The organism is Neorhizobium sp. LMR1-1-1.1, from assembly GCF_040675795.1.
GTDB classification, from domain to species: Bacteria; Pseudomonadota; Alphaproteobacteria; order Rhizobiales; family Rhizobiaceae; genus Neorhizobium; species Neorhizobium cellulosilyticum.
Window position 1 is genome coordinate 1 of the sequence record NZ_JBEGHE010000023.1, and the last position, 56,706, is coordinate 56,706.

The window sequence follows — 56,706 nt, forward strand, 5'->3', positions numbered from 1 at the left end:
CCGCCACGCGAACGTCCCATGCAAGGATCGGCAGATCCCCCTTTTTAGCGTTGGCACCATGTTGGTGAACGCGGACACAGGATGAATCGATCATCACGATGTCGCCGTCGTAACGCTTTGAAACGGCGTCCAGAAGGCGATCCCAGACACCTGCTTTGCGCCAACGGGAGAAACGATTGTAGAGCGTCGTGCGCGGACCATAACGCTCTGGCACGTCGCGCCAGGACGAACCAGTCCTGAAACGCCACAGGATGCCATTGATCACTCGGCGGTCGTCAACACGTTCAATTCCACGGGTATTGGTCGGCAGAAGTGGTGCGATGACAGCCCATTCTTCGTCGCTCAATTCGTGACGGCGCATGGCAATCTCCTTTCAAGGAGATTGAATCACACACCGCCGACAAGATGAACCCCGTTTATGGGGACGCGGCCTAGTCGTCGCCGGTGTCTGGAGCGTTACAATGATGGTGCACTTCAGGTCGTGCCGGCCTCGGAACAGGTGTCCGAACCAGACCCTGTTTATCACCAGATTACCGTCCCAAATAGTTCGTGGGCGAAATTGTCGAGCTACCAATCGGCAAGGCTGAGAACGAGAAAGGCTGGCATTGCAACCGGCAAGAGGGGCGCCTACAGACGATTGATGCAGCCGCATGCGCCGGCCGATCCCGTCCTGGGCTACGGGAATGGCCGGCCGGCGCATTATGAGATGACGTCAGGCGGTGAGGTGCTGGTCGAAGAAGCTGTTGAGCTTGTCGAACGGGATCAGATCGACGCGGTCGTAGAGATCGACATGGCCCGCTCCCTTGACCCATACCAGTTCCTTCGGCTCGGACGCGCGCTTGTAAGCGTCTTCGCTAAATTCCTTCGAATGGGCCTGGTCGCCGGAGATGAACAGCATCGGGCGAGGGGAGATCGTCTCGATGTCGTTGAACGGATAGAAGTTCGCGAATTTGACGATACTGCTCATCGTCGGCTTCGTTGTCGTCTGGGGCGTGGCGCCGGTGGGGGTAAACTCGCCCCGCGGCGTGCGATAGTAATCGTAGAATTCGCGCTGCACCGGATCTGTGTCTGCCGTAAGGGCGAGCGTCGTTCCGCCGACATACTCGATTGCTCCACCGTCGGCTTCAGCCCAGCGCTGCTCGGCCGCTGCTGCGATGAACTGCTTGCGCTGCTCGACCGTCTGCGACTTGTTCAGGGCGTCACGGAAGGCAGCTCCCATATCGTACATGCTGACGGTGGCAATTGCCTTGATGCGCGGATCGATCTTGGCGGCGCTGATGACAAAACTACCACTGCCGCATACCCCGATCGCGCCGATCCTTTGGCGATCCACGAAGACATGCGAACCGAGGAAATCTATGCCGGCACTGAATGCCTCAGCATAGACTTCAGGGGACACAAGATTGCGAGATTGTCCTTCGCTCTCGCCCCAGAAAGGCAGATCGATCGACATGGCGACAAAACCCTGCTCGGCCATCTTGGTCGCATAGAGGTTGGCGCTCTGCTCTTTGACAGCACCCATGGGGTGGCCGACGATGATGGCCGGGTTCTTTGCCGCCTGGTTGAGATCCTTGGGGAGATAGAGGTTGCCCGCGACATGCGTCTGGTACTGGGTTTTGAAGGTGACCTTCTGAAGGGTCACCCTGTCGCTGGTGTAGAAATTGGCGGCGCCGTTGGACATGTCTTGTGCCTCTGCAAAACTGGTGTTGAAAATGGACATCATGCCGAGAGCGGCCGCGGCGGCGCTCGACATCTTCAGGAGATTGCGTCTGTCGATACTGGAGTTCAGGGGCTGCGCGTCATTGAGTGCTTGCTTGTTAGTCATTTGCTGTCTCCTTCATTTGTTGAGTTTGAAACTGGGCCACGGTGGCATCGGCGGGAGCGTTCAGATCGGAATGATCCGAAGTGGAAACTCCCCTCGGGTAAGAAGCGGCTCGAAACCGAGATCGAAGCGGCCGAGACGGATCAGCCCTCTCGAATGCCGGTAGTCGGCGTGGTAGAAGACGAGATTGCCCCAAGGCGCGAAATAGGCGATGTCGCCTGGACGCCCGTCGCCAAAAGGGACATCCTGATGTTTGGTCAGCTTGCGCGGCAGATAGGCGATCTTTTCGTTGGTCGAGTAGTCCTCGATCTTGAGATCGAGTGGCAGCAATCCGAAAAGCTCCAGCGACGCCGGGCTTTCGTCGAGGGTTGCTGCCATCTGGTGATCGCTGAATGTCATCTTGAACTTCATGGCGCGTCCCATTTTATTCGACTGTGCGTGTGACCACGCCGGAGCTGAAGCCATGGCGACCATCGCTACGATCGCGGAACGGCGGTCGATCATGGCCAGACCCTTCGTGCCATCGGCCCGGCTGCGAATGCGAGGGTCGATGAAGCGGCAAGGAGCAAAGCGGCGAGCAGAAATGTCGTCCCCCAGCCGGCGCTGTCGAACAGTATCCCTCCGAATGAAGCGCCCAGTGTAATGGCCAACTAGATTGTCGCGACCTGCAGGCCGCCGCCCGCCTCAGCATCGTCGGGCATCGTCCGGGTCAGCCAGGTGCCCCAGCCGACAGGCGCGGCTGTGGCGAACAATCCCCAAGCTAACAGCAGGAGAGCTGTGGCCGTGACCGATGAGCCGAAAGCGATCAATCCGAGTGCAATCACGGCCATGATGAGAGGGATCGCACCGAGGATACTGAACAGCCGCTTCTGGAGAAGGTGGCTCACCCCATATGTCCCAGCGACACCCGCGAGCCCCATCAACAGGAGCAAAAGCGAGAGTGTGGAGATGGACACGTTCGTCACGGTTTCCAAAAAGGGGCGCAGGTAGGTGAACAGTGCGAACTGGCCCATGAAGAGCAGCATGATGGACGCCATGCCAATAGCGACCTGAGAATGGGTGAGCAGCCTGAAGACGTTGCTCGGGCCTTCGCTGCGTTTCGGCGGTAACGAGGGAAGGGTGACCCACTGCCAGACGAGAGACAACAGCGCCAGCGGCACGACCGCGAAGAATGCTCCACGCCAACCGACATAGTTCCCGAGAAAACTGCCGAGCGGCGCAGATATCGTCGCCGCAATGGCATTGCCTGCATTGAGCATCGCCAGTCCCTTGGGAACAGATTGTTCGGGTACCAGCCGCATGACGACCGCCGCCGACATCGACCAGAAGCCGCCGATCGCCACGCCGAGCAGAGCGCGGCCTATCATCAGCACCAGATAGTTCGGGGCGAAGGTTACGATAGTTCCGGAGACGATCAGGAACAGCGAAAACGACGTCACCACCACACGCCGGTCGATCCGCTGCGTCAGCCCTGCAACGAAGAGACTTGTCACCACCGCGAAGACGCCGGAAATCGAGATCGCCTGGCCCGCATGTCCTTCGGTCACATCGAGATCTGTGGCGATCGGCGACAGAAGGGCGACAGGCATGAATTCCGATGCGATCAGGACGGCGACGCAAAGCGCCAGCGAGAAGACAGCGCCCCAGGCAGCAACCGTTACTTTGGTGTCTGGCGCATTTTTGAGTATCGCGTCTGGCCCGAATGGGCCGATGTCGTCTGTTCTTTGCTGAGCTTGATAGGTCATGGCCAAAATATAGTCTGACGCGACTGTCATGATTAGCCATTGCAATCCTCTTGCACTTATCGATTCATGACATGAATGACTAAGCTTGAGGGCTGCTGATGAAGCGCGAAGACCTGAATGACATGCTTTGGTTTCTGGCGGTTGCCGAGGAGCGCAGCTTCACGAAAGCCGCGGCCAAGCTCGGAACGTCTCAATCGACGATCAGCCACACGATCAAGCGGCTTGAGGCTCGCATGGGGTTGCGACTTTTAACCCGCACGACACGTAACGTTTCCCCGACAGAAGCCGGCGAAAGGTTGATACGTTCGCTGGCACCGAGGATCGAGGAGCTCGAAACCGAGATCGACGAACTGATGGAGATCCGGGACAAGCCGTCCGGGACCGTTCGGATCACCCTGTCGGACTATGCGCAGGAAAGCGTGGTATGGCCGAAACTTCGGTCCGTTCTGCGCCATTATCCCGACGTCAGGGTTGAGCTCAATATGGACAACGGGTTTCGAAACATTGTCGAAGAGAAGTTCGACGCAGGTGTTCGTCTTGGCGAGAGCGTCGACAAGGACATGATCGCCGTCCGAATTGGTCCCGACTGGCGCCTGGTCGCAGTCGCCTCTCCAGAATATCTGTCGGCGCATGCTACTCCCAGGACACCCCAGGATCTGGTTGGCCACGACTGTATCAACCACCGGCAAGCGAGCGCTGGTGGGCTCTATGCCTGGGAGTTCGGAAAGGATGGCCGGGAAGTCCGTGTTCGAGTCGACGGGCAGCTGATTTTCAACACGTCCTATGCGATGATAGGCGCCGCGGTCAGCGGCTATGGCATCGCTTACGTGCCGGAAAGCCTCGTCGTGGACGAGATCGCTTCCGGGCGGCTTGTCCAAATCCTGGATGATTGGTCCCCGATGTTTCCGGGCTACTATCTCTATTATCCGAGCCGCCGGCAGAACTCGCCGGCATTCAAGGTGATTGTCGATGCCTTGAAGGTTTGAGTTTACGCTTTGTCACGCCCGCACCTTCCCAGTACCATCGGCTTGGCGAGCCAAAGGGACATGTCACCATCAGCATCGGAGTGACAACAGTGTGAGGTGAACTTTCTCAGTCGGCCCTTTTCACAGTCCGCCGACCAAGCGCTATACATTGCAAGAGCTGGCGGGCTTGATCGCGTCGCTGCGTCCACCGTCGATATGAGACAGCGGGTTGTTGATAGTGAATGCTCATCGGCTTGATCTGCAGATCCCCTTACTTGAGCGCAACGTCACAGTTGGCCAGCCAATGAAACAAACACGGATTATCGCTCGTTTATGTGTCGCGAGCGCACGTAAATTCGAGCGCCCCGACAGGTAAAGGTTTATGGGGCACTGCCTTGTTTGGTTGGAGTAGCACACTAATTCACATGGTCTCAAGGAGAGCACATGACAGACCTTAAGACGGAAAAAGCACGGACAGGCGTTGAAGGTCTGGATGATATTCTTGCCGGAGGCCTGACCCGTCGTCATGTATTCCTGCTTGAAGGATCTCCTGGTGCCGGAAAGACGACTATTGCGTTGCAGTTTCTCCTTGAGGGCGCCTCACTCAAGGAGCGGTGTCTTTATATCAGTCTGTCCGAGACGGAAGACGAGCTTAGGGATAGTGCACTCTCACATGGCATCGACTTTGGCGACACGATCGAAATTTTTGAGCTGGTTCCACCCGAAAGCCTCCTCGACGAGGATCAGCAGCAGAGCTTGCTCTATTCGTCTGATCTGGAGCTTGGTGAAACAACTAAGCTGATTTTCGAGGCATTTGAGCGGGTGAAGCCGCATCGTGTCGTTATCGACAGCCTGTCCGAAATCCGCCTCCTTGCACAAAGCTCGCTTCGCTATCGCCGACAGATTTTGGCGCTCAAGCATTACTTCTCGCGCTCAGAAGCAACGGTTCTGTTGCTCGATGATATGACATCCGATCAGTTCGACAAGACGGTCCACAGCGTCGTTCATGGTGTTGTTCATCTGGAGCAGCTTGCTCCGGACTATGGGGCGGAACGCCGGCGGCTGAGGGTCATCAAATATCGTGGCCAAGCCTTTCGCGGTGGCTATCACGACTTTATTATCAGGACAGGCGGCGTAGCCGTCTTCCCTCGCTTGAGGGCAGTTGAGCACAGGGTCAACTTCGAGCGCACAACATTGAAGAGTGGTATTGCCGAATTCGACGACCTGCTTGGCGGTGGCATCGAGCGAGGTTCCAGCACGCTGCTGATAGGCCCGGCCGGCACGGGCAAGAGCTTCTTTTCTATGCAGTTTGTCGAGGCCGCGGTCAAGCGCGGAGAAAAAGCGGGGGTGTTTCTCTTCGACGAGGAGCTTGGCCTGCTGTTCGCGCGGACCAAGGCTATGGGCCTCGATCTCGAACAGATGCGAGACGAAGGTCTCCTCCACATCGAACAGCTCGATGCCGCAGAGCTTTCGCCCGGTGAATTCGCACAGCGCGTCCGTGATCGGGTCGCGGGTTTCGATGCCAAGACCGTCGTCATCGACAGTATCAACGGATATCAGGCATCCATGCCCGGCGAAAATGCTCTGATCCTGCACATGCACGAGCTGTTGCAGTATCTTAATCGACAGGGCGCCAACACATTCCTGACCGTGGCACAGCATGGTCTTGTCGGGGACATGAAGTCGCCGGTTGATGTGACCTACCTTGCCGACACGGTCATCTTGCTCCGCTATTTCGAAGCCATGGGTAAGGTCAGGCGTGCTATTTCGGTGATCAAGAAACGTACTGGCAGACATGAGGACACGATACGCGAATTCAAGATCAGCAATGCTGGCCTTACCGTCGGCGAGGCGCTTTCGGGCTTTCAGGGCGTGCTACGCGGCGTGCCGACCTTTGTCGGTGAACGCGGCCCCCTGATGGCGCTTTCTGACGAGGACCGCAACAATTCCTAATCGCAACGCCATTGGCCTGATTCATGCCCCGCGCGGCCGCGATGCTCAGATCGCTGCCTCCCTCCTTGCAGCGGCAGGCATCGAAAGTCGCGTCATCCCAGACCTTGTCGGGTTTGTCGAGGCGCTTGGTGACGACGTGTCTTTTGCCGTCGTCACGGAAGAGGCGGTGCGATCAAGCGACTTGCGCGGGCTTTCGGCTTGGATCGAGAGGCAGCCAAGCTGGTCCGATCTTCCTTTCATTATCCTGACAAATCGCGGCGGAGGGCCGGAGCGCAATCCGGCTGCATCTCGCCTGTCGGAAGTGCTCGGCAATGTCAGCTTCATCGAGCGGCCGTTTCACGCCACAACATTCGTCAGTGTCGCCCGTTCAGCATTGCGGGGACGACGTCGCCAATTCGAGGCGCGCCTCAGGATCGAGGCGCTCGACGAAGGTGAACGGCGCCTGCAGACTGCACTGGAAGCTGGCCACCTTGGTGCCTGGGAGCTTGACCTCGCCACAATGGTACTGACGACGTCGCCGACATGTCGGAGCGTTTTTGGTCGTGGCTCAGAGGAGCATTTCACTTACGAGGACCTGATTGCCAGTATCCATCCCCACGACATCGAGCGAATGAGAGCGTCGGTTGATCTGACGATCACAACAGGCCGAGACTATTCGATCGATTACCGCACGATCTGGCCGGATGGCTCACAACACTGGGCAGAGATTCGTGCGCAGCTCTATCGGGACCGTGCCGGCCAAGCCATCAAACTGGTCGGCGTATCGGCAGACATTACAGACCGCATTCGCCAAGAGGAGCAGCAGCGTCGTCTGAACGAAGTGCTGGAGGAAAGGGTTCTTGAACGAACGAAGGAGCTCGAAGACGCCCACGCCATCGTCATGGCAGAGATCTCGCAGCGCCAGCACGCAGAGGAGCAATTGCGCCAGGCCCAGAAGATGGAGGCGATTGGCCAGCTGACCGGCGGTGTTGCGCACGATTTCAACAATCTGCTGATGGCGGTGCTTGGTAATCTCGAGCTCTTGCGAAAGCATGATGCCGGAGATGCCAAGGCAGAACGGCTGATCGACGGAGCCATGCAGGGCGCTAGGCGCGGCGCATCGCTTACCCAAAGACTGCTGGCCTTTGCCCGCCGGCAAGATCTCCAGATCGGTCCGGTAGATCTGCGTGGACTTGTGTTTGGCCTGGAGGATTTGCTGAAGCGCTCGGTCGGCACCACCATTCTAATCCAAATTATCGTTCCGGACCATCTGCCATCGGTATCCGCGGATTCGAACCAGGTCGAACTCGCCCTGCTCAATCTTGCCGTCAATGCCCGAGACGCCATGCCGGGAGGCGGCTCCCTGCGCATCGAGCTCAGGCAAGCGGAACAGGTCACTCCCCAAGGGACACTTTCGGCTGGCCGCTATGTTGTTGTGTCCGTCACCGACCAGGGGGTGGGCATGGACGCAGCAACTTTGAAAAAATCCGTCGAACCGTTCTTTTCGACCAAGGAACTTGGCAAGGGCACAGGTCTTGGCCTTTCGATGATCCATGGGCTGGCACTGCAGCTCAAAGGCGATCTGAAGCTGACCAGCAAAGTGGGTGTAGGCACCACCGCCGAATTGTGGATCCCCGTGTCGAATGACGACGAAATCCGGCCGGATGTCGCTAAGATGGCTGTTGAGAAGGCCGCTGCCGCAGCAAGGCCCCTGCGGATCCTGCTTGTCGATGATGACGCGCTTATCGCCATGAGCTCGGCGGACATGCTAACCGATTTGGGACATGATGTCGTCGAGGCGCATTCCGGCCGCGAGGCGCTCGAGTGTCTCGGTGATGGCAACGGCTTCGACCTGATGATCACCGATTTCTCTATGCCAGGAATGAACGGCGGTGAGCTTGCAATGGCGGCGAGAGCCGTGCTGCCGAGCCTGCCAATCCTGATCGCTTCCGGCTATGCGGAGTTGCCGCCGGGCGTGGGGCTCGATTTTGCGCGCCTTGGAAAGCCGTACACCCAAGACCAGCTTTCAGCCGAAATCGGGAAGTTGACCACCCATTGAACAATAAGCCCTGTTGCTTCATTACAAAACAGAGCGGGATAAATGCTGATCATCGAATAGTGATTCACAGTCAATAGCCGGTTATTGTCGGTTAAAGCAGCCGAACTGTTTCAAACCGCAACCTGTGCCTAACTCGTCTATTGCATTGAATGCCTGGCATGCTCCATCGGCATCCATCTCCCAGTTACTTGTTGCACGGCTCACGGCTCGTTGAGATGTACCCATTCGCCTTAGGGTTCGACAGTGCCGCTTTAGCAGCTACTTCTGGCGGCAAAGTGGATTTCAGCCGAGAAGATGCCCAGATCACCAACGCACAATCGGTTTTCATCGCAGTGTCTATCCGCTACCCCAAGCTACCGGTTCGTACGACCCTCCAATCCGGTTTGCCTAGGTTATAGGGCCAAGGATGAACCTCGCGGTCATTGAAATAGACGACCTCTTCAAGAAGCGGAAATTCTTCGCGATCTCGTGTGACGTCGCCCATCCAAGCAGTCAGATAGCCGTCGCCGCCTTCATAGCCCAGTTCGGCCACCCAGACGGGTTTGGAGAATTCTTCGACAAGACCGTATCCCTGAAGAAGATTGTCGCTGAAGCTGCGCGGATTTCCGTGGGCAATCCTGTCGAATGCCTCGAGCCCGAAAACCGACAGGCCGACATAATCGACGTAATTGCTGCCGGGATAATAGTCCCGCAAGCCGGGAACGCCCTTGGGCGACCACATCAACTGCGCTTTCGGCGCTTCCTTTCTGACGATATCCATCATTCTGCGGTAGGCGGTTATATAGGCGTCAGGCCTCCAGCCTGCCCAGGAGAAGCGACTTTCACGATCTTCCATTTCCTGCGCCCAGCGAACGACGGCCGGGCTCTTCAGCTGTCCGATCAGATGTGCGATTTCGCGCATGTTCCGATCGTATGTGCCATTGAGGATACGTGTCTGGAGCTCGCCGGAAGTGAGACGGAAATTTTCGTCCCATGACCACGGCTCCACGGTGATCAGCAGGTTACGCTTGCGTTGCAGGGCATAAGCGTCGGCTGCGGGTAATGACGATAGGTCTACATCCTCCCAGGGCATGAACAACGCCTCGGTCGTTACATTCGCCTGTTCGGCAAAATCTCCGTGCGGATCATAGGCGCCGAACCTCAGTCCCGGCGTATGCACTGTCGGACGTTTGTCCCGGATACGGCTACCGGCGGTCGCCGATAACAGGTTTTCCCCCTGTGCGAGGGCAAAATGACAGGCGCCAGCCACTGCAATGGTCGCTATGCCTGCTCCGACGAATTGTCGTCTGTCGATCGATTTCATAACGGGCCTCCTTCCGTCAATTTCCAGATGTTGATGCCTGCCACTTGCGAATATGCGATGCGACCGTGTCGGCGCTGACAATCTTGGCAGATTCATCGCCCTTACGCTCCGGCGCATGGCGGAACACATACCAGTGACCGAAGGGATGGCGCCGCTGGAAGATGGTATCGCCGATCCTGACATGGCCGAAACAGGTCGCAGCGCGCGCGTTGCTGTTGCTGGCATACCATTTTGCCAGAATGCAGAGCTTTCCATTGTCATCAACGACCCAGCGTCCCTGGCCCACCGACGGCTTGCCGCCTTCACGTGTATAGGCGGAGAAACGATTGTCACCGGTATCGAACCGTCCTCCGCCCGCGCTCCAAAGCCAAGTCCTGTCGCCGTATATCGCCTTCAGTTCCGAGGCCGGAACGGGGGCGGTCGGCGGCGGTGTAAACGTCTTCTCGGCCAGGGCAGGCAAAGGCCCCAGGACGGTGACGAGGAAGACGCCAGCCAGCCATAGATGTTTCTGTTTCATTGTCTCCTCCTTGTTCTCAACGCAAACATCCGGGTGAGAAACCGGTCTAGATATCCTGTTGCGCACCAAAGCCGTTCCAGTGGAAACGGAACGTCGTGATCTTGGTCCGGCTGCGATGACCGGCGCCTGCCACGGTGAAGCGTGTTTCGCTGAAGCTGACGATGTTCTGGCCGTAGGAAAGTGCCTCGACGGAGCCTACGGCGTGTTGGCCCAGTTGCCCGCCGCCGACGAGAACGGCAGCGACAGCACAAAGGGATGCCATCGTGATGCCTTTGGCCCGCGCCACTGTGAGCATGCCGTTTTCCCGGCCATGCCTGAAGGCGATCAATGTCGCAACTGTCGCATAGGCAAGCGTGTTGATCGCTGCGAAGATATAGAAACCACGCGTCTCGTTCACCTCCGGTGCGCCGACCATGGCCGCCGCGCTGCAGGCGGCCAGGGCGAGATAGGGAAGAATGATCCTTGTCGGTAGCATTCGCGACTGCTCGCCCTTGGGCGTAATGCGAAAGTCGACAAAGCGGCTGCCGAGGGTGTCACGAACCGCCATCAGGGTACCGGCTAGCGACCATGGCCAGCGGACCAAAAGGAAGAGCATGCCCTCCCAGCCGAACAGTTTGGCACCGCATGGACGATAAAGCCCCGTTGAACGCCAGAAGAATGCCAGCCCGACGAGCACGATCGAGAGGGGCATGAAATGCTGCAGAAACTGCGCATAGCTTACCTCCGCGAATGCACGGCCGGTCGCCAGCGAAAGGAGCGGCATGGCAAACATGACCGCCATAAAGAGGGAAAACAGCGGATACCACAGTTGCGAAAAGACGAACTGAAACCTCAGCCTTGAAGGCAGCCTGCCGATCAGATGCGGCGAATATTGCAGCAGCAGGCTCGTCAGGCTGCGTGACCACTGAAATTCCTGGACGGCAAGGTCTGCGAAGGTGGCAGGGCCGTCGCCGTGAGCGATCGCATCGACGGCATGAACACCACGCCATCCGCCGGCATTCATCATCAAAGTGGTGGAATGATCTTCGGCAAGTTCCGGACCCAGTCCGCCGATCTGTTTCAGCGCCTTCGTACGCACGGCATAGTGGGAGCCAATGCATAGTGGCGCCCATCCATTATTGTATCCGACCTGCAAGGCGCCGTGCAGGCTCGCTTCGACGTAAAGCCGGCCGCGCGCTGCCCAACTTTCTTTCGCATTGGCATCACATATGCTCGGCGCAGAGACATAACCGACTGCCGGATCGGAAAAGGGCTTCATCACCTCTCTGAGATAAGTGAGTTCCGGCACGTGATCCGCATCGAACTGTGCAACGAAGTCATATCGGTCATAACCGTACTGATCGTAGAAATAGGCGAGATTGCCCTCCTTGCAGCGCGTGCGGCGCGGCCATTCGGACCTATGATATGCTTCCACGCCCTTGCGCGTGGAAATGAACACGCCGCGCTCATTGCAGAATTTTCGCGTCTCTTCGGATGGGTCCTCGTCGGCCAGCCAGACATCATAGTCCATTTCGACCTGGTCGAGCATAGCAAGCAGGGTTCGGCGCACGACGCTGAAGGGTTCTGACGGGGCCTTGGTGACCACCATGGCAATCCGTCCATTCGGGGGCGGGACGGAGGCCTTCATGCGTCGTGCGCCGAAGAAGATTGCGATGAAATAGAACGGGATGAGTGTGATCCAAGCGAGAATGACGCTCATCGATATGAACAGCGGCCAGTTGCCGACATGTTCCGGCTGCAGCCACCAGCGCCAGAAATGGATGACCGCAGCAAGCCATATGAACGCACCAATACCGTAGAAAAGCTTTTGCCGCCCGCAGAAGATGGGTTCAAGCATCGACTGATCGACGACGTTCTGATGCCGGGCCGGGATGTTGATCTTTCTCATCATCGGACAATCTCCAGACCAAATGTCGGGCCGGCCGTGCGGATGATTGTGGCAAGGTCGGAGCGCCAGGGCACAAAGCCCAGCGTTGAATGTGCCATGGCCGTATCGGCAAACAGGATCGGCGGATCCCCCGCACGCCTTGGGTGAAAGGCGACCGGAACCTGCAGCCCCGTGAGGTGGGATATGGACTGCAGGATCTCCCGGATTGACGTCCCACGCCCCGAGCCGAGATTGACGCGAAGCGTATCGCCTCCGGCGAGAAGATGACCTACTGCGGCGACATGGGCATCAGCGAGATCGGACACGTGGACATAATCCCTGACACAGGTGCCGTCGGGGGTGTCGTAGTCAGTGCCGAATACTTCGAGCAGGTTCAGCCGCCCTGCGGCGGCCTGCAACGCGCGGGGGATCAGGTGTGTCTCGGGCTCGTGCCGTTCGGAAAGATCTCCCGCAGGATCTGCTCCGGCGGCATTGAAGTAACGCAGGGCCACGTAGCTAAGTCCGTAAGCGCTGCCGTAATCCTCGAGCGCATGCTCGAAAACGAGCTTGGTACGGCCATAGGGGTTAATCGGCTTCTGCTCACAGTTTTCGCGGATCGGAAGCTGATGCGGCACCCCATAAGTCGCACAACTGCTGGAGAAGACCATGTGACCTACGCCGGCCGCCAGGCATGCATTCAGCAGTGAAAGACCGCCGATGACGTTGTTGCTGTAATATTTGCGCGGATCGTTGACGGATTCGCCGACATAGGCATTGGCGGCACAGTGGATCACACAGCGCACATGGGAACGCTCAAGGTTTTGCCGAAGTCTTTCAAAATCTGCGATATCGAGCCGGATCAGCGGCCCCCAGCGAACTGCGTCGGCGTGACCGGTGGAGAGATTGTCGAGGGCAATTACCTGGAAACCAGCTTCCGCAAGCGCCTTGCAGACATGGCTGCCGATGAAACCTGCTCCTCCGGTCACGACGACGGTATCGGTCATGTCAGGCGACCTCCACCGGCTGGGCTGGTGTCGCTGAGCGAAGGACGCCGTCAAAATAGCCGATCGTGCGGGAAAGGCCCTCACGAAGCGGCACGCGAGGTTCCCAGCCGAGCTTTTCGCGCGCAAGGCCAATATCCGGGCGGCGTTGTTTGGGGTCATCGATCACTGCGGGCATGTGGATGATCCGTGAGCGCGAATTCGTTAGTTCCAGTACGAGTTCGGCGAGCTCAATGACGGGTATTTCGACCGGATTGCCGAGATTGATCGGCCCGATGACGTCGGGGCCGGCATTGGAGAAACGAATGAAGGCCTCGATCAGGTCGTCGACATAGCAGAGCGAGCGTGTCTGCATGCCGTCTCCATAGATCGTGATATCTTGGTTGGTCAGGGCCTGGACGATGAAGTTCGAAACGACCCGGCCGTCATCGAGGCGCATGCGCGGCCCATAGGTGTTGAATATTCGGCCAACCTTGACGTCGGTCCGGTATTTGCGGTGGTAGTCGAAAAGCAGTGTTTCGGCGCAGCGTTTGCCTTCGTCATAGCAGCCGCGCGGGCCGATCTGGTTGACGTTGCCGCAATAAGCTTCCTGCTGTGGGTGCTGCAGCGGATCCGCATAAACCTCGGATGTGGACGATTGTACGATGGTTGCACCGTGCAGCCGGGCCAGTTCGAGGCCATGAAGTGCTCCGAGCACGCCAGTCAATAGCGTGCCGACAGGATCACGTTGATAGTCCGGTGGCGAGGCAGGGGAGGCGAAATTGAAGATCAGAGAGACATCGGCATCATAGGCATCGCGGACATCCTGTTCGATGACACTGAAATCCGGGTTGGGCATCAGGTGGCTGACGTTACTACGGCGCCCGGTCGAGAAATTGTCGAAACAGATGACGCGATGGCGATCCTGAAGAAGTCTTTCACATAGGTGCGATCCCAGAAAGCCCGCGCCGCCCGTCACGAGCACGTATCGTGGTAGAGGCCTTGTTGCAATATCCGCCAGACCTGGAGCCGTAATCCCGATTTTACGCATAAACCTACCTCCTCCGGCAGACGCGGCCTGCCGGTCGATATTTCCAGAGTTGAAAGGAGCAAGCGGGTTCGCTTGGATGCTATCTGCGTGGTTCGTTTGAAGAAAACGCTGGAAAACTTTAACGCTCTCTTAACCGAATTAGCTGCCTAAATTTTGATCTCGTCAAACAAAAAACTCCATGATTACACGAATTTAGGAGGGGATTAAGGTTAATTGCCGAGGCGGATTAACCCGTATGGGCTAGGCTTTCCGCCAGGTGTTCCATGCGTGCATGATTTGCTAATGTAAACGGATTAGCCTAGGCGGCGATTACAGTTGAACACCCCGGAGCCCATCGTGAGCAGGAACAGCAATTCAATTCGTCCAATGTTTTTTGCCGGATTGTGCGCGGTCCTCTCATCCTGCTCGGTCGTGGATGGCGACGTGGCAGACAACAAAGCGGGCGCCAAGAAAGTGCCGGCTGTCAGTGCGGTCGCGGCAGGCTCGTTCAAGGCGAATAGCTACGCCTTCTCTTCCGCAAAGCCTGTTGCCATTGCTATGAGGGATGATACGGGTGAAGACGCAGATCCGCAGGGATCATCGTCCTATCTCAGGAGCGCGCCCTATATCTGCACGCCGAGCGGCTTTGGACGCAAAGCGCACTGCTTCCTGCGGTAGCGCATCGCGCGGATCAGCGTAGCGATGGCTCGAATCCGGTTCGTCCCTCGTAATCGAAATATCGTGAAGCGGCTTCGGTACGGTTACGTACATGCATCTTCTTGTAGATGGTTCGGATATGCACCTTGACCGTGTTTTCCGACAGTTTCAGCAGGCCGGCGATTATCTTGTTCTGGGTTCCCTTGCACACTAGGTCGAGAATTTCCACTTCACGTGTGGTCAGCATAAACGGCTCGCAATTGGCGTGGCCCGGATGATGGGGTGGTTCGACGCGAAATTTTGAGGGGTTTCCATAACCCGCCCCGTTAACACTCAGGTGCTGCAGCAAAGCGGAAGGAAAATGTTCCCCGCCTTTCATCAGCAAATCGATGGCCGCAAGAAAAACGTCCAGGCGCAAATTCAGTGGAAGAACACCGTCAATCTGCTGGGCGGCTGCCAGTTTCTGCAGATTGCGATCGCTTTCTTCGTGATCGTTTATGACGATACCGATGGATAGACTGTGGTCGATTTGCTTGAGGTGACGAATTAACTCGCCCAGTTGGGCCTTGTCCTGATAGTGAAAGAGAATGAGGCGCGTATCTGTACCAACGTCGACCGGAAAAAAGCCAGATTTGCATACGTCGCCACCTGCATTTCTGGAAATCGGCGGCGTAGTGTCTCTGCAAGACATTCCATCAACAATCCTGGTTCTGCAACGAGAACCATTGTTCGACGTCCAGTATCACCACGAATGATTGAGAGAGATTCGGGAGAGTTCGTATCGGCTATAAACACCACTAACTCCTGACACTTTAACGTGATGCTTGTTATCCGGACCAAGAGGAGATGGCGGATTAATTAGCACTTTCGAATTTCAATGTAATTCCAATTTAGAATAGTTCAACACTTCGCACTTGCGGGGATAAAGGCGTTTCGGGATATGGTAAATCTCATCGGAGCGCGGGGGGAACAAAACAACCCCAGCAGGACTATTTGCAGAGTAATTGCGATGTTTATCGACACTTGGAACTGACTACGTAACCGGATGTCCAGAATTCCATCGATTGACGTGTGCACCATGTCCATTAATTTGGATTTACTGAAGGTTCCGCCGCAATAACGGCGCTTGCCGCTTTGGCTCAAAACAACTCGCACCGCACGACGACCATCTTCAGCCAATCGAGCCAAAATCCCTGCGGCCTGTGTTCTCAACCCGTCGGACGAAGCACCTGTTAGTCACCCCAAGGTGCATCAACTCCGAGAGCTTTCCCAATGGTTGGAAGGTCAGGTCTGGATCAGACCTATGCAGGCGATCTTTCGAACATCAGCGGGTTTAGCAGTTTGAAACAAAGCACTCGATCTTGAGCGCTCTGCTGGTGAGGTGCAGTAAAGCGAGGATGTCAGAAAAATTGCCGTCAATGCTCTCATCTCTCAGCCCGTCAAAAACTCGAGGTTGACGCGCAACCAATAGGCCCCAACTAGCCGCTGCTGCTGCAAACGAAGCGGGTAACAGCGTCAAGTGCTCTGGATGTCTGCATTCAAAATTCGGATCAGAACCCATGCATAAATGGGGCTCCGACAACGTGATCTGCGTCATTTCACAATTCTAATTTAGTCCTACAATGTTCGTGGCATGGACAAAAGAAAGCACGGGAGGGCTTGAGATGTCGAACACATGCATATTGAGCGTTGTTGGCGTTGATCACGGCGACAAAGATCTGGCCGCGGCAGTAAGGATGACGTGTGACGCCGGAGGGGAACTTCAGGCTATTCTCGTATCCTGTGTCCCGTATCCTCTGATCGGAGGCCCCGGATACGGAGGCGATAGCCCGTTTGCCTTGATCTGGGAGGAGCATCGACGCCTCGAAACGCAGGCGAATGAACTGACATCTGTGCTCACGGCTGGCGGGTTACGCGGCATGGTGACCCCCGTCTTTTGTTCTTCGGGGCAGGTATCCAGCCATGTCGCCCGTCATGCCAATTCCGCGGACATCACCGTGATCGGAGGAACCATGGCAAATGACCTCCATCTCGCCAGGCGGGTGGTCGACGGCGTTTTGTTCCACTCTTCATGTCCCCTATTGATCCTTCCAAAGCGGAGGGTCGCAACTCTTCGACCAAAACAGATCGTGGTCGCCTGGAACGGCCGGCGCGAAGCTTGGATTGCGGTGCGGTCATCTATAACTCTCCTTCAGAACGCCAATCGCGTTCACGTTGCTCTCGTCGACGTCGATAGTGAGGCTTCAGGAGAGGCGAATGGTGCCGATCTTGCGGGCTTTCTGTTGCGTCATGGAGTTGAGGTGGTGATTGATCACCTTCACGGAAGTGACGATCCGGCCATTGTCCTGCAGCGGCATGCCGAAAGCCTTGATGCTGATCTCATCGTCATGGGTGCCTACGGTCATTCGCGGCTTGGCGAGCGTATTCTGGGCGGTACGACCGAAACGATGCTTCAGCATCCTGCGATCCCGGTTTTGATGGCGCGCTAAATGCGTATCGCCTTATGGTGAGGGAGCTTTGTATATGACATCAGCAAAAGCTGGACGAAAGGATCTGCGCGATCCGGTTCTTCGCTTTTTCGGCGCAGCGAGAGGCGTTACGGGGTCGTGTTTTGCGATCGAGACCTCAGATACATTTGTGCTGATCGATTGCGGGCTTTTCCAGGGTTCCAAAACGGAAAAGCAACTTAATTATCGGGAATTTCCCTTCGATGTTGCTTCAGTTGATGCGGTCATTCTCACTCATGCTCACATCGATCATTCAGGCTTGCTGCCAAAACTTACAAAACGCGGCTTTGCCGGCCCTATCTATGCCACGCCAGCCACGGTAGATCTCTGTAGTGTCATGCTTCCCGATGCTGGCCACATCCAGGAAGTCGAAGTCGATCAGAGGAACAGGCGCTATCGTCAGCGAGGCGAGGAGGAGGTCGAACCGATCTACACTGCCGATGACGCCTATCAGATGTTACACCGCTTTCACGCGGTCGAATGTGAGCGCTGGCAGTCAGTTGTACCGGGCGTGCGGTTTCGCTTCTGGAATGCCGGTCATCTGCTCGGATCGGCTTCAATCGAAATGGAAGTCGGCCCGGATAATCCTATCCGCATCCTGTTTTCCGGAGACATCGGACCGGACAACAAGCTTTTTCAGGCTGGGCCAGTCGCGCCAAAACATTGGGACTATGTGGTCTGCGAAAGCACCTATGCGGACAAGGATCGCGTTGATGCCACGATTGAAGGTCGGCGTCAGCTCCTCGGTCGGGAGGTTCGCGCCGCCTCGCGCCATGAGAATGGCGCACTGATCATTCCTTCCTTCGCGGTGGAGCGGACTCAGGAGTTGATGACTGACCTGATCCTGTTGATGCAGCAATCGGAGATCAAGACTGTCCCGATTTACATCGATTCTCCACTTGCGACACGGGCGAGCGAGATTTTCCAAAAGCATAGGCATGACTTCAATCTGGGTGTCGCCCTTGATCGCGCCATGCATGCCAAGAACGTCCACTTTACCGAAAGCGTCGAACAGTCAAAGGCTCTCGATCGGGTCCGCGGTTTTCACATCGTGATCGCCGCAAGCGGTATGTGCGAAGCTGGCCGTATCCGGCATCGCTTGAAGAACTGGCTATGGAGAGAAGAGGCAACCGTGCTGTTTGTCGGCTATCAGGCGGCCGGCACACTTGGAAGACTACTCGCCGGTGGAACGACGCCCGTAAAGATCCAGGGCGAGGAGATCACGGTCAGAGCGCAAATCCGCCAGATCGATGCCTATAGTGGTCATGCCGACGGTCCCGAACTGGAGCGCTGGTTGCGAAGCCGCTTGCCAATCTCGCACGGGATCTTCCTCGTGCATGGGGAGGAAGCCGCCTTGACCGCGATGAGGCAGCGCGCTGCCGACTGCACACCCGCGACCCCGGTATTCGTGCCGTTCATCGATAGCGCATTCACCCTTAACGATGGTGGCCCAACCGATATCTCCGTGTCCATGCCATCGCCGAGAATCGATCCCCTGACCATCGGGCACAGAGACTGGAATAATGACTATCAGGTGCTCTTGCAGGACATCAACGAGGCGGTTCGCGCCGCGGCCGACGATCGCTCCAGAGCCATCCTTTTGCGCAAATTCCGGCGAGTCTTGCAGGACGAACGGTAAGCGTTGGCCACGGCTGTTTTTGCGCGACGGAGGTCGGATCAAATGAGTGCACTGTCCAATGTCAAACTAGAAAGATACCGCGTCGCTATCCTGGTGACGGTGGCGGCTGTGGGCCTGATCACCGGGCTGCTGGCTCAGCACTATCAGCTTTATTATGTTGCGCAAATCGCATGGTCGTCGGCGAGCTGCGTGGTCATCGCCGTGCTTGCGATTCAAGTGGTTCAGGCGCTGCGCGGCGGCGATTTCGGCCTTGATATCGTTGCTCTGATCTCCATGTCCGCTGCTCTTGTCTTTGGCGAGCATCTGGCGGCAAACGTTGTTGCCCTAATGTATGCTGGCGGGCAGTGGTTGGAAGACCTTGCTCGCCAAAGGGCCGGACGCGAAATGAGCGCGTTGTTGGGACGGGTAACGCGGACCGCCATGCGATATCGTGGTAATGCACTGGAAGAGGTGGCGCTCGGTACAGTCCGGCCGGCGGACAGACTGCTGATCCGAGAGGGTGAGGTGCTACCGGTCGACGGCCGTGTCGCAAGTGAATACGCCACTCTTGATCTGTCCACCCTTACGGGCGAATCCTTGCCCAGGACTTTTAGCAGGGGTGAGGAAGTGTTTAGTGGTTCGAGCTGTGTCGGGCCAGTCTTCGATCTGAGCGTAAGCCGGCCGGCATCCGAGAGTGCTTATGCCAATATTCTGCGCCTGGTAAAGGCGGCACAGGACAGCAAGGCTCCTCTGTCGCGCATGGCCGATAGATATGCGGCCGGCTTCCTATTGCTTACGCTCGCAATGGCCCTGGCGACGTGGGGGTATAGCGAGGATACCATGCGGGTCGTTGCCGTGCTTGTGGTTGCGACACCGTGTCCCCTTATCCTCGCAGTCCCGATCGCATTGATCGCAGGCATGTCGCGCGCTTCGCGCATCGGTGTGCTGATTAAAGGAAGCGAAGCGCTGGAGACGTTAGCAAACATTCGCACGGCAGTGCTGGACAAGACCGGCACCATAACGTCTGGACAGGCGAAACTCGTGGAGACAAGGGTGCTGGCACCCTACACAGACCAGGATCTGCTCACATATGCGGCGAGCCTAGATCAGGCTTCGGCCCATGTGACCGCGACAGCGCTGATCCGCGAAGCGGCCGAACGGAGCCTGACGCTCATTCCTCCAACGAATATCGACGAGACACCCGGCTCTGGGCTGGAGGGTGTGGTCGCCGGCCGGAAAGTTATCGTTGGTGGCATCGCGTTTGTCCGTGAACGCTGTACCGCCTCGGAGCGTGACAGTGTGACCGAGATCGGCGCATCCGACGGTCTTCCAAATGCTATGACCGTGGGCGTTGGCCTGGACGGCCGATTTGCCGGCATCCTTACATTCGCGGATCAGATGCGGCCAGATGCAACCACTGTCATAGAGAATTTGCGAGATTCAGGGATAGACAGGATCATATTGGCATCCGGCGACCGAGCTGCAATTGCGGAAAGCATGGGCAGGGCGGTGGGAGTTGACCTCGCACTCGGTGATCTGTCGCCCGAAGCCAAGGTGCGGATCATTCAGGACGAGCGGCATCGCGGCCCGGTCATGATGGTAGGCGATGGCGTCAATGATGCCCCGGCACTCGCTGCCGCAGATGTCGGTGTGGCCATGGGAGCCAGAGGCAGCGCGTCTTCCTCCCAGGTGGCAAGCATCGTCCTCATGGTCGACGAACTCAAGGCACTTGCAGCGGCAATGACAATTGCTCACGGTAGCAAAAAAATCGCAATGGAGAGCGCAATTGTAGGGCTTGGCCTCTCCGTTTCGGCCATGATCGCGGCCGCGTTCGGATATCTTTCTCCTGTTGAGGGCGCGGTAATACAGGAAGGCATCGACCTTGTGGTCATCCTGAATGCACTGCGAGCACTGCGCTAAAGATTATCGCGCGGCCCCTTGAAATCTGTTCAATAGGCATTGCCGAATCCCTTCCTGATTGATCCAGTTGATGGTCACGACGTGCTTAAACTATGGGGTGATTCATCCAAGTATGCCATTCCGGTCACCGTGCCTTTTTGTTCTAACGGGCTGGGTGCTATCGATACATGTCTGCGGTAGGCTCACGCGCGCTGTTATCAAACTTCCATGGCGACCCCTAACGTGCAAGGGATCCTGAAATACGGTGCCGATCCCGACAAGCACAGGCTGCTCGTATCCGAAATGTTCCATTGCTGCCGGGAGTGAACTCAAGCTGCCAGACCATCGCTTCTCGTTCCGCCGTGTGATGGATTGCATGATAGTTGCGGGTGTATCCTGGGAAAGCCCCGCAGCGATCAGCCTGCCCGAGAGTTCGCTGGCCGTGCGGCCCGCCATATAGTAGATCGTCGTGGTGTGCGGATCCGTGAGGCTCGTCCAGTCCAAGTTGTCAGGCAATGCACCCTTGCGGGAATGTCCGGTGACAAAACGAACGGATTGCGCGCAGTCGCGATGAGTCAGCGATATGCCGAGTTGCGAGGCCATGGCGCTGGCAGCCGTGATGCCCGGCACGACATCGACGGAAATGCCGGCCTGCTGCAGGCAGGCGATCTCCTCGCCGGCCCGCCCAAAGATCATTGGATCTCCGGATTTGAGGCGCACCACCCGTTTGCCGGCATTCGCAAGTGCCAGCATCATATCGTTGATGTCTTCCTGACGGCAGCTTTCCCGACCGCCGCGCTTGCCGACAAGCATGCGCTTTGCCTCGCGGCGTGACAGTTCGAGCACTTCGTCGGAAACCAGGTCGTCGAAGAGTATGACATCCGCCGCCTGCAGCGCTCGGACAGCTTTCAACGTCAGAAGCGCCGCATCGCCCGGACCGGCGCCGACGAGGGTGACATGGCCTTTGCCGGGCGGCAGATCGCCTGCCAGCCGGTCGGCATCGCGGATAAACTGATTTTCGGCTTGCGGCGAGGGCTCGTTCCTGAAGGCACGGTCGACGAAACGCTCCCAGAAGAGGCGACGTTGTGCACCGGGTTGAAGCCTCTCGTTCACCCGATCCCTCAGCCTCTGTGCCATCTCGGCCCAAGCTTTGAGTGACGCGGGAAGGAGCGTTTCTATCCGCCGGCGAATGGCCTGCGCGAGAATGGGCGCCGCACCATCTGTCGATATCGATACGACGACTGGCGAGCGGTTGACGATCGAACCGAACTGGAATTGGCAAAATGCCGGCTTGTCGATCACGTTGACCGGCACGCCGGCCTGCCGTGCTGCCTCGAAGAATGCGCGGGCTTCGTAATCTTCGTCACAATCGCCAATCGCAAGTGCTGCGTCCTCGAAGGCGGCTGCATGCCAGGCATGGTCATGGTGCGCGAAGCTGCCCAGCGGATGGTGGGAGCCTCTGGCAATCAGGGTCTCGAATGTGTCCGAGAGCCGTTCAGCATAGACATGCACGTCTGCGCCGCAGGCGGCGAGAAGCTCGGCCTTCCATGCCGCGGCCTCGCTTCCTCCTGCGACAATCACCCGTTTGCCCTCCAGGGCCCAGAAGACCGGCAACTTGGCAAGCAGCGTCATACGGGCGCCGCGTTCCGTCTCTTTCTCATTCCGCTGCTGTTGCAAGACAACCATCGATGATCCCCCTGATTTCGGCGCGGCATGAACCGCAATTTGTCCCGGCATTGGTTATGTGGCTCACTGCCTCAACGCTTGAGGCACCGCCGCGAATGGCAGCAATGATGTGGTTGATCCCGACCGAAAGGCAGGTGCAGACGGTGGCGCCCGGATCTGGCTGGTCTGCTCCGGGCCGACCGGCGATCACCGCGAATCTTCGCCGCACGTCCGCATGCGATGCCGTCAGCTGAGCGACGGCCCAATCTCGGGCAACGCCCACCGGCCCGCGGGAAAGGAAGAAGGCTGCAAGCAGCCTCTCGCCGTCGAAAAAGGCGAGGCGGACGTCCCCGTCCTGCCTGTCGATATAACCCAGAGGTTCGATACCGACCGGGATGTCGAAGGCGATGCGGCACCATTCTGCCCAATCCTCGACTGGTTCCGAGAACGCGATTTCGCTGCGCCAGCCGCCCGGTGCCCTGGCGCGTGCCCAATACAACGCGCCTCGGAAGTCGGGCATGGCGCTGGTCACAGCGAAACCGTAAAGCGCTCCGTCGAGGCCACTGGCTGCGACAGGCACGTTTTTTGAGGCGGGCTGGCCCGAGACAGGGTCTGTCACGGGCGGCACAAGGGCATCGATCCGGGCTCGCGAGGCAAACTGGTCATTCCAGTGCATCGGCACGAAGATATTGCCGCGTGCCTGCCGCGGCGTAATCAGTGCGCGCAGAATGACCTTGCCGTGGGAGCTGGCAAGCTCGACCAGCGCGGCGTCCTGAATGCCGAGTGCGGCTGCGTCGCTCGGGTGAATTTCCGCAAAGGGTTCGGCGATGTGGGCCGACAGCCTGTCGCTCTTGCCCGTGCGGGTCATCGTATGCCAGTGGTCGCGAACGCGGCCGGTATTGAGTGTCAAGGGGTAGGCCGAGCAGGTGTGATCCGTGACGGCAGGAGCTTTTATCGCCACAAAACGGGCCTTGCGATCCGGATGATAAAAGTCGCCCTTGGCGAAAAACCTTTTGCTGTCTTCTTTGTAATCCCCTGTCAAACTGGCGGGCCACTGGAAGGGCAGAAGAGCCTGATAGGTCCGCTCGTCGATATTTTGGCAGGCACCTATATCGAAGTCTCGCCGTCCCTCGTTCTCAAAGGCTGACAAGGCCGCATGCTCGGCAAAGATCTCGGATGCGTGACGATAGTCGAAGCCGGAAAAGCCCATCCGCCGGGCCACCTCCGCCATTTGCCACCAGTCTGCCTTTGCATCGCCGGGATGGTCGAGGAAATCACGCTGGCGCGAGATGCGGCGTTCCGAATTGGTAACGGTGCCCGCCTTTTCTCCCCACCCCAGCGATGGCAGAAGGACATGCGCATGACGCGTCGTATCCGTGTCCTGCAGCACATCGGAGACGACGACGAATGGGCAGGCCCTGATCGCGGCCTCCACTGCATCGGCATCGGGCATGGAGACGACGGGGTTCGTTGCCATGATCCATAGTGCCTTGATCCTGCCGTCCGCCACGGCGCGGAACATGTCGACGGCCTTGAGGCCGGGCCTTGCTGCGATCATGGGGGATTGCCAGAAGCGCTGCACCCTGTCGCGATCCTCGGCGCTTTCGATCGCCATATGCGCTGCCAGCATGTTGGAAAGCCCGCCGACCTCGCGTCCACCCATGGCATTGGGCTGGCCTGTCAACGAAAACGGTCCCATCCCCGGCCGGCCGATGCGGCCGGTCGCCAGATGGCAGTTGAGGATGGCAGTCACCTTGTCTGTGCCCGAGGACGACTGGTTGACCCCTTGGCTATAGCAAGTGACGACCTTCCGCGTCGTCTCGAAGAGGCGGTAGAAAGCAACCAACTCCGACTCACTGAGGCCCGTGCGCTCCGCGATGTCGGGGAGGGGAAGCTGCGCAGCAGCCTGCAAGGCTTCCTCGTAACCCGCAGTATGAACCGACACATAGGCATGGTCGATCGAATTGCTTGCGGCAAGATGGGCCAGAAGCCCCATGAACAGCGCGACATCACCATCTGGGCGGATCGCCAGATGAAGGTCGGCGATGTCGCATGTCATGGTACGGCGCGGATCGATGACCACCACCTTCATCTGCGGTCGGGCCGCCTTGGCGGCTGCTAGGCGCTGATAGATGACCGGGTGGCACCATGCGAGATTGGACCCCGTCAGAACGACAAGATCGGCAAGCTCGATATCTTCATAGCTGCCCGGCACCGTGTCAGAGCCGAAGGCGCGGCGGTGCCCGGCCACCGATGACGACATGCAGAGCCGGGAATTCGTGTCGATATTGGCGGAGCCGATAAAACCCTTCATCAGCTTGTTGGCGACATAGTAATCCTCGGTCAGCAATTGGCCGGATACGTAGAAAGCCACCGCATCCGGTCCATGCTCTGCAATCACCGCCGAGAATGTCTGCGCAACGAGATCGAGTGCCTCGTCCCATCCGGTTTTTTGCCCGGCGATCTGCGGAAAAAGCACCCGCCCGTCGAGATCGATCGTCTCGGCCAGCGCCGACCCTTTGGAACAGAGCCGGCCAAGATTGGCCGGATGTTCCGGGTCTCCCTTGATGGTCACCACGCCATTGTCGGATACGGTGGCGATCACGCCGCAACCGACACCGCAATAGGGACAGGTGGTTTTCGTTTCCTTCGGTCCTGTGGGCGACAGTGTCGTCGACACGATGGGTGCCATGGCGGTCTACTCCGCCGCGACCATCATCGCGCCCTCAAGCGCGATGAAGAGCCGGCCGTTCTCATTGCGGACAGGGATTGTCCGCACCTCGCCGTCATCGGCACCAAGCGCCTTGCCTGTCTCGAGCGAGATGACCCAGTTGTGCAGCGGGCAGGTGACGGACGTGCCATGCACGATGCCTTCGGAGAGCGGGCCTCCCTTGTGAGGGCAGCGGTTTTCGATCGCATGGACCTCGTGTTCGTCGGTGCGAAACACGGCAATGGTCATGGACGGAGTTTTAACGCAGCGCGCGCCAAGCAACGGGATTTCGGTGATGTCGCCGATCGGATGCCAGTTCATGTCCATTGTTCTCACTCCGCAGCCTGGCCGAAGCCGATCGATGCCATCGGCCGGAACTCGTGCTTGTCCTTGCCGGATACGCGCTCCGACCACGGGTCGACCTGGGCGAATGTCTGGGAAAAGACGAAACGGTCGTAGTAGCCGCGCCGTCTGTCGTGATCCTCGATGATCTGACGGCGGATCTCCTCCAGGCCGATGCGCTTGGCCCATTTGTAGATCCGTTCGAGATAGCGGGCCTGCTCCCGGTACATCTGGGTCAGGGCCACGATATGTTCGAGCGCCTCGTCCTCGCTCTTCACGAGGCCCAGAACTTCCGTGCCCTTGATGTCAAGACCCGCAGCACCGGCGAAATGGATCTCGAAGCCGCTGTCGACGCAGATGACCCCTATATCCTTGCAGGTTGCCTCGGCGCAATTTCGCGGACAGCCGGAAACCGCCATCTTCAGCTTGGCCGGCGTCCAGGAGCCCCACATGAATTTCTCGATGCGGATGCCAAGCCCGGTCGAATCCTGCGTGCCGAACCGGCACCAGTCGGAGCCGACGCAGGTTTTGACGGTACGAAGGCCCTTGGCATAGGCCTGGCCAGAGATGAAGCCGGCTTTGCCCAGATCGGCCCAGACGGCCGGCAGGTCGTGTTTCTCTATGCCGAGAAGATCGATGCGCTGGCCGCCAGTCACCTTGACCATCGGTATCTCGAACTTGTCGACAACGTCGGCAATCGCCCGCAATTCCTGCGAATTGGTGACGCCGCCCCACATGCGCGGCACGACGGAATAGGTGCCATCCTTCTGGATGTTGGCGTGGATGCGCTCGTTGATGAAACGCGACTGATAATCGTCGGCATATTCATCCGGCCAGTCGCAGACGAGGTAGTAGTTGAGCGCCGGCCGGCACTTGGCGCAGCCGCAGGAGGTATTCCACTCCAGTTCCTGCATCACGGCGGGAATGGATTTCAGCCCCTTGGCCTTGATGAGACGGCGCACATCGTCATGGCCGAGATCGGTGCAGGCACAGATGGGCTGGACCGCTTTCGGATTGTAGGCGTCGCCGAGCGTCAGCGTCATCAGTTGCTCGACAAGGCCAGTGCAGGTGCCGCAGGAAGCCGACGCCTTGGTATGGGCGCGCACCTCGTCCAGCGTCGTCAGCCCCTTGGCCGTGATCGTCGATGTGATCTTGCCCTTGCATACGCCGTTGCAGCCGCAGATTTCTGCATCATCCGGCAAGGCTGCAACGGCCGCCATAGGGTCCAGCGGGGCTCCTCCCTGATAGGCCTGGCCAAAGATCAGGGTGTCGCGCATCTCGGAAATGTCGACGGCCTTCTTTTTCAGGTCGTTGAACCAGGCACCATCGGCGGTTTCGCCGTAAAGGACGGTGCCAATGATCCGGTTGTCCTTAAGGACGAGGCGCTTGTAGATGCCGGCCGTCGCATCGCGAAGGACGATCTCCTGGCGATCGTCGCCATCGGCGAAATCGCCGAGCGAATAGAGGTCGATACCGGTCACCTTGAGCTTGGTCGGCGTGTCAGTGTGAACGAAGGCAGGCGTCGGGTCGTCGGCAAGGTGGGAGGCTGCAACGCGCGCCATCTCGTATAGCGGCGCGACGAGGCCATAGACCATGCCGCCGACCTCGGCACATTCGCCGAGCGAATAGATGTCGCCATCGGATGTCCGCATGCCGGTATCGACGACGATGCCGCGATTGACGGCAAGGCCGGCATCCCTGGCGAGATTGATGTTCGGACGGATGCCGACCGCCATGACGACCAGATTGGCCGCAATGACGGTGCCGTTATCCAGCTCCACGCCCTCGACCTTTCCGTCGCCGATGATCGCCTTGGTATTGGCCTTGCAGATCACCTTGATGCCGCGCTCCTCGACGGCCTTCTGCAGCAGGTAGCCGGCAGCGGGATCGAGCTGGCGCTCCATCAGCGTCGGCATGACATGCAGCACGGTAACGTCCATGCCGCGCAGCGCGAGGCCAGCTGCCGCTTCGAGGCCGAGAAGCCCGCCACCGATGACGACGGCCTTGGCGCGCGACTGTGCGGCAAGCAGCATGGCATCGACATCGTCGAGATCGCGATACGAGACGACGCCCGGCAGATCCTTGCCAGGAACGGGAATAATGAAGGGCACCGAGCCGGTGGCAATCACCAGCTTGTCGTAGCTCTCCGTCACACCGTGATCGGAGGTCACGGTCTTGGCATCGCGATCGATGGCGACGATCTTATGGCCCTTGTAGAGCGTAATGCCATGGTCGATGTACCAGCCGTCGCCATGAATGACGATCTGCTCGTAGGTCTTTTCGCCTGATAGGACAGGCGAGAGCATGATGCGGTCGTAATTGACGCGCGGTTCGGCGTTGAAGATCGTTACCGAATAGCGGCCGGGGGCGTGTTCGAAGAGATGTTCCAGCATGCGGCCAGGCGCCATGCCGTTGCCGATGACGACGAGTTTCTCAATTGCGGTTTCGGACATGGGTTTACTCCGCAGCTTCAACGAAGCGGTGACGTTCGTGGAGGAATTTCAGCACGGCCTCGCGGCACTTGAGGTAGGTGCGGTCACCCGCAAGCTCGATGCGGTTGCGCGGCCTCGGTATGGCGACATCGAGCACCTCACCGATGTGGGCGGCCGGCCCGTTGGTCATCATCACAATGCGATCCGACAGGAGCACTGCCTCGTCGACGTCATGGGTTATCATCACCATCGTGTTGCCGAGGCGGGCGTGGATTTCCATGACCGCATCCTGAAGATGGGCGCGGGTGAGGGCGTCCAGCGCGCCGAAAGGTTCATCGAGCAACAGGATCTTCGGCTCCATGGCAAGCGCACGGGCAATGCCGACGCGCTGTTTCATGCCGCCCGAAATCTCTGACGGGCGCTTGTCCTTGGCATGCGCCATCTGCACGAGGTCGAGATTGGCCATGACCCAGTCGTGCTTTTCGCTCTTGGTCTTGGTGGCTCTGAAGACCTTGGAGACAGCTAGATTGACATTCTCGTAGACGGTCAGCCATGGCAGCAGGGAATGGTTCTGGAACACCACGGCACGTTCCGGTCCGGGCGCGTTGACCTCTCTGTTCTCCAGGAGCACGGCGCCATTCGAAACCGGTGTCAGACCGGCGATCAGGTTGAGCAGGGTGGATTTCCCGCAGCCCGAGTGACCGATTATCGAGACGAATTCGCCCTTGTCGATGGTGAGGTTGATGTCTTTCAGCACTTCTGCGCGCGAGGCACCGCGATCGAAATACTTGTCGATGTGGTCGAGCTTGAGATAAGCGTTCATGAAAATCCCCTCAATTGGCCGAGGTGCCGCGGGTGACGAGCTTGCCGATCGCGGCTACGAGCTTGTCGAGGATGAAGCCGACGACGCCGATATAGGCGAGGGCGACGATGATGTCGGGCAGGCGCGACGAGTTCCACGCATCCCAGATGAAAAAGCCGATTCCGACACCGCCGGTCAGCATTTCGGCCGCCACGATTGCAAGCCAGGACAGGCCGACACCGATGCGAAGCCCGGTGAAGATATAAGGGGCGGCCGATGGCAGCATGATCTTGAAGAAGAATTCCAGCTGGTTGAGGCGCAGTACCTTGGCGACGTTTCGATAATCCTGAGGAATATTGCGCACGCCGACAGCCGTGTTGATGATGATCGGCCATATGGAGGTGATGAAGATCACGAAAATGGCCGAGGGATTGGCGTTCTGGAAGGCGGCAAGCGAAAGCGGTAGCCATGCGAGCGGCGGCACTGTGCGCAGGACTTGGAAGATAGGGTCGAGGCCGCGCATAGCCCAAACCGACTGGCCGATGACGGCGCCGACGACAATGCCGACCACTGCTGCCATGCCGAACCCGTAAGCGACACGCTGGAGCGAGACGAGAACCCGCCAGCCGAGGCCGATATCCTGCGAGCCGTAGTTGAAGAACGGATAGGCGATCAGGTCATAGCTTTCGGCCCATACCCGGCTCGGCGAGGGCAGGGAGGCATTGGGTGACGAACAGAGCGCTTCCCATGCCAGAAGAATGAGTAGGATCACGACCAGCGGGGGGACGACATTGCGAAGCAAGGCGCCACCAAGTTTGGCCGCATCGAACTTAGGCATAGTTCTGCCGGTGAAGTGGACGACATTTGCCTGCGGCTTGGCGCCATCGATCGGGCCAGCGGTCGGCTCGATGCTTGCGGTTGGCGTTTCCTGTTTTGCCAGGGCTGACATTACGTGCTCCATGGAAAGGCTTGAGGGAGAAGGGGGGCGGCACGCGTCTCTGCGCGCCGGAGCGGTCTGCCGGTCGTTCAGGAGACGGTCTTGATCGTCAGGCTGTCGAGATAGGCCGTCGGGTTGTCGGGATCGAAGATCTTGCCGTCGAAGAACGTCTCTTTGCCACGCGAGGCGGAGGCTGGAATGTCGCTTGCGGCAACGCCCAGTTCCTTGGCTGCATCGCGCCACAGGTCTTCGCGATTGACCTGATCGACCAGCTTCTTGACGTCGGTGCCGGGCGCAAACGTGCCCCAGCGGATGTTTTCCGTGACAAACCAGGCATCATGGCTCTTGAAGGGGAAGGACGCCTGATCGCGCCAGAACTTCATGTAGAGGTCGGTACCCTTGATATTCCGGCCGTTGCCGTAGTTGATGTCGCCCTTCAGGCGGCCTACCACATCCTTCGGTGGCACGTTAAACCATTGGCGGCGGCCCAGAATGTCTGCCATCTCTTCCTTATTTTCCATCTTGTCTGCCCATTGCTGAGCCTCCATGACGGCCATAAGCAGGGCCCTCGCCGCATTCGGATTCGTCTCGACCCAATCGGCGCGCAGGCCGAGCGCCTTTTCCGGATGATGCTTCCAGAGTTCGCCGGTGGTACAGGCCGTAAAGCCGATACCCTGATTGACCAACTGTTCGTTCCATGGCTCTCCCACACAGAACGCGTCCATGTTGCCAACCTTCATGTTGGCGACCATCTGCGGCGGCGGAACGACGATCGTGGATACGTCCTTGTTCGGGTCGATGCCGCCGGCTGCAAGCCAGTAACGGACCCAGAGATCGTGTGTGCCGCCTGGGAAGGTCATTGCCACCTTCACCTCATTACCGGCCGCCTTCTTCTTGGCGAATGCTTCTTTGAGCTTTGAGGCATCGAGTTCGACGCCCGTTCCCGCATAGTCCGCGGCAACCGAAATGCCCTGGCTGTCGAGATTGAGGCGGGCGAGGATCGCCATCGGCACTGGCTTGTTGTTCTGGGTCACCTTGCCGGTATGCATGAGATACGGGAGCGGCGAGAGGATATGCGCGCCGTCAATGCCGTTGGCTGCGCCGCCGAGCACGAGATTGTCGCGGGTCGCTCCCCAAGAGGCCTGTTTAGTAACCTCGGCGTCCGGCAGCCCGTGTTTGTCGAAAAGGCCCTTTTCCTTCGCCACGATCAGCGCTGCGGCGTCCGTGAGCGCTATGTAGCCGAGCTTGATGCCCTTAACCTCCGGCCCCGGCGCTGCGGCAAAGGCGCCGGACGGGAAGGCTGCCTTAACTGCGCTGACGAGAGCGGCGGTGGTTGTGGTCTTCAAAATGGTGCGGCGGGTGATGCCGGTCTTCACAAATCGGGTCATAGGCAGGTTCCCTCTGCTGGTTTTTTGGAAAAAGGGCATAAAAAAACGCCGCTCGGAGATCGCGCCTCAAGGATTGGAAATCCCGGGCAGCAAAAACCTTGCGACGTCGATGTCGTTTGAGAACGCTTTCGCGCGTTCATGAGCCCAGATCACCGTTGACCGGAGCAAATCCATAAAAGCAAGTAGTGTGCCAGATTGACGGCGTCAGACTATCGCGATGAAATTACTTGGATATTCTTCGGGCTCGATTTGCGCCGAACCGTGGGGCCACAGATGCTCTGCGAATATTTTGTGCTGATGCTGCCAAATATGCGCGCAAAGGATAAGCAGTACATGACACGCATCATCGCATTTATATGAGGTGTCTTCAGCCCTAAGAGGCGGCACCCGTTCCGAGCGTCGCGATATAGTCGGGTATGGCAGCAGGATCGAATACGTGCCCGTCCATGAACCGGTCGCCTTCCAGATTGCCTTCGACCGTTATATCCTGGCCCGTGGGTGCGGAACCGAGCGCGGCCTTATACAGGTCTGGTCGGTATGCGCTTGCGGCGGCAAGCAACCCTTCCTCGTTATAGGTCGTCTGACCCCAACGGATCATCTGACTGTAAATCCAGAGCGCATGCCCCGGTTTGGGATAGTTGGCAAAACGCCGGTTGAAGGTGAAATAGTCAGGGATCAGGCGCCCGTTACCCTTCGCGTCCAGACTGAACTCGCCGGCAAGGACCTGACGGATGATGCCGATGGGTGCGGCGATGTAACGGGAATCAGCTAGTGCCTCGGAAAGTCCGTCGTGGTTTTCCGGCGTGTCGCACCAGCGCGCTGCCGCGTCGAGCGCAACGATCAGACGCGAGACGGTGTCCGAATGGCTGACGGCCCATTCCGGCCGCATGGCAACTACCTTTTCAGGCGCGGAAGGCCAGATGTCTTGTTTGGCGGCAACGATTCGTCCAACGCCGCGCTCTGATGCAACCATGTTCCAAGGCGCTCCGACGCAGAAACCGTCAATGGCGCCGGCTGCGAGGGCATCGGATGTCATCGAAGGCGGCACGACGACGAGCTTCACATCCCGATCGGGATCAATGCCGCCTGCGGCAAGCCAGTAGCGGAACTCGTAATTATGCGACGAGAACGGGTAGGTGACCCCGAGGCGCGGCACGGCTTCACCCTGTTCGCGCATTACCTTCAGCAGACTAGCCAATGCGCGAGCGTTTTCCAGCGCGCTCGCCGTTTCGGCAAGGTGGCCGACCTCCAGCATCCGTTCGAATAGGCGGAGCGACAGTGTGATTGCGTTGCCGCCACGACCGAGCGAAAACGGGGTAATGGTTGGGGAGGGATTTGAGCCGAGGCCAAGCATGGAGGCAACCGGCATGGGTGAAAGCATATGGGCGATATCGAATTGACGAAAGGCAAGCCGATCTCGGATGTTGGCCCAGGAGACATCTTTCACCATCTCGAGTGCCAGCCCTTCTTTTCTTGCAAAGCCGAACTCTGCGGCCGCAATCAGGACGGATGCATCGACGAGCGGGATGAAGCCGGCACGCAGGATCTTTTGTTCCGGAGCGCCAATGGTGGCGGGCGCACCGAGATCATTTCCAGCCCGATCTGTTCTCTTCATCATCTTAACTCTGCATCCTCCTGCCCATATCCATCACATCAGAAGACCTGCGGCAGTCACTAGGCTTTGCGCAATTTCAGCCATTTTCTTTTTTTCGTTCATTGCTGTCTGACGCAACAATGCAAAGGCCTCCTCCTCCGAAAGCCCGCGCATTTTCATGAGTATGCCTTTAGCTCGCTCCACGACCTTACGCTCCTCAAGCGCGGATCGAGCTTCGGCTAGTTCTTGCTGCAGTCGACTAAAGGCGTTGAAGCGGCTGACGGCCATGTCGAGAATGGATTTGACGCGTTCCTTCTTAAGGCCGTCGACAACATAAGCGGAAACGCCTGCCTCCATGGCAGACTCGATCAAGGCGGTGTCGGATCGATCCACGAACATCGCAATCGGGCGACTGACGGTGCGAGTCAGCTGGAAAAGATGTTCCATCATATCCCGGTTGGGGTTTTCGATGTCGATGATGATGACGTCCGGCTGTTGCGTCTCGATGATGCGGGCAACGCCATTGACCTCATGAATGACCGTGACATTGCTGTGACCGGCCTCGTTCAGGCCTTCCTCGATGATCGAGGCGCGGATGGCGTTTTCATCTATAACCAAAATTGTCAGATCGGATTTTGCCATTGCCACCCTCAGTCAATGGCGCTGGGCGAACAGGCGGCGAAATTTCCGGTGGCGATCAACGTCGTCCACGGCAATGAAGTGGGCCGGCCTGGCGAAATGGTTGTGGTCATTCCGCAGGCAGCCGGGATAATGCGAATGAAAGGCGGATACGGCGCCAAGGATATCCCCTTTTTGACTTTGAGAGGGAGAAGCAATCCGCATGCCATGCCTTCCAGCGCGCAGGTCTCGACCGATTGAGTGCCTTGCGTTGGAAGGGATATGTGTCCTGCCTGTTTTATGAGCAATTCCTGTAGGTCGATTGACAAAACTTACGGCACGGCAGGAGACTCAAGGATCTGTCAAATGTTCAGAAGAAACCCCGGTTCTTTCAAAATATGCTCAACGCCCCTCTGTACGTGGCTGGTGATGATCTGCCTTGCGCCATCTGCGTCTCTCGCAAGCGCCCGTTCAAATAGCAGCTTGTGATCGTCGACGACCGCAGTGCCTCGAAAACTGCCAGCGAGCATATGATATCGAAGGAAACGATCGAAGACCGAGGACAGGTTTTGCAGAAGCGTTGTCGACTTGCTTGCCGCAACGATCGCCCGGTGAAACTCCCAGTCACATCTGACCCAGTCGATCGTGCGGGCAATATCTCCAGCGAGAAGCCTGCGCTCCACCGCAGCCAATCGATGATGCGCGGCCACGATCGAGCCTTCCCACTCAAGATCTCCGGTGGCGAATGAAAGGCCGATAGCATGGCATTCCAACACGATGCGAAGGTCGGCCAGCTCTGTCAGTTCTCGCCTGGATACTGGACTGACCTCAAATCCTCGCTGCCCTTCTGCAAGCACAAGATTCTCTGCCGACAATCTGCAAAGGATCTCACGTAGTGACGAAATGCTGATCGAGTATCGCTCGCGAGCCTTTTCAAGCTTGATCTTGGAGCCTGGCGGCAAGGTCCCGAGTATGATGTCCTGTCGCAACCGGCGAAAGACCGCATCGCTGACGCTTTCGCTGAGGTCGTTCACCCGTTCGTGCTCAAATGATCGTTCTTCACGCATGATCAATCCTGAAGCGGCGACTTTCTCGCCAAAGCATGTTCCACGCCTCCCTCAATGTGCAGGCCGAGGATCTTTTTCGCCGTCTTCTGGTCTCGCTCGAGGGCAGCGTCCAGAAGACGCTTGTGTTCGTCTGCAGCGATCTTGCCGCGATAGGAGAGGGCAACCATTTGGTAGCGGAGATATTTATCGAAAATGGCGGCATGGGTTTCCATCAGCAATCTCGACCCACAAGCGGAAATCAGAGCCTGGTGAAATTCCCAGTCATAGCGCTTCCAGTCTTCCGTCTGACTGGTATCGCCGCTGGCCATGACGCTTTCCATGCGGGCAAGTTTGTAATGCGCAGATACGAGCCGAGCTTCCCAGTCGACGTCACCTCTCTCGAAGGATTGCTCCAGCGCGTGTGTCTCCAATAGCAGGCGCAGTGCGGCGATCTCTTTCAAATCGGTCGATGACATCGGCGCCACATGAAAGCCGCGTTGGCCCTCCGCCACGACAAGTCCTTCGGAGGCAAGACGGTTGAGGATCTCCCTCAGCGTGCTGACGCTGGTGTCATAAGTCTCCTTGAGCTTCTCGAGCTTAAGCTTCTGACCGGGAGCGAGACGCCCGAATATGATATCGGCTCGAATTCGCTTGTAGCTGTTTTCGGCGACGGTTTCGGTGGCTAGATCGGAAAGCATGTGCGCATCTCGGAGATTTTCTCAATCCTCATACATATTTTGTCTGCTCGTTTAAACCCACCCGGTCACGCTCAACAGATTGGCCCACCATCGATCAAAGCCTCGGCAAGCCTTCCGGCCTGAGAGCCTTCTTCAATGCAGCAATGCGAAAGATGGCGTTGGCCGCGCCATATCCGCGATAGCCGCTACGTTGCACGATCTCGAAAAAGAAGCCTTCGCCGAACGTCGTGCTGTAAATCTGGAAATATTCGCCTTGGTCATCTCTGTCGTAGAGAATATTGTCGGCCTTCAATCGCTCCGTCAGGGCCGGATCCAAGCCGAATCGAGCTTCTATGTCGCCGTAATAGTTCGGAGATATGGGCAGGGGTTCGAAGCCGTTTTTGCGCAACGCGGCAACTGTCGCGAAGATGTCCTCGGTGTGAAAAGCGAGGTGCTGTATGCCCGAGCCGAACCGTTCCGCTATGAAATGGCCAGCCAATGTGCGGCGGTTCTCTGCTCCATTCAGTGTCAAGCGCAGGCTGCCTGACGTATTTTCGACCACCTGGCTGCGCACCACCCCGGACGGGTCGATGATGTCGACCATCGGCGTCTTATCGGCTTCGAATATGGAGGTGTAGAACAACAGCCAGGTCAGCATCTCATCGTAAGCGACGGTCTGGGCAACGTGATCGATATGGGCAAGATGCGCTGCGGCGATGTCCGTGTCTTCGGAAGCCGGCGTGAAGTCGATCTCCGCGAAACGGCCGAGGTTGCCTTTCTCGTCGAGGAAATAGATCAGTCCGCCGCCGACACCGCGGATCGCCGGGATCTGCACTTCGCCTTGGCTGACCAACTGCTCGAATGGTTCGGCGCCGAGCGCGATTGCGCGCGCATAGGCCGCGCCCGCATCATCGACAATCAGTGCGACCGCATAGGCAGACGTGCCGTGTACTGCAAAGGAGGCGTTTGCAAAGCCCTTTTCGTCTGTGTTGAGCAAAAGGCGGATTTTGCCCTGCTCGAAAATCGCGACTTTCTTGGAGCGATGAACTGCAGTCTTTCTGAAGCCTAGCGTCTTGAGAATGGCGGCAAGGTTTTCGCCGTCTTTTTCATCGGCAGAGAACTCGACGAACCCTATGCCCTTCACGTCGGCGCGATCCGGCATTTCCGGGACGGTCAGTGTTGAGGCATCCGGATTTCGACGAACCTGATCGCCGAGATAGACCAGCGAACGGTGACCGTCGGCCGCAATCGTCTTTGGAGAGCCGCCGCGGAACTGGTCATTGAATATTTCCAACGACAGATAACCGTCATAGCCCGTTGCCGCGATAGCTTCGGTGAACTCCCTTACCGGCAGGTCGCCTTCGCCCGGCATGTTGCGGAAATGGCGTGACCAGTAGAGCAGATCCATCTCGATCAGCGGCGCGTCCGCCATCTGCACAATGAAAATCTTGTCCTTTGGTATGGAGCGGATCGATCCGACGTCGATCTTTCGTGACAGGGTGTGAAAACTGTCGAGTATGAGGCCGATATTGGGATGATCGGCGCGCCGCACGATTTCCCAGGCATCGCGGTGGTCATTGATATGCCGGCCCCATGCCAGAGCCTCGTAACCTACGCGAAGCCCGCGCTTCGCCGCCCGATCGCCCAATTCGTGGAAATCTGCTGCAGCCCGATCGATACCGCCAAGCGATGCAGGCGAAACATTGGAGCAGACGAGGACGAGGTCGGTGCCGAGTTGCTGCATGATGTCGAATTTGCGCTCGGCGCGATCGAAAGTCCGGCTGCGCAACGGTTCCGGCATGCCCTCAAAATCCCGGAACGGTTGGAAAAGCGTGATTTCCAGTCCGTGGTCGCGAACCATTCGTCCGACATCGGCTGGACTGCCGTCGAAGGCCAGGAAATCATTTTCGAAGATCTCCACCCCGTCGAACCCGGCTGCAGCAATGGCCGCCAGTTTCTCCGGAAACTCTCCGCTGATCGACACCGTGGCAATCGATGTTTTCATTGTTTCCTCCTCCTGAAACAATCCGTTTTTTGCACTGCAAAAATCGTAATGCAATTTTCCACACAAATGTCGAAATACATTTTGTAGGAGATTATAGAAAAACTCTGTTGATTTGAAAATGGGCTTATGTCAATTTTGATGTGTTACCAGCTGGAGGAGAGCTGGCAGGCCTTTTGGGCCATCAGAGGAGGAGCACCTAATGTTTGGATTCAAATTGAATCGGCGCCGCGCCTTGTTAGGCGCCGCGGCAATTATCGCCGCAGCATCGCTTTCGCAGCCGGCTGCAGCTATCACGCCGGCCGAGATCAAGGCCAAGGGTAAGCTGGTCGTGGGCATCCAGGGCGACAACCCGCCTTGGGGTTTTGTCACGAGCGCAGGCAAGCAGGACGGCTTTGATGCCGAAATGGGCGCCCTGTTCGCCAAGGAACTCGGCGTCGAGGTGGAATTCGTTCCGCTCGAAGTCAACAACCGCATTCCCGCACTCACATCAGGCCGCGTCGACATTCTGTTCGCGACAATGGCGATGTTGCCGGATCGCGCCAAGGCCGTGCAGTTCAGCCAACCTTACAATGCGAACGCCATCGTCCTGATCGGGCCGAAGGACAAGTCGATCAAGACGAATGATGACATGGCCGGCTTGACGATCAGCGTCGCCAAGGGTGCAGCCCAGGATACTCAGGTCACTAAGAATGCCCCGCCTACCGCGACCATTCGCCGGTATGACGGCGACGCAGCAAGCGTTCAGGCGTTGGCTTCAGGCCAGGTCGACGCGCTCGGCGGCAATATCTTCTATCTCGATCGCGTCGAGAAGGCTGTTCCGGGCAAATTCGAAAACAAGCTCGAATTCCAGAAGCTCTACAACGGCGCCTGCACGCGCTTGGGCGAGAAAGAGATCAATGTCGCGGTAAACGAGTTCATCGACAAGATCAAAGGCAATGGTGAACTGAAGAAGATCTACGACAAGTGGATGAAGGTTCCGGTGCCGGAATTCCCGAAGAGCCTTGAAGGTATTCCGTTCACCGCGAAGTGAGCTTCAGCTCTTCGTAAACTCTGAATTTCGCGTGGTGGCACCCGAATGAGGTGCCAGCGTCGGCGCATGGCAAAACCTTGCGCCGACGCTTCCCGGAGTTTTCTTCATGAACAAGACGATCTTTGTCCTTAACGGACCCAACCTCAATCTTCTGGGTGAGCGGGAGCCGTCCATATACGGCACGACAACCCTTGGCGACATTCGCGAGCGATGCGAGGCGAAAGCCGCGTCTCTGGGTTTCTCGGTCGATTTTCGCCAGACGAATTTCGAGGGCGAACTGGTGGAATCCGTCCATCAGGCGCGAAAGGATGCTTGTGGCATCATCATCAATCCGGCCGGATACACTTTCACGTCCATCGCCCTGCTGGACGCACTGAAGACTTTCGACGGCGCGAAGATAGAGCTGCACATATCCAACGTGCATGCCCGCGAGAGCATCTATCACAACTCCCTGATTTCACGCACCGCGACCGGCATCATGATCGGCTTCGGAGCCCGCGGTTACGAACTGGCGATCGAAGCCATGGCCGACATGGTCGAGCCGTCCTGAGAACGCGCCGCAGGAGATATCATGAACTATACCCTTGATTTCACTCCGGTCATCGACGGTCTGCCAAACCTTCTATGGGCCTGTCTCGGAACATTCACGCTGGCCATTTGCGGCATGCTTCTGGCGATCGTGATCGGCATCGGCGGCGTCATTTTGCGCCAGTCGCCATTCAAGCCTTTGCGCTGGCTCGTGATCGGCTTCGTCGAACTGATCCGCAACACGCCGTTTCTGGTGCAGATCTTCTTCATCTATTTCGCGCTGCCGCTGGCCGGCATCCGGCTCGATCCGACGCCGACCGCGATCATCGCGCTTGGCATCAATGGCGGCGCCTATGCCATCGAAATCATTCGTGGTGGCGTGCAGTCCATTTCGAAGGGGCAGATGGAGGCGGGACTGGCGCTCGGGCTGCACAAGGCTCAGGTCTTCCGCTTGATCATCCTCAAGCCGGCACTGAGGGCGATCTATCCCTCCCTGACGAGCCAGTTCATCCTGCTGACGCTGACGACCAGCATCGCATCCGCCATCTCGGCCTACGAACTGACCTCGGTATCGCAACGGATCGAGTCCGACAGCTTCCGCAGCTTCGAGGTCTATTTCACAGTGACGGCGTTCTACCTCGTCATCTCCTGGGTGATGATGCGCATCTTCGCGCTCTTCTCCTCCCGCTATTTCAGCTACCCGGTCAGATAAGGAGGAAATCGAATGGGACGCGAAGAATTCCTTTTCCTTCTGGCAGGCCTGAAATGGACAGTCGCGCTGTCCGTGGTCGCCTTCATATGTGGCAGTATTGCGGGGCTGATAGTCGCTTTGGCGCGCACCTCCGGCATCTTCATCGTCGAGCGCCTGACGGCCGGCTATATCGCGGTATTCCAGGGCACGCCGCTTTTGATGCAGCTTTTCGTCGTCTATTACGGACTAGCCCTGATCGGCATCCAGATGGATGCGTGGGCTGCGGTGTCGGTCGGCTTGACCCTCCATGCAAGTGCCTTTCTGGGGGAAATCTGGCGAGGATCGATTGAAGCGGTGCCGCGTGGGCAGACGGAGGCCGCCAAGGCGTTGAGCCTGGGTTACGTCTCGCGGATGAAGGATGTCGTCCTTCCCCAGGCGATACGGATCTCGCTTCCGGCCACGATTGGCTTCCTGGTGCAGCTCATCAAGGGAACATCGCTCGCTTCGATCGTCGGTTTCACCGAACTGACCCGCGCCGGCAACATCATCTCAAACCAGATCTTCCAGCCATTGACCGTCTTCGGCGTGGTTGGAGCCCTCTACTTCCTGATGTGCTGCCCGCTGACCATCTACGGCGCCCATCTTGAGCGAAAATTCCTGACCGCCAGCCGCTAGGCGTGCCGGTCGAGAAATTCGGAGTTTTATGGATGAACCAGACAATGAATAGCGCAACGACAACCGAGCCGATGATCTCCCTGTCGGGCGTGGAAAAATGGTACGGCGCCTTTAAGGCTCTCGACAATATCAACATGTCTGTCGCGAAGGGCGAGAAGATCGTGCTTTGCGGCCCCTCGGGAAGCGGCAAGTCCACGCTTATCCGCTGCATCAATCACCTGGAGGCCTATCAGAAGGGTGACATCCATGTCGGCGGCATCATGCTCGGACATGGATCGAAGACGATCGATGCGGTTCGCCGCGAGGTCGGCATGGTCTTCCAGCAGTTCAATCTCTTTCCGCACCTGACCGTGTTGCAGAACTGCATGCTGGCTCCGATGAGATCGCTCGGTCTAGACAAGGCCCAAGCCGAGGATCGTGCCCGCACCTTGCTGGAGCGCGTCAAGATCTCCGAGCAGGCCGAAAAATACCCCGCTCAGCTTTCCGGCGGTCAACAGCAGCGCGTCGCCATTGCGCGTGCCCTCTGCATGCGGCCCAAGGCGATGCTGTTCGACGAGCCGACATCCGCACTTGACCCGGAAATGGTCAAGGAAGTGCTCGATACGATGATCGCATTGGCCGAAGAGGGAATGACGATGATCTGCGTGACCCATGAAATGGGTTTCGCACGTCAGGTTGCCGATCGCGTCATCTTCATGGCAAGCGGCGCGATCGTCGAGGAGGCGCCTCCGGCCGAATTCTTCTCCAATCCGAAACATGAACGCACCCGGAAGTTCCTTGGCGAAATCCTCGGGCGGCATTGATGCGATACAGTTTCATAGCCGGAAGGTAAAGCCGATGATAAGCGGCAACACAAAACTCATCGCACATCTCGGTTTCCCGACGCATTCCTTCAAGGCGCCGTTGATCTACAATCCCTATTTCGAGAAAAACGGTATCGATGCGGTCGTGGTGCCGATGGGATGCCGGCCGGATGACTACAAGGCATTTCTGAAACTGGTCTTCCGCCTTTCCAATATCCATGGCGCGCTGATCACCATGCCGCACAAGATCACCACCATGGGATTGCTGGACGAAATTTCCACCAATGCGCAGGTTGCTGGAGCCTGCAACGCAGTGAAAATCGGATCGGACGGCGGCCTTGTCGGCGATATGTTCGACGGGGAAGGTTTCGTCCGCGGGATGCTGCGCAGAGGGCGGGAGATCGAGGGCAAGAGAGCGATCATGGCCGGTGCCGGAGGTGTCGGCTCGGCGATCGCCGCGTCGCTTGCCAAAGCGGGATTGGCAGAACTGGCGCTTTCCGATGCCTCCATCCCCATGATGCAGGGCCTCGTGGACCGGTTGCGTCGTCATTATCCGGGGTTGCGTGTGGAAGCCGGCAAGACCGATCCAAACGGCTACGATATCGTCATCAACGCCACGCCCCTCGGTATGAATGACAATGATCCGCTGCCTTTCGATGTATCCCGGATCGCGCCTTCAGCCTTCGTTGGAGAGGTGGTGCTGAGCCGTGAGATAACGCCGTTCCTGGCTGCGGCGCGCGCTCGCGGCTGCGAATATCAGGTCGGAACAGACATGCTGTTCGAGCAGATACCGGCCTATCTCGAATTCTTCGATCTTCCCATCACGACAGCGGAGGAACTTCGCGCCGTTGCCAGATTGTGAGGGAACTGGGATGCCAGATGATGCAATCAGATTTGCGATCATGGGAGGTGGCCTGATCGGGCGTGAACATGCCGCGCTAATTGCAGCAACGCCCGGTGCAGAGCTTGTCGCAATCTCAGACCCAGCGCCTGCCGCGGAACTGGTTACAAGTGAGTTCGGGGCCAGACACTATCTCGATTATCGGACCATGCTGGACGAGATGCGGCCAGATGGCGTGATCATTGCTCTGCCAAATGCTCTTCATGCTCAAGCGGCAATCGCCTGTGTTGAACGCGACATCCCGTGTCTGGTGGAAAAGCCTGTGGCGGATACGCTCGAAGCTGCAAGGGATCTGGTGGCGGCGGCAGAACGAGCCGATGTGCCAGTTCTAGTGGGACACCAGCGCCGTCATAGCCCCGACATCGCCAAGGCCAAGCAATTGATCGAAGAGGGGCATCTCGGTCGCCTGGTCGGGGTCCACGCCATGTGGCTGGCCGACAAGCCGGAGGCTTATTTCGATGCCGCCTGGCGCCGGCAAGCCGGTGGTGGGCCATTGCTCATCAACCTTATTCACGACATCGATTGCCTGCGGTTTGTCTGTGGTGATATCGAAGAAGTCATGGCCTTCACCTCAAATTCGGTGCGAGGCTTCGAGGTGGAGGATAGCGCCAGCGTCAGCCTGCGCTTTTCATCTGGTGCGGTTGGCACGGTCCTCATGAGCGACACGGCCGTTTCGCCCTACAATTGGGATACGGCCGCCGGGCAGGCGCTGTATTTCCCGCATCAGCCGGAAAACGCCTATTTCTTCTCCGGCACCAGAGCTGCATTGGCATTGCCGTCAATGGATCTTTGGAAGCATGAGGCGGAAGAGGGTCATTGGCAGGATCCGCTGGTCAAGCGGCACGTCACGCTGGATGGCAGCCGGGCCTATGTCAATCAGCTTGCCCATTTCATGAAAGTGGTAACGGGTGACGCCAAACCCCTGGTCTCTGCCCATGATGGAATGATGACCCTGGCGACGATACTGGCGATTGCGCGGTCGGGCCGGGAGAGGCGACCGGTCAGTCCTGCCGATCTATGACACGCGTCGCTGGGGCTTCCTGGTCGATGGGGCCATAGGATCAATTGGACGAGTCGGAGTCCAACATTCCGATTCGTTCGATTTTGCTGAGCGTTTCTCTCGCCAGCCGCAGTGAGGCAGCAGTCGCCATGGCCATCTGTGGCATGATCAGCCATTCGAGTGTCCAGGCTGCTCCTGAACGCTCCTGCTCATGCACCATGGCCTGATGCAATCCTGAAAGCTGGACGGCGTTGAAGCGAGCAAGCGCCACCAGTGTTTCTGCCCCGACCGGATTCTGTTTATGCGCCATGGCGGAGGATTTTCCGCCACCGCTCATGGAAATTTCGCGGCCCGACTGGGCCATCAGCGCGAGATCCTGCCCAATCTTGCCGAGTGCGCCCGTAACCGATGACAGGTGATGGCCGATATCCGCAATTCCGTCTCGCTGGCTCTGCCATTGCCGTATGTCCGCCAACCCCAGTTCTTCAGCAAGCGCGGCACGCACCGCGGCCCCATCTAGTCCCAGCTTGTCGAGAGAACCGGCCGCACCGCCGAGCTGGACCGGAAACACTAGGTTGTTCAGCGCTGTGAGTTGTCGCGCGAGCGGGCCGCGCCAGCTTTCCACTCGATCAGAAACGCGGATCGGAATGGCCGCCTGCATACGGGTAAAGCCCATCAGCGGGTTTGATCCGAAGCGTTCATCGAGACCATCCAGAAGCGCAACTATCTGCCTTATTCGCTCAGTGAAGATCGCATGGATCGCCTTCATCCGAAGCATCAGGCTCGTGTCGATGGCATCCTGGCTGGTTGCGCCGAAATGGACATGGTTGGCCGCATCGCCGCCGACCGCCTGCCTAAGCTGTTTGACGAGTTCGGGGATGACGACGGAATCCGTCCCGACGGCTGCCTTCAGCCGTGCGAGATCGGGTTCGAATGTACCGCATGCCGCCGCAATCTGTTCCGCAGCAGCTGCCGGGATAAGTCCCAGCCCCGCCTGTGCCCGCGCCAAAGCGGCTTCGAAACGAAGCATGGTGTTGATGTCCGCATCGGCTGAAAGGTGGCGAGCGATTTCCTCATCGCCGAGGAGACCCGACAGGAAGGGATGCTCGAAGGGAGAGAAGGCCATCATGTCTCCATGTCGGGTAGGCAGCCGGTTGGGCGCAGCGTCAGATATCGAGGAACACGGTTTCTTTCGGTCCCTGGAGATGGATATCGAGCGTATAGATGCTGCCGTCCTTCTGTGCGACCATTGTCTCGACCCGCTGGCGATGTTCGATGCGTAACAGCAGCGGATCGATGGCGTTCGCTTCCGCCTCGTCGGAAAAGTAGATGCGTGTATGCAGACCGATATTGATGCCGCGAGCAACGATCCAGAGCGTGATATGCGGCGCCATGGGGCGTCCGTCCTTGAACGGAACCTTGCCGGGTTTGATCGTCTCGAACTGGAAATAACCATTCTCGGCATTCGTCGGACAACGGCCCCAGCCGGTGAAGTTCGGATCAGCGGTACCGCGCATTTCCGACGGGCTGTTGTAGAGACCGGCGCTGTCCGGCTGCCAAATTTCGGCAATAGCATCCCGCACAAGCGTATCGGCGCCGTCAAAGATGCGGCCACGCACGGTGATGCGTTCGCCCAGCGTCTGATCGTTGACCATCGTGGTTCCGAGATCGCCGTCATAGACGCCGCGAATGTCGCAGTAATTCGGCGTCAGTCCGATATGGACATAGGGGCCGGCGGTCTGCGACGGTGTTTCCTTCAACCTGTGAAGCTCCTGCACCATCAGTTGCCCTCCAGCCGGTTTTCAAAAAGGGTCGAGCGGCGTCCGCGCAGCACGATATCGAATTTGTAGGCGCGCGCATCCATCGGGATCGTCTGACCCCAGTCCAGCGGTGCGATCAGTTGTTCGATCGCTTTGCGATCCGGGATCGTGTTGACGATCGGACATTTCCAGATCATCGGGTCGCCCTCGAAATACATCTGGGTAATCAGGCGCTGGGCGAAGCCATGTCCGAAGACCGAGAAATGGATATGGGCAGGACGCCAGTCGTTGACGCCGTTCGGCCATGGATAGGGGCCGGGCTTGACGGTGCGAAACGCGTAACGCCCGTCGTCGTCGGTGATCGCACGGCCGCAACCGCCGAAATTGGGGTCGATCGCGGCAAGATAGGTTTCTTTCTTGTGGCGATAACGGCCGCCGGCATTGGCCTGCCAGAATTCCAGCAAGGCACCGCGAACAGGTTGGCCTCGCTCGTCCAGCACGCGGCCATGAACGATTATCCGCTCGCCGATGGCACTTTCTCCCGGCCGGGCGTAGTTGTGGATCAGGTCATTGTCCAACTCGCCGATCATTGAATGGCCGAAAACCGGGCCGGTGATTTCCGAGATCGTGCCGTCGAGAGACAGCAAGGCGCGCTGCGGCGAACGCAGGATCGAGGTCTTGTATTCCGGTGTCAGGGCGGGCGCGTGCCAGGCGCGGTCGCGCGCGAAAAATCCACCGGTCTCCGGCTGTTTGTTCGAATTAGCGGACATCCCTAAGGTCTCCTCCCCCGATGTCTATTCGGCGTCCATCTGTTCGTAGACGCGCTTGGCGATCTTTATGGCATGGTTTGCGGCAGGTACGCCTGCATAGATAGCGACATGCAGCAGGGCCTCGCGAACATCTTCCCGCGAAGCGCCAGTATTGGCGGTGGCCCGCACATGCATGGCAACTTCCTCGTCCTGGCCGAGTGCTGCCAGAAGCGCGATCGTGATGATCGATCGTTCCCGCTTGGTGAAGTTGGGACGTGACCAGACATGTCCCCAGGCGGCTTCCGTGATCAGCGCCTGGAACGGCTCGTCGAATTCAGTGGCGTTGGCGATCGCTCGATCGACATGGGCATCTCCCAACACGGAACGTCGTGTCTCCATGCCCAGGCGGTGTCGGTATGTCTCAACCTCAGTCATTGAGCCTCCCCTGCGGTATTGGTGGTGTTGATGAAGTCTCGGATCAGATCGGTCAAAGCTTCGGGCTGTTCGACGCAGGGAATGTGACCTGCATCCTTGACGATCTCGAAACGCGCGCCGGGGATAAGTTCTGCCGTATTCCTGACGAGGTCTGGCGGCGTTGAGCCATCCTGGTCGCCGACGATGCAGAGGGTCGGCACGACAATGCGTGCAGCGGCCTCGGTGTAATCGGCATCACGAATTGAAGCGCAGGTTGCCGCATAACCTTCGATCGGTTGGCGAGCCAGCATGTTGCGATAACCGTGAAAGGCGATGTTGTCCGGGCTGCGGAAAGCGGGGGTGAACCACTTTTCCATGACCGCATCGACGATGCTTGCGATGCCGTGCTCTTCGACGGCCGCAATACGCGCGTTCCACATATCGGCAGAACCGATTTTGCTGGCAGTATCGCAGAGTATCAGCGCCTTCACCAACTCGGGCCGTGTCTGGTAGATCGCCTGCGCAATAAGCCCTCCAACGGAAAGGCCGCAGATCACGGCGTTGCGCACGTTGAGCAGATCCAGGAGGCCGGCAAGATCCGCTGCATGATCCTCGATCGAATAAGGGGGCTTGCCGATATCGGACAGGCCATGGCCACGCTTGTCGTAAAGGATGATCGGGAAGTCGCCGGCGAGGCGCACGATGACATCCCGCCAGATGCGAAAATCCGTGCCGAGCGAATTGGCGAATACGATGACCGGTTTATCCGCCGGTCCTCCAATAACCTGATAGTGGATCGTGACGTCATTGACGCGCGCAAACTGCATTGAAAATCTCTCCCTGAATTATCTTGGTATATTGGCTCGGTTAGGTAAAATGACTTTTTAGGTGTTTTTTATATCCGAATGGTTATGTATTCGATGAGCGAGCCAAACGTTAAGTTTCGTCATCTCCAAGCCTTTATCGAGGTTGCTCGTCACAAGAGCGTCGTCAAGGCGGCCGGTTTTCTGAATGTCAGCCAGCCGGCGGTTACCAAGACCATTCGGGAGCTCGAAGAGGCGCTCGGTGTCGCGCTTGTGGAGCGCGAGGGCAGGGGCATCCGGCTATCGCGTTATGGCGAGGTATTCCTGAAACATGCCGGTGCGGCGATCGCCGCTCTTCGACAGGGTGTCGATTCAGTTTCGCAGGAACGTGTTGGAGAAGCGCCGTTGATACGGATCGGTGCGCTACCGACAGTTTCCAGCCACATCATGCCGCGGGCCGTGGATCTTTTTCTGAAGGAAAAGACCGGGAGCCGCATCAAGATCGTCACCGGCGAAAACTCGGTGCTGCTGGAACAACTGCGCTTCGGCGACCTCGATCTTGTCATCGGCCGACTGGCGGGGGCTGACAGGATGGCGGGATTTATCTTCGAGCACCTCTATTCCGAACGGGTGGTGTTTACCGTCCGTGCCGGCCATCCGATCCTGACGTCGGGGCATTCATCGTTTTCCGAACTCGGCGACTATCCGATCCTGATGCCGACCACGTCGTCGATCATTCGGCCCTTTGTCGATCGGCTACTCATCGCCAACGGCATTTCAAGTCTGCCGAACCAGATCGAGACCGTTTCAGACTCTTTCGGTCGAGCATTCGTGCTGTCGAGCGACGCGGTGTGGATCATATCGTCCGGGGTTGTGTCCCGCGATATCGGGACGGGGCTAATGCAGGCATTGCCGATCGATACAAGCGATACCCAAGGGCCCGTGGGGCTGACAATGCGGACTGACGCAATCCCCTCCATCGCGATGTCGCTTTTGATACAGACCATACGAGAAGCTGCAGGCTCCCGTTAGCTCACTTGCCTGCCTCAATCTCCCGAGGCGCTACGAGAGCACTCCGCGAAGCTCGCGACTTACCTGCTGAAGTGACGGGAGGTAGGTTTCGATGACAGAAGCCATAGGGGCGCTCGAGACGGCCAGTCCCGTGTTTAATGCCGCGACCACGACGCCGCGCGCGTTTTTCACCGGCACTGCGACGGATCTCAATCCCTGCTCGACCTCCTGGTCGACTGCGGCATAACCGTGCGTTCGAACCAGCGCGAGTTCCTTCAAGACGTCATCGATAGTGTGGAGCGTATGGGCGGTTCTTGCCTGAAGCGGATGGGAGTTCAGAAGTTCAATCGCTTGAGTTTCGGGAAGTGCTGCAAGCATGACACGTCCGAGAGACGTGCAATAAGCGGGAAGACGCGACCCTGGCATGAGCGCAATCGACATCACCTTCCGCTGCGCAGCACGCGCGACGTAGACGATCTCTGCACCATCCAGGATGGCGACGGACGTGCTCTGGCCAATCTGTTCGGATAACTGATCGAGCCATGGCTGAACGATGCGCGGCAGCGGCATGGATGCCAGGCAGCCGGTACCGAGACGCAGGACGCGCGGAGTGACCGTAAAGAACTTGCCGTCATAAGCACAATATCCGTGTTCAGCGAGCGTCAGCAGACAACGGCGGGTGGTTGCTCGATCCAGGCCGGAGATCTCTGCCGCTTCCGAAATGCTCAATCGAGGCGTTTCGGCGGTAAAAGCTTCGATCACGCGAAGCCCCTTCGCCAATCCGCCCATCATGTCACTCTGCTTCACATTCAATATAATAACTCCGAGTTTGTGCGATAATGCAACAAATGCATCATATCGCACAAAAACGTTGAGGTCGAGAAAGTCGAGGGGTAGGTTTTCGAGAGGCTACGACAGAGGACGAGGCCCATCATCAAGGGAGGTGGCGGATGAACAAGACAAGCCAGAGCCTGGCGGCGGCTGTGTCCGAAATAGGCGACGGAGCGACAGTGATGATCGGCGGCTTCGGTGGCTCCGGCGCTCCGATCGAACTCATCCACGCGCTGATCGACAAGGGTCCAAAGGACCTGACGGTCATCAACAACAATGCCGGCAATGGCCGTATCGGGATTGCGGCGATGATCGACGCGGGCATGGTCCGAAAGATGATCTGCTCGTTCCCGAAATCGTCCGATCCGCGCGCCTTTACCGATAAGTACCTGGCCGGAGAAATCGAACTCGAACTTGTGCCGCAAGGCACGCTTGCGGAACGCATCCGTGCCGGAGGCGCCGGCATACCGGCATTCTACACCCCGACCGCTTACGGCACGGAGCTCGCGGAAGGCAAGCCGATCGGCGAATTCGACGGTCGGCGTTACGTCCAGGAACGGTGGCTGAAGGCTGACTTCGCCATCATCAAGGCTCATCTCGGCGACCGTCATGGCAATCTCACCTACAACAAGGCGGCTCGTAACTTCAATCCGCTGATGTGCATGGCGGCCGCCAGCACGATCGTTCAGGTTTCGAGGATCGTCGAGGCGGGCGAAATCGACCCCGAACATGTGGTCACGCCCGGAATTTTCGTCGATCGCGTCGTCGAGGTTTCGCAGCCTCGCCAGGAAGAGGAACTCATTCGCGCCGGAGTGACCTACGCATGACCAGCATCGCTCAAGAAGAGATCAAGCTGACCAACGCCCAGATCGCCTGGCGCGCGGCGCAGGACATTGTCGACGGCGCCTATGTCAATCTGGGTATCGGCTTTCCCGAAATGGTCGCCCGTTACCAGCCGCCCGGCCGGGAGGCGATCTTCCACACGGAAAACGGCATCCTCGATTTCGGCGAGGCGCCGAAGCCAGGCGAAGAGGACTGGGACCTCATCAATGCCGGCAAAAAGGCAGTGACGCTGAAGCAGGGCGCTTCGTTCTTCCATCATGCGGACAGCTTCGCGATGGTGCGCGGCGGCCATCTCGATGTTGCGATCCTTGGGGCATTGCAGGTTGCGCAAAGCGGGGATCTGGCAAACTGGCGTGTCGGCTCGAAGGGCGTTCCGGCAGTCGGTGGCGCCATGGATCTCGTGCATGGCGCCAAACAGGTTTTTGTCATCACCGAGCATGTGACAAAGAACGGCGAACCCAAGCTCGTGGAAAAATGCACGTTTCCGCTGACCGGCTTGGCCTGTGTCACCAGGGTTTACACCAGTCATGCCGTCATCGAGATCGTTGAAGGACGCTTCGTGCTGCGAGAAAAACTTGCCGCATTGAGCATAGAAGAACTGCAGTCGATGACGGACGCTCCGTTGCATATCGCGGGTTCGGTCGCCGATCTCATCGTGCCCGAAGTCTGAGGAGAATACAGTGGCCGAGGCTTTAATCTGCGACTACATCCGCACCCCGATTGGTCGTTTCGGCGGCACGCTTTCCTCAGTGAGGGCTGACGACCTCGGCGCCATACCGCTGAAGGCGCTCATCGAGCGAAATGCCGGCATCGACTGGGAGGCGGTTGGCGACGTGATCTTTGGATGCGCCAACCAGGCGGGCGAGGACAACCGCAATGTCGCGCGCATGTCTCTGCTTCTGGCCGGGCTTCCTGTGTCCGTCACGGGCACGACCATCAACCGTCTGTGCGGTTCGGGAATGGATGCCGTCATCACTGCGGCGCGCGCCATCAAGTCGGGTGAGGCGGAGTTGATGATTGCGGGCGGCGTCGAAAGCATGAGCCGGGCACCGTTCGTCATGCCGAAGGCCGACGCCGCGTTTTCGCGCAACGCGGAGATCTACGACACGACAATCGGCTGGCGCTTCGTAAATCCGCTGATGAAGAAGCTTTACGGCGTCGATTCCATGCCCGAAACCGGCGAAAATGTTGCGGAAGATTATCGGATCTCTCGCGAAGATCAGGATGCGTTTGCTCTGCGCAGTCAGAACAAGGCCGCTGCCGCCCAGGAAACCGGCCGGCTTGCCCGCGAAATCACGCCGGTCGCCATCCCCCAGCGCAAGGGTGAGGCACTGGTCATCTCGAAAGACGAGCATCCGCGCGCGACCACGATCGAAGCGCTCGCCAAACTTGGTACTCCCTTCAAGAAGGAAGGCGGAACAGTGACGGCCGGCAACGCCTCCGGCGTCAACGATGGTGCCGCGGCGCTGATTATCGCTTCGGAAACAGCTGTCAGAAAATACGGGCTGACGCCGATTGCGCGGGTTCTGGCCGGAGCGACAGCGGGCGTTCCTCCACGTGTTATGGGTATCGGCCCGGCGCCTGCTTCCAAAAAGCTGATGGCATTGCTCGGCCTGACGCAGGATCAGTTCGATGTCATCGAACTGAACGAGGCCTTTGCCTCCCAGGGCCTTGCAACCTTGCGCGAACTCGGCATTGCCGATGACGATCCGCGCGTCAACCCGAATGGCGGGGCCATCGCGCTTGGACATCCGCTGGGCATGACGGGTGCGAGAATTGCCGGCACGGCCGCTCTGGAACTTTCGTCCGGCAGGGGTAACCACGCGCTCGCAACCATGTGCATAGGTGTGGGGCAGGGTATCGCGCTCGCTCTCGGGCGCGCCTGACCGCTTTTTCGGCAGGAAAACAGCAAGGCAGGCGGCAGGCTAATGCAGGCCGCCCACGCCGAGCAAACGTTCCACCGCCTCGTGATCCTGTGACAGCGCGGAAGGGGTACCGTTCCAGGCGATACGGCCACGCTCTAGCACGATGACCTCGTCGGCAAAGTCGAGAGCGCTTTGAATTCGCTGCTCGACGAGCAGGATCGTCATGTCTCCGGAAGCCGCAAGTTCCGAAAACACCACCATGAGCTCCTCGCAGATCACGGGAGCCAGGCCTTCAAGCGGTTCATCGAGCAGCAGCACCGCGGGTCGGCCGAGGATCGTGCGCGCCGTGGTCAGCATCTGTTGTTCGCCACCGGACAGCTGGCTGCCGAGGTTCCTGCGACGCTCTTTCAGCCGGGGAAACAAAGCATAGCCTTCCTCGATCGCGTCCTTCTTCCGTTTCTTCAAGCCGACAGTCAGGTTTTCCTCGACGCTAAGGCTCGGGAATATGTCCCGCGTCTGCGGCACATATCCGAGGCCCGCGTGAGCCCGCGCGGCACTTGACATCGAGCTGAGATCGATGTCCCCTATCGTTATCCTCCCGCCATAACGGCGGGTCTGGCCCGCAAGCGTCGCGAAGAGCGTCGTCTTCCCCATCCCGTTGCGACCGAGAACGGCGAGCCGACGACCAGCAGCCACAGAAAACGAAATCGATTCCAGAATTCGGGTCGGGCCATAACCGGCGGAAAGGTTTTCGACTTTAAGCATTGAGGCCGGCATTGGCGTAGCTCCCGAGATAGGCCTCGCGGACGCGGGCATCTTTTGTCACGTCGGCGGGAAGGCCGTCGAATATAATGGTCCCTGCGGCAAGCACGACCACCCGTTTGGCAAATCGGAACACCAGGTCCATGTCGTGTTCGATCATCACCACGGCGAGATCGGCGGGCAGGTTTGCGAGCGCTTCCTCGATACGTCCCGTGTCACTTTGCGGAACGCCGGCAGCTGGTTCGTCGAGCAGGAGGACGCTGGGCTTTAAGGCAAGCGCGATGGCCAGTTCCAGAAGCCGCTGCTGCCCGTAGGCGATCTCCCGCACCTTTCTATGTGCGAGCGAATAAAGGCCCAGTCTTTCAAGCAGGTCATAGACTTCTTCCATCACCGCCGGACGGGTGAGAAAATTGCCATGTAGTTCAGCCGATTTTCCTGTCCGTTGGAGAACCGCGAGCCCCACATGTTCGGCCGGTGTCATGTCCTGGAAAAGCCGGGTCACCTGGAATGAGCGAACGAGGCCACGCTGAACCCGGCCGGTTGGTCCGATCCGGGTGACCGGCTCGTTTCGAAGTCGCACCTCACCGGAACTCGGTTTCAGGGCGCCGGTGACGAGATTGACGAAGGTCGTCTTGCCGGCTCCGTTTGGGCCAATGAGCGCCACCCGGTCGCCTGCCACCATGGAGAGCGAGACGTCGTTTGTGACAACGAGTCCGCCGAACGCCTTCTTCAGGTTGATGACTTCAAATACCGCGCTCATGGCCGCGTCTCCCCGGTCGTGTTCTTTCTTACAGAGAGGAGATCCTGCACCGTTCCGAAAATGCCCTTAGGGGCGAAAAGGACGACGACGATGAGAAGCGCGCCAACCGTCGTCAGCCAGTGAAACGGGTTGGCGGCCGATACGAAGTCCTCAAACAGCATGAAGATCACGGTCCCGACCAGAGCGCCGAACAGGGAACCTGTTCCGCCAAGGACAAGCATGACGAGCGCTTCTGCCGATTGTGTGAACGACAGGGCGTCGAGTGCGACAACCTGGGTTGAGATGGCACTGAGCGCACCCCCGGTTCCGGCCACCGCGCCTGAAATGATGTACATCTTTATCACAGCTTTATGGGGAGAGGCGCCGAGTGCCCTTATCCGCACGGGATCCTCCTTGATGCCACGGCAGAGCATGCCGAAGGGCGAGCGAACGACGATGCGCAGCAACGTGAATACGATGAGAAGCAGGACCACACCGAAGAAATAGGCCGTATGGCCGAAGAGATCGAACTCGTAGAGGCCAAAGAGCGGGTCGAGTACGATGCCCGACAATCCGTCGCTTCCGCCGGTCCAGGAAGACGCCTTGTTGGCGAATTCATGAAACAGGTAGACAAGAGCGATCGATAGCACGAGCTGCGGGAGACCGTGTGCCCGCAGCATCACGATGCCACAGATAAGTCCGGCGACCGCACCCGCAAATATCCCGCCCAGTGTCATCAGCAGCGGATCATTTATCCCATAATGCGCGGAGAGTATGCCTGCCGCATAGGCGCCCGATCCGAACAACGCCGCCTGGCCAAGGGTCGCAACACCGCAATAGCCGGTCACGAGATCAAGCGACAATACGAGAAGGGCAATCGCGATGATACGCGTGAGCAACGCGAGGTTGTCGGGAAAGAGGACATAGCCAGCCGCGGCGACAATGACGATGGCAGCAAAGCCGTAAAGGTCTCGCTTGATGAAGCCGGCCCGCAGGCGGCTTCTGGTCGTTGCAGCGCCGGCGGCTAGCGTGGAGTTGGTCTTCTCTGTCATTTTGCGCGTCCCGCCAGGCCACTCGGAAAGACACAGATGATTGCGATGACGGCAAGATAGAAGAAGAATTCGCCGAATTCCGGCATGAGATACCTGCCGGTCGTATCGATCGCCCCAAGTAGAAGACAAGCGGCCAGTGCGCCAGGGATGGAGCCGGCTCCGCCGACCGATACCACGACCAGAAACGTCACCATGTAGCGGAGTGCATAATAGGGTTCCACCGGCAGGAATTCCGATCCGACCACTCCGCCGAAAGCCGCAAGACCCACAGCCGCCGCGAAGCTAACCGCGTAGACGATTTCCGTTCTCACGCCCAGCGCCGCAGCCATTGCGGCATTGTCGACAGACGCACGAAGCTTGATGCCGAAATTCGTCTTCTCGATCGCGTACCAGAGGCCGAGCGCCACGGCCAGGCCGCAGGCGATCGCAAAAAGGCGATGGATGGGTATGGTGCGGAAGCCGAGGTCGGCAGACCCTTGTAGTGAAGGTGCAAGCGGAATGGTCTTCAGCGTTGGCCCCATGACGAAATTGGCAATTCCGATGATGCAGAAGGTTATCCCGATCGTCATCAGCACCTGTGTCAGTTCCGGCTGACCGTAGATCCGCCGATAAAGAAGACGTTCGATCGGAATGGCGATCAGGATCGTGAAGACGACCGCCGCGATCAATGCAAGTCCGTATCCGAGGGCCAAGTCCCGCGCGACATAGGAGGCTATGTAACCGCCGATCATGGCAAAGCCGCCATGGGCGAGGTTCACGACACGCATCAGGCCCATGGTCACCGAAAGGCCGATGGAAATGACGAACAGCACCATGCCATAGGCAAGTGCGTCGACAGCAATGCTGAAGACTGTCTGCATCAGAAATCCTGTTCATGAGTGGCAGGCCAACTCTGGCCTGCCGATCTGTGAAACCGTCGGCCGCTTACTTCGCGGCGGCCAGACCCGGATCGCCCTGCTTCTCGAAGGTCTGAACCTCCTTGTTGAAGTATTTGCCATCCGAACCCCTTGCCACTTCCCGAAGATAGATGTTCTGGGTGATGTGACGGCTTTCCGGATCGATGGAGACAGGGCCGCGTGGGCTTGTCCAGGCCAGTCCCTTGACGGCATCGACGGCTTTCTGGGCATCCTGCTTGCCGCCCGTCGCCTCGATCATCTTGTAGATGACATGCATGCCATCGAACGCGCCGACGGAAGGAAAGGACAGTTCCGCTTCGTTGCCGATCGCCTTGGTCGCTGCCTCGACGAAGGTCTTGTTTTCGGGGGAATCGTGAGAAACGGCATAATGGAACGTCGTCTGTATTCCCAATGCAGCGTCGCCCAGTGCCGGCAGATCGGACTCCTGGGTCAGGTCACCCGGCGCATAGAACTTGGTGCCGGCCGCTTTCAGACCATTGTCGTTGAACGCCTTGACGAAGCCGAGCGTGGTCGGGCCGGAAGGCAGGAAGGCGAACACACCTTCTGCGCCCGAATCCTTGATACGCTGCATGATCGGGCTGAAATCGTTTGTGGAAAGCGGCATTCGTATTGCCTCCACGATCTTCCCGCCGGCTTCTTCGAAGGCCTTTCTGAACGCATTTTCGGCATCGACACCCGGTCCATAGTCACTGACGACCGAAATGATCTTCTTGACGCCTACATCGGAAGCAACCTTTGCGATGGGCGTGGAGGTCTGCCAGGTGGTGAACGAGGTTCTGACGACCAGAGGGCTGGTCTTCATGATGGCCGATGTTGCAGCGTTCATGATGACCATGGGCACGTTGCCCTGCTTGAGGATCGGCGTGACCGCCATTGCATCCGGAGTAAAGTAGAAGCCTGCAAGATATTGAACTTTTTCCTTGACGATCAGTTCCTGGCCGAGAGCCTTGGACTGGGCAGGGTCCGCTGTCGGAATATCGCGGTAGACAATTTCGACCGTATCGTCGCCAATTTTGTTACCGTGAAGTGCGATATAGGCGTCTATTCCCGCCTTGAAGTTCTTGCCCTGCAGGGCGAAGGGCCCAGAGAAGGGACCAACCACGCCGACCTTGATGACGTCGGCGGAAGCGGTTCCGCACAAAGCCATGACCGCGAAAGCGGTAATTGCAGCCTTTTTCATGTTCATTCCTCCCGGTTAAACAGGGCCCGCCTCCAACATCGTGCCCTTTGAATTGCAACAATGCGACCCGTTGCTGTCGTCCACGCTAAAACGGTAATCCCACGTAGTTTTCTGCCAGAGCGGTGGACGCGGCCCGGGAATGGGTTAGATAATCGAGCTCCGCTTCCTGAATTTTCTGATCAAATTCACTCGTCTCCGGAAAGCGATGCAGCATGGTCGTCATCCACCACGAAAAGCGTACAGCTTTCCATACCCGTGCAAGAGCTTTTTTCGAATAGGAATTCAGTCCTGCCTCGGACCCTTCCAGATAATATTCGCGCAAAGAATTGAAGAGATAATGCACGTCGCTTGCGGCAAGGTTCAAGCCCTTGGCACCGGTGGGCGGAACGATGTGAGCGGAATCGCCAACAAGGAACAGACGGCCAAAGCGCATGGGCTCTGCCACAAAGGAACGCAGCGGAGCGATCGACTTCTCGAATGACGGAGCGGTTACAAGAGCTTCGGCATGGGACGGCGGTAGCCTGCGCCGCAGTTCGTCCCAAAACCGGTCGTCGCTCCAGTCTTCCGCTTTCTGATCGAGAGGACATTGTATGTAATAACGGCTGCGGCTTGCTGAGCGCATCGAACACAGTGCGAAGCCGCGCGGATGATTTGCATATATCAGTTCGTGGCTGACCGGAGCGACATCCGCGAGGATGCCGAGCCATCCGAACGGATAAACTTTCTCGAAGAAGTTTAATGCGGCCTCGGGAACCGACCTGCGGCTCGTTCCATGGAATCCGTCGCAGCCCGCGATGAAATCGCAATCGATACGATGTGTTATGCCGTCTTTTCGATAAGTTACATAGGGGTCTGTTCCGGAAAAATCATGCGGCTGCACGTCGTCAGCCTCATAGACGGCATGCGCACCGCTTCGTTCACGTGCATCCATCAGGTCGCGCGTGACTTCTGTCTGACCGTAAACCATCACCCGCTTGCCGCCGGTCAATTCGTTGAGATCGATCCGATGATCGCGACCGTCGAAAGCAAGATCGA

The 56,706-nt window shown here is 58.3% G+C and carries 51 protein-coding genes and 4 pseudogenes (1 of these 55 only partly in view); 20 read left to right on the plus strand and 35 right to left on the minus strand.

The window, feature by feature from the left end; all coding sequences use genetic code 11:
- The 4 genes and pseudogenes from MRBLMR1_RS12440 to MRBLMR1_RS12455 all read right to left on the minus strand — a co-directional run.
- Positions 1–367: pseudogene (locus MRBLMR1_RS12440) on the minus strand (IS5 family transposase); the annotation flags it as partial.
- Between the two features lie 345 nt (positions 368–712).
- Complete coding sequence (locus tag MRBLMR1_RS12445) at positions 713–1,825, minus strand: alpha/beta hydrolase (RefSeq protein WP_500064874.1); 1,113 nt, start codon at positions 1,823–1,825, stop codon at positions 713–715.
- Between the two features lie 60 nt (positions 1,826–1,885).
- Positions 1,886–2,326, minus strand: a complete 441-nt coding sequence (locus MRBLMR1_RS12450) for a cyclophilin-like fold protein (protein WP_286194963.1) — start codon at positions 2,324–2,326, stop codon at positions 1,886–1,888.
- Positions 2,323–3,510 (minus strand): annotated as a pseudogene (locus tag MRBLMR1_RS12455) (MFS transporter). The gene MRBLMR1_RS12450 and the pseudogene MRBLMR1_RS12455 overlap by 4 nt, the downstream one beginning before the upstream one ends.
- 155 nt (positions 3,511–3,665) lie before the next feature.
- Between MRBLMR1_RS12455 and MRBLMR1_RS12460 the strand changes: the two are divergent.
- From MRBLMR1_RS12460 to MRBLMR1_RS12470, 3 genes are all read left to right on the plus strand, one after another.
- On the plus strand, positions 3,666–4,553 hold the full coding sequence (locus MRBLMR1_RS12460; protein WP_500064876.1) for a LysR family transcriptional regulator: 888 nt from the start codon (positions 3,666–3,668) through the stop codon (positions 4,551–4,553).
- Between the two features lie 423 nt (positions 4,554–4,976).
- Positions 4,977–6,485 carry an ATPase domain-containing protein gene (locus MRBLMR1_RS12465; RefSeq protein WP_206827523.1) on the plus strand — a complete coding sequence of 503 codons (1,509 nt, stop codon included), beginning with the start codon at positions 4,977–4,979 and terminating at the stop codon, positions 6,483–6,485.
- Complete coding sequence (locus MRBLMR1_RS12470) at positions 6,460–8,523, plus strand: ATP-binding protein (protein ID WP_404946130.1); 2,064 nt, start codon at positions 6,460–6,462, stop codon at positions 8,521–8,523. The genes MRBLMR1_RS12465 and MRBLMR1_RS12470 overlap by 26 nt, the downstream gene beginning before the upstream one ends.
- 343 nt (positions 8,524–8,866) lie before the next feature.
- Here the strand turns inward: MRBLMR1_RS12470 and MRBLMR1_RS12475 are convergent, their stop codons facing one another.
- The 5 genes from MRBLMR1_RS12475 to MRBLMR1_RS12495 are packed head-to-tail and all read right to left on the minus strand — an operon-like array spanning position 8,867 to position 14,241.
- A complete protein-coding gene (locus MRBLMR1_RS12475) occupies positions 8,867–9,826 on the minus strand; it encodes a glycoside hydrolase family 26 protein (protein ID WP_404946108.1) in 960 nt (319 codons plus the stop codon).
- A 16-nt stretch (positions 9,827–9,842) separates the two neighbouring features.
- Complete coding sequence (locus MRBLMR1_RS12480; protein ID WP_404946109.1) at positions 9,843–10,343, minus strand: DUF995 domain-containing protein; 501 nt, start codon at positions 10,341–10,343, stop codon at positions 9,843–9,845.
- A gap of 46 nt (positions 10,344–10,389) precedes the next feature.
- A complete protein-coding gene (locus tag MRBLMR1_RS12485) occupies positions 10,390–12,234 on the minus strand; it encodes a glycosyltransferase (RefSeq protein ID WP_404946110.1) in 1,845 nt (614 codons plus the stop codon).
- Complete coding sequence (gene galE, locus MRBLMR1_RS12490; RefSeq protein WP_500064878.1) at positions 12,231–13,214, minus strand: UDP-glucose 4-epimerase GalE; 984 nt, start codon at positions 13,212–13,214, stop codon at positions 12,231–12,233. Before galE ends, MRBLMR1_RS12485 begins: the two co-directional genes overlap by 4 nt.
- A gap of 1 nt (position 13,215) precedes the next feature.
- On the minus strand, positions 13,216–14,241 hold the full coding sequence (locus tag MRBLMR1_RS12495; protein ID WP_500064880.1) for a UDP-glucuronic acid decarboxylase family protein: 1,026 nt from the start codon (positions 14,239–14,241) through the stop codon (positions 13,216–13,218).
- 423 nt (positions 14,242–14,664) lie between these two features.
- On the opposite strand from MRBLMR1_RS12495, the gene MRBLMR1_RS12500 reads away from it, so the two are divergent.
- Entirely contained in the window at positions 14,665–14,898 is a 234-nt protein-coding gene (locus tag MRBLMR1_RS12500) for a hypothetical protein (RefSeq protein ID WP_500064882.1), read from the plus strand.
- A gap of 13 nt (positions 14,899–14,911) precedes the next feature.
- Here MRBLMR1_RS12500 and MRBLMR1_RS12505 read toward each other — a convergent pair whose 3' ends face one another.
- On the minus strand, positions 14,912–15,124 hold the full coding sequence (locus MRBLMR1_RS12505; RefSeq protein ID WP_500064923.1) for a response regulator transcription factor: 213 nt from the start codon (positions 15,122–15,124) through the stop codon (positions 14,912–14,914).
- An 86-nt stretch (positions 15,125–15,210) separates the two neighbouring features.
- Positions 15,211–15,328 (minus strand): annotated as a pseudogene (locus MRBLMR1_RS12510) (DNA-binding response regulator); the annotation flags it as partial.
- 768 nt (positions 15,329–16,096) lie between these two features.
- Between MRBLMR1_RS12510 and MRBLMR1_RS12515 the strand changes: the two are divergent.
- From MRBLMR1_RS12515 to MRBLMR1_RS12530, 4 genes and pseudogenes are all read left to right on the plus strand, one after another.
- Positions 16,097–16,180, plus strand: a pseudogene (locus tag MRBLMR1_RS12515) (arsenical resistance protein ArsH); the annotation flags it as partial.
- 709 nt (positions 16,181–16,889) lie between these two features.
- Entirely contained in the window at positions 16,890–17,366 is a 477-nt protein-coding gene (locus MRBLMR1_RS12520) for a universal stress protein (protein ID WP_353654272.1), read from the plus strand.
- Between the two features lie 34 nt (positions 17,367–17,400).
- A complete protein-coding gene (locus MRBLMR1_RS12525) occupies positions 17,401–19,023 on the plus strand; it encodes an MBL fold metallo-hydrolase RNA specificity domain-containing protein (RefSeq protein WP_500064884.1) in 1,623 nt (540 codons plus the stop codon).
- A gap of 42 nt (positions 19,024–19,065) precedes the next feature.
- The gene (locus MRBLMR1_RS12530) at positions 19,066–20,922 is read left to right on the plus strand and encodes a heavy metal translocating P-type ATPase (protein WP_206829015.1); all 1,857 of its coding nucleotides are present in this window, start codon (positions 19,066–19,068) and stop codon (positions 20,920–20,922) included.
- A gap of 102 nt (positions 20,923–21,024) precedes the next feature.
- On the opposite strand, the gene cysG is transcribed toward MRBLMR1_RS12530, so the two are convergent.
- The 9 genes from cysG to MRBLMR1_RS12575 form a co-directional block, all read right to left on the minus strand.
- Positions 21,025–22,587, minus strand: a complete 1,563-nt coding sequence (cysG, locus tag MRBLMR1_RS12535; RefSeq protein ID WP_500064886.1) for a siroheme synthase CysG — start codon at positions 22,585–22,587, stop codon at positions 21,025–21,027.
- The gene (locus tag MRBLMR1_RS12540) at positions 22,559–25,258 is read right to left on the minus strand and encodes a nitrate reductase (RefSeq protein ID WP_500064888.1); all 2,700 of its coding nucleotides are present in this window, start codon (positions 25,256–25,258) and stop codon (positions 22,559–22,561) included. Before MRBLMR1_RS12540 ends, cysG begins: the two co-directional genes overlap by 29 nt.
- Before the next feature lie 6 nt (positions 25,259–25,264).
- On the minus strand, positions 25,265–25,603 hold the full coding sequence (nirD, locus tag MRBLMR1_RS12545) for a nitrite reductase small subunit NirD (protein WP_312407622.1): 339 nt from the start codon (positions 25,601–25,603) through the stop codon (positions 25,265–25,267).
- Positions 25,604–25,608: 5 nt separating this feature from the next.
- Complete coding sequence (gene nirB, locus MRBLMR1_RS12550) at positions 25,609–28,071, minus strand: nitrite reductase large subunit NirB (RefSeq protein ID WP_206829019.1); 2,463 nt, start codon at positions 28,069–28,071, stop codon at positions 25,609–25,611.
- A gap of 4 nt (positions 28,072–28,075) precedes the next feature.
- On the minus strand, positions 28,076–28,873 hold the full coding sequence (locus tag MRBLMR1_RS12555) for an ABC transporter ATP-binding protein (protein WP_500064891.1): 798 nt from the start codon (positions 28,871–28,873) through the stop codon (positions 28,076–28,078).
- Between the two features lie 10 nt (positions 28,874–28,883).
- Positions 28,884–29,801: a nitrate ABC transporter permease gene (gene ntrB, locus MRBLMR1_RS12560; RefSeq protein WP_148144175.1), complete on the minus strand. Its 918-nt coding sequence runs from the start codon at positions 29,799–29,801 to the stop codon at positions 28,884–28,886.
- A gap of 77 nt (positions 29,802–29,878) precedes the next feature.
- A complete protein-coding gene (locus tag MRBLMR1_RS12565; protein ID WP_206829020.1) occupies positions 29,879–31,177 on the minus strand; it encodes a CmpA/NrtA family ABC transporter substrate-binding protein in 1,299 nt (432 codons plus the stop codon).
- A gap of 373 nt (positions 31,178–31,550) precedes the next feature.
- A complete protein-coding gene (locus MRBLMR1_RS12570; protein ID WP_206829021.1) occupies positions 31,551–32,795 on the minus strand; it encodes a CmpA/NrtA family ABC transporter substrate-binding protein in 1,245 nt (414 codons plus the stop codon).
- Between the two features lie 30 nt (positions 32,796–32,825).
- The gene (locus tag MRBLMR1_RS12575; protein WP_148144172.1) at positions 32,826–33,413 is read right to left on the minus strand and encodes an ANTAR domain-containing response regulator; all 588 of its coding nucleotides are present in this window, start codon (positions 33,411–33,413) and stop codon (positions 32,826–32,828) included.
- A gap of 15 nt (positions 33,414–33,428) precedes the next feature.
- Between MRBLMR1_RS12575 and MRBLMR1_RS12580 the strand changes: the two genes are divergently transcribed.
- On the plus strand, positions 33,429–33,650 hold the full coding sequence (locus MRBLMR1_RS12580) for a hypothetical protein (RefSeq protein ID WP_206829022.1): 222 nt from the start codon (positions 33,429–33,431) through the stop codon (positions 33,648–33,650).
- 101 nt (positions 33,651–33,751) lie between these two features.
- On the opposite strand, the gene MRBLMR1_RS12585 is transcribed toward MRBLMR1_RS12580, so the two are convergent.
- The 3 genes from MRBLMR1_RS12585 to MRBLMR1_RS12595 form a co-directional block, all read right to left on the minus strand.
- Positions 33,752–34,456, minus strand: a complete 705-nt coding sequence (locus MRBLMR1_RS12585) for a GntR family transcriptional regulator (RefSeq protein WP_206829023.1) — start codon at positions 34,454–34,456, stop codon at positions 33,752–33,754.
- Between the two features lie 2 nt (positions 34,457–34,458).
- Positions 34,459–35,133: a GntR family transcriptional regulator gene (locus tag MRBLMR1_RS12590; protein WP_183829897.1), complete on the minus strand. Its 675-nt coding sequence runs from the start codon at positions 35,131–35,133 to the stop codon at positions 34,459–34,461.
- Positions 35,134–35,227: 94 nt separating this feature from the next.
- Complete coding sequence (locus tag MRBLMR1_RS12595) at positions 35,228–37,117, minus strand: bifunctional sugar phosphate isomerase/epimerase/4-hydroxyphenylpyruvate dioxygenase family protein (protein WP_500064896.1); 1,890 nt, start codon at positions 37,115–37,117, stop codon at positions 35,228–35,230.
- Positions 37,118–37,316: 199 nt separating this feature from the next.
- On the opposite strand from MRBLMR1_RS12595, the gene MRBLMR1_RS12600 reads away from it, so the two are divergent.
- From MRBLMR1_RS12600 to MRBLMR1_RS12630, 7 genes are all read left to right on the plus strand, one after another.
- Positions 37,317–38,147 carry a transporter substrate-binding domain-containing protein gene (locus MRBLMR1_RS12600; protein ID WP_500064898.1) on the plus strand — a complete coding sequence of 277 codons (831 nt, stop codon included), beginning with the start codon at positions 37,317–37,319 and terminating at the stop codon, positions 38,145–38,147.
- A gap of 106 nt (positions 38,148–38,253) precedes the next feature.
- Entirely contained in the window at positions 38,254–38,697 is a 444-nt protein-coding gene (locus MRBLMR1_RS12605; protein ID WP_183686522.1) for a type II 3-dehydroquinate dehydratase, read from the plus strand.
- A 21-nt stretch (positions 38,698–38,718) separates the two neighbouring features.
- Entirely contained in the window at positions 38,719–39,387 is a 669-nt protein-coding gene (locus tag MRBLMR1_RS12610) for an amino acid ABC transporter permease (protein ID WP_112502128.1), read from the plus strand.
- Between the two features lie 12 nt (positions 39,388–39,399).
- The gene (locus tag MRBLMR1_RS12615; RefSeq protein WP_112502127.1) at positions 39,400–40,041 is read left to right on the plus strand and encodes an amino acid ABC transporter permease; all 642 of its coding nucleotides are present in this window, start codon (positions 39,400–39,402) and stop codon (positions 40,039–40,041) included.
- A 71-nt stretch (positions 40,042–40,112) separates the two neighbouring features.
- Complete coding sequence (locus MRBLMR1_RS12620; RefSeq protein ID WP_183686822.1) at positions 40,113–40,844, plus strand: amino acid ABC transporter ATP-binding protein; 732 nt, start codon at positions 40,113–40,115, stop codon at positions 40,842–40,844.
- Between the two features lie 34 nt (positions 40,845–40,878).
- Positions 40,879–41,706, plus strand: coding sequence for a shikimate dehydrogenase family protein (locus tag MRBLMR1_RS12625; protein ID WP_206829039.1), 828 nt, complete (start codon positions 40,879–40,881; stop codon positions 41,704–41,706).
- Between the two features lie 10 nt (positions 41,707–41,716).
- Complete coding sequence (locus MRBLMR1_RS12630) at positions 41,717–42,766, plus strand: Gfo/Idh/MocA family protein (RefSeq protein WP_500064901.1); 1,050 nt, start codon at positions 41,717–41,719, stop codon at positions 42,764–42,766.
- A gap of 40 nt (positions 42,767–42,806) precedes the next feature.
- Here MRBLMR1_RS12630 and MRBLMR1_RS12635 read toward each other — a convergent pair whose 3' ends face one another.
- Genes MRBLMR1_RS12635 through pcaD form a run of 5 tightly spaced genes read right to left on the minus strand, consistent with a single transcriptional unit; the run spans position 42,807 to position 46,495 of the window.
- Positions 42,807–43,871: a 3-carboxy-cis,cis-muconate cycloisomerase gene (locus tag MRBLMR1_RS12635; protein WP_148144162.1), complete on the minus strand. Its 1,065-nt coding sequence runs from the start codon at positions 43,869–43,871 to the stop codon at positions 42,807–42,809.
- A gap of 40 nt (positions 43,872–43,911) precedes the next feature.
- Positions 43,912–44,523 (minus strand): protocatechuate 3,4-dioxygenase subunit alpha, encoded by a 612-nt coding sequence (gene pcaG, locus MRBLMR1_RS12640; protein ID WP_500064926.1) that lies wholly within the window; start codon positions 44,521–44,523, stop codon positions 43,912–43,914.
- A gap of 2 nt (positions 44,524–44,525) precedes the next feature.
- On the minus strand, positions 44,526–45,275 hold the full coding sequence (pcaH, locus tag MRBLMR1_RS12645; protein WP_148144161.1) for a protocatechuate 3,4-dioxygenase subunit beta: 750 nt from the start codon (positions 45,273–45,275) through the stop codon (positions 44,526–44,528).
- 24 nt (positions 45,276–45,299) lie between these two features.
- Entirely contained in the window at positions 45,300–45,689 is a 390-nt protein-coding gene (pcaC, locus tag MRBLMR1_RS12650; protein WP_148144160.1) for a 4-carboxymuconolactone decarboxylase, read from the minus strand.
- A complete protein-coding gene (pcaD, locus tag MRBLMR1_RS12655) occupies positions 45,686–46,495 on the minus strand; it encodes a 3-oxoadipate enol-lactonase (protein WP_148144159.1) in 810 nt (269 codons plus the stop codon). Before pcaD ends, pcaC begins: the two co-directional genes overlap by 4 nt.
- Before the next feature lie 93 nt (positions 46,496–46,588).
- Here pcaD and pcaQ point away from each other — a divergent pair, with 93 nt between their 5' ends.
- A complete protein-coding gene (gene pcaQ / locus MRBLMR1_RS12660; RefSeq protein WP_148144158.1) occupies positions 46,589–47,503 on the plus strand; it encodes a pca operon transcription factor PcaQ in 915 nt (304 codons plus the stop codon).
- Positions 47,504–47,533: 30 nt separating this feature from the next.
- Here the strand turns inward: pcaQ and MRBLMR1_RS12665 are convergent, their stop codons facing one another.
- A complete protein-coding gene (locus MRBLMR1_RS12665) occupies positions 47,534–48,295 on the minus strand; it encodes an IclR family transcriptional regulator domain-containing protein (RefSeq protein WP_404946123.1) in 762 nt (253 codons plus the stop codon).
- A gap of 137 nt (positions 48,296–48,432) precedes the next feature.
- On the opposite strand from MRBLMR1_RS12665, the gene MRBLMR1_RS12670 reads away from it, so the two are divergent.
- Genes MRBLMR1_RS12670 through pcaF form a run of 3 tightly spaced genes read left to right on the plus strand, consistent with a single transcriptional unit; the run spans position 48,433 to position 51,042 of the window.
- Complete coding sequence (locus MRBLMR1_RS12670) at positions 48,433–49,140, plus strand: 3-oxoacid CoA-transferase subunit A (protein ID WP_148144156.1); 708 nt, start codon at positions 48,433–48,435, stop codon at positions 49,138–49,140.
- The gene (locus MRBLMR1_RS12675; RefSeq protein WP_148144155.1) at positions 49,137–49,826 is read left to right on the plus strand and encodes a CoA transferase subunit B; all 690 of its coding nucleotides are present in this window, start codon (positions 49,137–49,139) and stop codon (positions 49,824–49,826) included. Before MRBLMR1_RS12670 ends, MRBLMR1_RS12675 begins: the two co-directional genes overlap by 4 nt.
- A 10-nt stretch (positions 49,827–49,836) precedes the next feature.
- On the plus strand, positions 49,837–51,042 hold the full coding sequence (gene pcaF / locus MRBLMR1_RS12680; RefSeq protein ID WP_148144154.1) for a 3-oxoadipyl-CoA thiolase: 1,206 nt from the start codon (positions 49,837–49,839) through the stop codon (positions 51,040–51,042).
- A 39-nt stretch (positions 51,043–51,081) separates the two neighbouring features.
- Here the strand turns inward: pcaF and MRBLMR1_RS12685 are convergent, their stop codons facing one another.
- The 6 genes from MRBLMR1_RS12685 to pobA form a co-directional block, all read right to left on the minus strand.
- Positions 51,082–51,798 (minus strand): ABC transporter ATP-binding protein, encoded by a 717-nt coding sequence (locus tag MRBLMR1_RS12685; RefSeq protein ID WP_148144153.1) that lies wholly within the window; start codon positions 51,796–51,798, stop codon positions 51,082–51,084.
- Entirely contained in the window at positions 51,779–52,543 is a 765-nt protein-coding gene (locus MRBLMR1_RS12690; RefSeq protein ID WP_148144152.1) for an ABC transporter ATP-binding protein, read from the minus strand. The genes MRBLMR1_RS12685 and MRBLMR1_RS12690 overlap by 20 nt, the downstream gene beginning before the upstream one ends.
- Positions 52,540–53,574, minus strand: coding sequence for a branched-chain amino acid ABC transporter permease (locus MRBLMR1_RS12695; protein ID WP_500064908.1), 1,035 nt, complete (start codon positions 53,572–53,574; stop codon positions 52,540–52,542). Before MRBLMR1_RS12695 ends, MRBLMR1_RS12690 begins: the two co-directional genes overlap by 4 nt.
- Positions 53,571–54,434: a branched-chain amino acid ABC transporter permease gene (locus tag MRBLMR1_RS12700; protein WP_148144150.1), complete on the minus strand. Its 864-nt coding sequence runs from the start codon at positions 54,432–54,434 to the stop codon at positions 53,571–53,573. The genes MRBLMR1_RS12695 and MRBLMR1_RS12700 overlap by 4 nt, the downstream gene beginning before the upstream one ends.
- Before the next feature lie 64 nt (positions 54,435–54,498).
- Positions 54,499–55,671: an ABC transporter substrate-binding protein gene (locus tag MRBLMR1_RS12705; protein ID WP_148144149.1), complete on the minus strand. Its 1,173-nt coding sequence runs from the start codon at positions 55,669–55,671 to the stop codon at positions 54,499–54,501.
- A gap of 85 nt (positions 55,672–55,756) precedes the next feature.
- On the minus strand, positions 55,757–56,706 hold the 3' portion of the coding sequence (gene pobA, locus MRBLMR1_RS12710; protein WP_148144148.1) for a 4-hydroxybenzoate 3-monooxygenase. The gene runs 223 nt beyond the window's last position; only the last 950 of its 1,173 coding nucleotides appear in the window; its start codon lies beyond the right edge, outside the window; its stop codon occupies positions 55,757–55,759.

Bases quoted from the DNA above. Each gene is read 5' to 3' on its own strand.
- MRBLMR1_RS12525 (WP_500064884.1), top strand. From the start codon at position 17,401: ATGACATCAGCAAAAGCTGGACGAAAGGATCTGCGCGATCCGGTTCTT.
- MRBLMR1_RS12620 (WP_183686822.1), top strand. From the start codon at position 40,113: ATGATCTCCCTGTCGGGCGTGGAAAAATGGTACGGCGCCTTTAAGGCT.
- MRBLMR1_RS12705 (WP_148144149.1), bottom strand. From the start codon at position 55,671: ATGAAAAAGGCTGCAATTACCGCTTTCGCGGTCATGGCTTTGTGCGGA.
- MRBLMR1_RS12555 (WP_500064891.1), bottom strand. From the start codon at position 28,873: ATGAACGCTTATCTCAAGCTCGACCACATCGACAAGTATTTCGATCGC.
- cysG (WP_500064886.1), bottom strand. From the start codon at position 22,587: ATGGTTGTCTTGCAACAGCAGCGGAATGAGAAAGAGACGGAACGCGGC.
- galE (WP_500064878.1), bottom strand. From the start codon at position 13,214: ATGACCGATACCGTCGTCGTGACCGGAGGAGCAGGTTTCATCGGCAGC.
- nirD (WP_312407622.1), bottom strand. From the start codon at position 25,603: ATGGACATGAACTGGCATCCGATCGGCGACATCACCGAAATCCCGTTG.
- pcaD (WP_148144159.1), bottom strand. From the start codon at position 46,495: ATGCAGTTTGCGCGCGTCAATGACGTCACGATCCACTATCAGGTTATT.
- MRBLMR1_RS12565 (WP_206829020.1), bottom strand. From the start codon at position 31,177: ATGACCCGATTTGTGAAGACCGGCATCACCCGCCGCACCATTTTGAAG.
- pcaQ (WP_148144158.1), top strand. From the start codon at position 46,589: ATGAGCGAGCCAAACGTTAAGTTTCGTCATCTCCAAGCCTTTATCGAG.
- MRBLMR1_RS12610 (WP_112502128.1), top strand. From the start codon at position 38,719: ATGAACTATACCCTTGATTTCACTCCGGTCATCGACGGTCTGCCAAAC.
- MRBLMR1_RS12605 (WP_183686522.1), top strand. From the start codon at position 38,254: ATGAACAAGACGATCTTTGTCCTTAACGGACCCAACCTCAATCTTCTG.
- MRBLMR1_RS12480 (WP_404946109.1), bottom strand. From the start codon at position 10,343: ATGAAACAGAAACATCTATGGCTGGCTGGCGTCTTCCTCGTCACCGTC.
- MRBLMR1_RS12530 (WP_206829015.1), top strand. From the start codon at position 19,066: ATGAGTGCACTGTCCAATGTCAAACTAGAAAGATACCGCGTCGCTATC.
- MRBLMR1_RS12505 (WP_500064923.1), bottom strand. From the start codon at position 15,124: ATGCTGACCACACGTGAAGTGGAAATTCTCGACCTAGTGTGCAAGGGA.
- nirB (WP_206829019.1), bottom strand. From the start codon at position 28,071: ATGTCCGAAACCGCAATTGAGAAACTCGTCGTCATCGGCAACGGCATG.
- MRBLMR1_RS12685 (WP_148144153.1), bottom strand. From the start codon at position 51,798: ATGCCGGCCTCAATGCTTAAAGTCGAAAACCTTTCCGCCGGTTATGGC.
- MRBLMR1_RS12635 (WP_148144162.1), bottom strand. From the start codon at position 43,871: ATGGCCTTCTCTCCCTTCGAGCATCCCTTCCTGTCGGGTCTCCTCGGC.
- MRBLMR1_RS12520 (WP_353654272.1), top strand. From the start codon at position 16,890: ATGGCAAATGACCTCCATCTCGCCAGGCGGGTGGTCGACGGCGTTTTG.
- MRBLMR1_RS12700 (WP_148144150.1), bottom strand. From the start codon at position 54,434: ATGCAGACAGTCTTCAGCATTGCTGTCGACGCACTTGCCTATGGCATG.
- MRBLMR1_RS12485 (WP_404946110.1), bottom strand. From the start codon at position 12,234: ATGATGAGAAAGATCAACATCCCGGCCCGGCATCAGAACGTCGTCGAT.
- MRBLMR1_RS12460 (WP_500064876.1), top strand. From the start codon at position 3,666: ATGAAGCGCGAAGACCTGAATGACATGCTTTGGTTTCTGGCGGTTGCC.
- pcaC (WP_148144160.1), bottom strand. From the start codon at position 45,689: ATGACTGAGGTTGAGACATACCGACACCGCCTGGGCATGGAGACACGA.
- MRBLMR1_RS12445 (WP_500064874.1), bottom strand. From the start codon at position 1,825: ATGACTAACAAGCAAGCACTCAATGACGCGCAGCCCCTGAACTCCAGT.
- MRBLMR1_RS12585 (WP_206829023.1), bottom strand. From the start codon at position 34,456: ATGCGTGAAGAACGATCATTTGAGCACGAACGGGTGAACGACCTCAGC.
- MRBLMR1_RS12690 (WP_148144152.1), bottom strand. From the start codon at position 52,543: ATGAGCGCGGTATTTGAAGTCATCAACCTGAAGAAGGCGTTCGGCGGA.
- pcaH (WP_148144161.1), bottom strand. From the start codon at position 45,275: ATGTCCGCTAATTCGAACAAACAGCCGGAGACCGGTGGATTTTTCGCG.
- MRBLMR1_RS12580 (WP_206829022.1), top strand. From the start codon at position 33,429: ATGGCGCTGGGCGAACAGGCGGCGAAATTTCCGGTGGCGATCAACGTC.
- MRBLMR1_RS12465 (WP_206827523.1), top strand. From the start codon at position 4,977: ATGACAGACCTTAAGACGGAAAAAGCACGGACAGGCGTTGAAGGTCTG.
- MRBLMR1_RS12695 (WP_500064908.1), bottom strand. From the start codon at position 53,574: ATGACAGAGAAGACCAACTCCACGCTAGCCGCCGGCGCTGCAACGACC.
- MRBLMR1_RS12570 (WP_206829021.1), bottom strand. From the start codon at position 32,795: ATGATGAAGAGAACAGATCGGGCTGGAAATGATCTCGGTGCGCCCGCC.
- MRBLMR1_RS12595 (WP_500064896.1), bottom strand. From the start codon at position 37,117: ATGAAAACATCGATTGCCACGGTGTCGATCAGCGGAGAGTTTCCGGAG.
- ntrB (WP_148144175.1), bottom strand. From the start codon at position 29,801: ATGTCAGCCCTGGCAAAACAGGAAACGCCAACCGCAAGCATCGAGCCG.
- MRBLMR1_RS12675 (WP_148144155.1), top strand. From the start codon at position 49,137: ATGACCAGCATCGCTCAAGAAGAGATCAAGCTGACCAACGCCCAGATC.
- MRBLMR1_RS12575 (WP_148144172.1), bottom strand. From the start codon at position 33,413: ATGGCAAAATCCGATCTGACAATTTTGGTTATAGATGAAAACGCCATC.
- MRBLMR1_RS12670 (WP_148144156.1), top strand. From the start codon at position 48,433: ATGAACAAGACAAGCCAGAGCCTGGCGGCGGCTGTGTCCGAAATAGGC.
- MRBLMR1_RS12475 (WP_404946108.1), bottom strand. From the start codon at position 9,826: ATGAAATCGATCGACAGACGACAATTCGTCGGAGCAGGCATAGCGACC.
- MRBLMR1_RS12590 (WP_183829897.1), bottom strand. From the start codon at position 35,133: ATGCTTTCCGATCTAGCCACCGAAACCGTCGCCGAAAACAGCTACAAG.
- MRBLMR1_RS12450 (WP_286194963.1), bottom strand. From the start codon at position 2,326: ATGATCGACCGCCGTTCCGCGATCGTAGCGATGGTCGCCATGGCTTCA.
- MRBLMR1_RS12615 (WP_112502127.1), top strand. From the start codon at position 39,400: ATGGGACGCGAAGAATTCCTTTTCCTTCTGGCAGGCCTGAAATGGACA.
- MRBLMR1_RS12540 (WP_500064888.1), bottom strand. From the start codon at position 25,258: ATGGCACCCATCGTGTCGACGACACTGTCGCCCACAGGACCGAAGGAA.
- MRBLMR1_RS12495 (WP_500064880.1), bottom strand. From the start codon at position 14,241: ATGCGTAAAATCGGGATTACGGCTCCAGGTCTGGCGGATATTGCAACA.
- MRBLMR1_RS12600 (WP_500064898.1), top strand. From the start codon at position 37,317: ATGTTTGGATTCAAATTGAATCGGCGCCGCGCCTTGTTAGGCGCCGCG.
- MRBLMR1_RS12625 (WP_206829039.1), top strand. From the start codon at position 40,879: ATGATAAGCGGCAACACAAAACTCATCGCACATCTCGGTTTCCCGACG.
- MRBLMR1_RS12630 (WP_500064901.1), top strand. From the start codon at position 41,717: ATGCCAGATGATGCAATCAGATTTGCGATCATGGGAGGTGGCCTGATC.